This window comes from Mesorhizobium shangrilense (assembly GCF_040537815.1).
Lineage (GTDB): Bacteria > Pseudomonadota > Alphaproteobacteria > Rhizobiales > Rhizobiaceae > Mesorhizobium > Mesorhizobium shangrilense.
The window spans coordinates 1-57,671 of record NZ_JBEWSZ010000014.1 but is presented as its reverse complement, the minus strand read 5'-3'; the positions used below and the strand labels follow the sequence as shown (position 1 = coordinate 57,671).

General features: G+C 58.1%; 42 protein-coding genes and 9 pseudogenes (1 of these 51 running past the window's edge). 22 read left to right on the top strand and 29 right to left on the bottom strand.

Features of this window, described 5'->3' with window-relative positions; genetic code table 11:
- The 4 genes in view from ABVQ20_RS38855 to ABVQ20_RS38840 are tightly spaced (at most 12 nt apart) and all read left to right on the top strand, a layout consistent with a single transcriptional unit that may run on beyond the window.
- Positions 1-207: the 3' portion of a gamma-butyrobetaine hydroxylase-like domain-containing protein gene (locus ABVQ20_RS38855; RefSeq protein ID WP_354465081.1), read on the top strand. The gene continues 81 nt to the left of window position 1, outside the view; 207 of the gene's 288 nt are visible here — the last part of the coding sequence; its start codon lies off the left edge, out of view; its stop codon occupies positions 205-207.
- 5 nt (positions 208-212) lie between these two features.
- Positions 213-1,949, top strand: a complete 1,737-nt coding sequence (locus ABVQ20_RS38850; RefSeq protein ID WP_354465080.1) for a fumarate reductase/succinate dehydrogenase flavoprotein subunit — start codon at positions 213-215, stop codon at positions 1,947-1,949.
- Positions 1,950-1,961: 12 nt separating this feature from the next.
- A complete protein-coding gene (locus ABVQ20_RS38845) occupies positions 1,962-2,195 on the top strand; it encodes a 4Fe-4S dicluster domain-containing protein (RefSeq protein WP_320302892.1) in 234 nt (77 codons plus the stop codon).
- 1 nt (position 2,196) lies between these two features.
- A complete protein-coding gene (locus tag ABVQ20_RS38840; RefSeq protein WP_354465079.1) occupies positions 2,197-3,153 on the top strand; it encodes a HEAT repeat domain-containing protein in 957 nt (318 codons plus the stop codon).
- Between the two features lie 40 nt (positions 3,154-3,193).
- On the opposite strand, the gene ABVQ20_RS38835 is transcribed toward ABVQ20_RS38840, so the two are convergent.
- Positions 3,194-3,997 carry a Crp/Fnr family transcriptional regulator gene (locus ABVQ20_RS38835; RefSeq protein WP_354465078.1) on the bottom strand — a complete coding sequence of 268 codons (804 nt, stop codon included), beginning with the start codon at positions 3,995-3,997 and terminating at the stop codon, positions 3,194-3,196.
- A 358-nt stretch (positions 3,998-4,355) separates the two neighbouring features.
- Here ABVQ20_RS38835 and ABVQ20_RS38830 point away from each other — a divergent pair, with 358 nt between their 5' ends.
- From ABVQ20_RS38830 to ABVQ20_RS38820, 3 genes are read left to right on the top strand one after another with little or no spacing between them, the layout of a single operon-like run.
- Positions 4,356-5,768: an ABC transporter substrate-binding protein gene (locus ABVQ20_RS38830; RefSeq protein WP_354465077.1), complete on the top strand. Its 1,413-nt coding sequence runs from the start codon at positions 4,356-4,358 to the stop codon at positions 5,766-5,768.
- Positions 5,769-5,776: 8 nt separating this feature from the next.
- Complete coding sequence (locus tag ABVQ20_RS38825) at positions 5,777-6,562, top strand: ABC transporter permease (protein WP_354465076.1); 786 nt, start codon at positions 5,777-5,779, stop codon at positions 6,560-6,562.
- Complete coding sequence (locus ABVQ20_RS38820; RefSeq protein ID WP_354465075.1) at positions 6,559-7,386, top strand: ABC transporter ATP-binding protein; 828 nt, start codon at positions 6,559-6,561, stop codon at positions 7,384-7,386. Before ABVQ20_RS38825 ends, ABVQ20_RS38820 begins: the two co-directional genes overlap by 4 nt.
- 409 nt (positions 7,387-7,795) lie before the next feature.
- On the opposite strand, the gene ABVQ20_RS38815 is transcribed toward ABVQ20_RS38820, so the two are convergent.
- The 4 genes from ABVQ20_RS38815 to ABVQ20_RS38800 form a co-directional block, all read right to left on the bottom strand.
- Entirely contained in the window at positions 7,796-8,839 is a 1,044-nt protein-coding gene (locus ABVQ20_RS38815) for a sulfate/molybdate ABC transporter ATP-binding protein (RefSeq protein ID WP_354465074.1), read from the bottom strand.
- A gap of 68 nt (positions 8,840-8,907) precedes the next feature.
- Positions 8,908-9,792: a sulfate ABC transporter permease subunit CysW gene (gene cysW, locus ABVQ20_RS38810; protein WP_354465073.1), complete on the bottom strand. Its 885-nt coding sequence runs from the start codon at positions 9,790-9,792 to the stop codon at positions 8,908-8,910.
- Positions 9,785-10,636 carry a sulfate ABC transporter permease subunit CysT gene (cysT, locus tag ABVQ20_RS38805; RefSeq protein ID WP_354465072.1) on the bottom strand — a complete coding sequence of 284 codons (852 nt, stop codon included), beginning with the start codon at positions 10,634-10,636 and terminating at the stop codon, positions 9,785-9,787. Before cysT ends, cysW begins: the two co-directional genes overlap by 8 nt.
- Positions 10,637-10,709: 73 nt before the next feature.
- Entirely contained in the window at positions 10,710-11,738 is a 1,029-nt protein-coding gene (locus tag ABVQ20_RS38800; protein ID WP_354465071.1) for a sulfate ABC transporter substrate-binding protein, read from the bottom strand.
- A 342-nt stretch (positions 11,739-12,080) separates the two neighbouring features.
- On the opposite strand from ABVQ20_RS38800, the gene ABVQ20_RS38795 reads away from it, so the two are divergent.
- Entirely contained in the window at positions 12,081-12,542 is a 462-nt protein-coding gene (locus tag ABVQ20_RS38795; RefSeq protein WP_354465070.1) for a phasin, read from the top strand.
- A 118-nt stretch (positions 12,543-12,660) separates the two neighbouring features.
- Positions 12,661-12,876 (top strand): annotated as a pseudogene (gene glyA / locus ABVQ20_RS38790) (serine hydroxymethyltransferase); the annotation flags it as partial.
- 60 nt (positions 12,877-12,936) lie between these two features.
- Here the strand turns inward: glyA and ABVQ20_RS38785 are convergent.
- From ABVQ20_RS38785 to ABVQ20_RS40660, 3 genes and pseudogenes are all read right to left on the bottom strand, one after another.
- Positions 12,937-13,854: an arginine deiminase-related protein gene (locus ABVQ20_RS38785; protein ID WP_354465095.1), complete on the bottom strand. Its 918-nt coding sequence runs from the start codon at positions 13,852-13,854 to the stop codon at positions 12,937-12,939.
- A gap of 424 nt (positions 13,855-14,278) precedes the next feature.
- A complete protein-coding gene (locus tag ABVQ20_RS38780; protein WP_354465069.1) occupies positions 14,279-15,496 on the bottom strand; it encodes an arginine deiminase in 1,218 nt (405 codons plus the stop codon).
- A gap of 724 nt (positions 15,497-16,220) precedes the next feature.
- Positions 16,221-16,351: pseudogene (locus ABVQ20_RS40660) on the bottom strand (IS110 family RNA-guided transposase); the annotation flags it as partial.
- A gap of 1,457 nt (positions 16,352-17,808) precedes the next feature.
- Here ABVQ20_RS40660 and ABVQ20_RS40655 point away from each other — a divergent pair.
- Together ABVQ20_RS40655 and ABVQ20_RS38775 are read left to right on the top strand one after the other, a co-directional pair.
- Positions 17,809-17,904, top strand: a pseudogene (locus tag ABVQ20_RS40655) (recombinase family protein); the annotation flags it as partial.
- 16 nt (positions 17,905-17,920) lie between these two features.
- Positions 17,921-18,353 (top strand): annotated as a pseudogene (locus ABVQ20_RS38775) (MFS transporter).
- Here the strand turns inward: ABVQ20_RS38775 and ABVQ20_RS38770 are convergent.
- The 3 genes from ABVQ20_RS38770 to ABVQ20_RS38760 form a co-directional block, all read right to left on the bottom strand.
- Positions 18,275-19,618, bottom strand: a complete 1,344-nt coding sequence (locus ABVQ20_RS38770; RefSeq protein WP_354465068.1) for an MATE family efflux transporter — start codon at positions 19,616-19,618, stop codon at positions 18,275-18,277. The pseudogene ABVQ20_RS38775 and the gene ABVQ20_RS38770 overlap by 79 nt on opposite strands.
- Positions 19,619-19,878: 260 nt before the next feature.
- Positions 19,879-20,259, bottom strand: coding sequence for a hypothetical protein (locus tag ABVQ20_RS40650; protein WP_435528508.1), 381 nt, complete (start codon positions 20,257-20,259; stop codon positions 19,879-19,881).
- A 929-nt stretch (positions 20,260-21,188) separates the two neighbouring features.
- On the bottom strand, positions 21,189-22,355 hold the full coding sequence (locus tag ABVQ20_RS38760; RefSeq protein ID WP_354465067.1) for a histidine decarboxylase: 1,167 nt from the start codon (positions 22,353-22,355) through the stop codon (positions 21,189-21,191).
- A 292-nt stretch (positions 22,356-22,647) separates the two neighbouring features.
- Between ABVQ20_RS38760 and ABVQ20_RS38755 the strand changes: the two genes are divergently transcribed.
- Positions 22,648-22,986, top strand: a complete 339-nt coding sequence (locus tag ABVQ20_RS38755; protein WP_354465066.1) for a hypothetical protein — start codon at positions 22,648-22,650, stop codon at positions 22,984-22,986.
- Positions 22,987-23,356: 370 nt separating this feature from the next.
- Here ABVQ20_RS38755 and glnT read toward each other — a convergent pair whose 3' ends face one another.
- The gene (glnT, locus tag ABVQ20_RS38750) at positions 23,357-24,754 is read right to left on the bottom strand and encodes a type III glutamate--ammonia ligase (protein WP_354465065.1); all 1,398 of its coding nucleotides are present in this window, start codon (positions 24,752-24,754) and stop codon (positions 23,357-23,359) included.
- A 743-nt stretch (positions 24,755-25,497) separates the two neighbouring features.
- A pseudogene (locus ABVQ20_RS38745) lies at positions 25,498-25,716 on the bottom strand (2Fe-2S iron-sulfur cluster-binding protein); the annotation flags it as partial.
- Positions 25,717-26,286: 570 nt separating this feature from the next.
- Between ABVQ20_RS38745 and ABVQ20_RS38740 the strand changes: the two are divergent.
- Entirely contained in the window at positions 26,287-27,048 is a 762-nt protein-coding gene (locus tag ABVQ20_RS38740; protein ID WP_354465064.1) for a class I SAM-dependent methyltransferase, read from the top strand.
- A gap of 223 nt (positions 27,049-27,271) precedes the next feature.
- Here ABVQ20_RS38740 and ABVQ20_RS38735 read toward each other — a convergent pair whose 3' ends face one another.
- The 4 genes from ABVQ20_RS38735 to ABVQ20_RS38720 are packed head-to-tail and all read right to left on the bottom strand — an operon-like array spanning position 27,272 to position 32,301.
- Positions 27,272-27,799 (bottom strand): aminomethyltransferase family protein, encoded by a 528-nt coding sequence (locus ABVQ20_RS38735; protein WP_354465063.1) that lies wholly within the window; start codon positions 27,797-27,799, stop codon positions 27,272-27,274.
- Complete coding sequence (locus tag ABVQ20_RS38730; RefSeq protein ID WP_354465062.1) at positions 27,792-30,758, bottom strand: sarcosine oxidase subunit alpha; 2,967 nt, start codon at positions 30,756-30,758, stop codon at positions 27,792-27,794. Before ABVQ20_RS38730 ends, ABVQ20_RS38735 begins: the two co-directional genes overlap by 8 nt.
- Positions 30,758-31,033 carry a sarcosine oxidase subunit delta gene (locus tag ABVQ20_RS38725; RefSeq protein WP_354465061.1) on the bottom strand — a complete coding sequence of 92 codons (276 nt, stop codon included), beginning with the start codon at positions 31,031-31,033 and terminating at the stop codon, positions 30,758-30,760. Before ABVQ20_RS38725 ends, ABVQ20_RS38730 begins: the two co-directional genes overlap by 1 nt.
- A gap of 17 nt (positions 31,034-31,050) precedes the next feature.
- Entirely contained in the window at positions 31,051-32,301 is a 1,251-nt protein-coding gene (locus ABVQ20_RS38720; protein WP_354465060.1) for a sarcosine oxidase subunit beta family protein, read from the bottom strand.
- A 95-nt stretch (positions 32,302-32,396) separates the two neighbouring features.
- Between ABVQ20_RS38720 and ABVQ20_RS38715 the strand changes: the two genes are divergently transcribed.
- Positions 32,397-33,374 (top strand): GlxA family transcriptional regulator, encoded by a 978-nt coding sequence (locus tag ABVQ20_RS38715; RefSeq protein WP_354465094.1) that lies wholly within the window; start codon positions 32,397-32,399, stop codon positions 33,372-33,374.
- 306 nt (positions 33,375-33,680) lie between these two features.
- On the opposite strand, the gene ABVQ20_RS38710 is transcribed toward ABVQ20_RS38715, so the two are convergent.
- The 6 genes from ABVQ20_RS38710 to ABVQ20_RS38685 form a co-directional block, all read right to left on the bottom strand.
- Entirely contained in the window at positions 33,681-34,283 is a 603-nt protein-coding gene (locus ABVQ20_RS38710) for a HupE/UreJ family protein (protein WP_435528507.1), read from the bottom strand.
- Positions 34,284-34,328: 45 nt separating this feature from the next.
- Positions 34,329-36,926, bottom strand: a complete 2,598-nt coding sequence (locus ABVQ20_RS38705; protein WP_354465059.1) for a CehA/McbA family metallohydrolase — start codon at positions 36,924-36,926, stop codon at positions 34,329-34,331.
- Between the two features lie 60 nt (positions 36,927-36,986).
- The gene (locus tag ABVQ20_RS38700; protein WP_354465058.1) at positions 36,987-38,630 is read right to left on the bottom strand and encodes an ABC transporter ATP-binding protein; all 1,644 of its coding nucleotides are present in this window, start codon (positions 38,628-38,630) and stop codon (positions 36,987-36,989) included.
- Between the two features lie 4 nt (positions 38,631-38,634).
- Positions 38,635-39,456 (bottom strand): ABC transporter permease, encoded by an 822-nt coding sequence (locus ABVQ20_RS38695; protein ID WP_354465057.1) that lies wholly within the window; start codon positions 39,454-39,456, stop codon positions 38,635-38,637.
- Positions 39,457-39,458: 2 nt separating this feature from the next.
- Entirely contained in the window at positions 39,459-40,403 is a 945-nt protein-coding gene (locus ABVQ20_RS38690; protein ID WP_354465092.1) for an ABC transporter permease, read from the bottom strand.
- Between the two features lie 176 nt (positions 40,404-40,579).
- Positions 40,580-42,178 (bottom strand): ABC transporter substrate-binding protein, encoded by a 1,599-nt coding sequence (locus tag ABVQ20_RS38685; RefSeq protein ID WP_354465056.1) that lies wholly within the window; start codon positions 42,176-42,178, stop codon positions 40,580-40,582.
- A 309-nt stretch (positions 42,179-42,487) separates the two neighbouring features.
- Here ABVQ20_RS38685 and ABVQ20_RS38680 point away from each other — a divergent pair, with 309 nt between their 5' ends.
- From ABVQ20_RS38680 to ABVQ20_RS38660, 5 genes are all read left to right on the top strand, one after another.
- Positions 42,488-43,168 carry a GntR family transcriptional regulator gene (locus tag ABVQ20_RS38680; RefSeq protein WP_354465055.1) on the top strand — a complete coding sequence of 227 codons (681 nt, stop codon included), beginning with the start codon at positions 42,488-42,490 and terminating at the stop codon, positions 43,166-43,168.
- A gap of 97 nt (positions 43,169-43,265) precedes the next feature.
- The gene (locus ABVQ20_RS38675; protein WP_354465054.1) at positions 43,266-44,465 is read left to right on the top strand and encodes a M24 family metallopeptidase; all 1,200 of its coding nucleotides are present in this window, start codon (positions 43,266-43,268) and stop codon (positions 44,463-44,465) included.
- 409 nt (positions 44,466-44,874) lie between these two features.
- Entirely contained in the window at positions 44,875-45,672 is a 798-nt protein-coding gene (locus tag ABVQ20_RS38670) for an N-formylglutamate amidohydrolase (protein WP_354465053.1), read from the top strand.
- Positions 45,669-47,051 (top strand): aldehyde dehydrogenase family protein, encoded by a 1,383-nt coding sequence (locus ABVQ20_RS38665; RefSeq protein WP_354465052.1) that lies wholly within the window; start codon positions 45,669-45,671, stop codon positions 47,049-47,051. Before ABVQ20_RS38670 ends, ABVQ20_RS38665 begins: the two co-directional genes overlap by 4 nt.
- A 1-nt stretch (position 47,052) precedes the next feature.
- Positions 47,053-48,198: an iron-containing alcohol dehydrogenase gene (locus ABVQ20_RS38660; RefSeq protein WP_354465051.1), complete on the top strand. Its 1,146-nt coding sequence runs from the start codon at positions 47,053-47,055 to the stop codon at positions 48,196-48,198.
- A 484-nt stretch (positions 48,199-48,682) separates the two neighbouring features.
- Here the strand turns inward: ABVQ20_RS38660 and ABVQ20_RS38655 are convergent, their stop codons facing one another.
- From ABVQ20_RS38655 to ABVQ20_RS38630, 6 genes and pseudogenes are all read right to left on the bottom strand, one after another.
- Positions 48,683-50,284, bottom strand: a complete 1,602-nt coding sequence (locus tag ABVQ20_RS38655; RefSeq protein ID WP_354465050.1) for a carbamoyltransferase C-terminal domain-containing protein — start codon at positions 50,282-50,284, stop codon at positions 48,683-48,685.
- Positions 50,285-50,492: 208 nt separating this feature from the next.
- Positions 50,493-50,759 (bottom strand): annotated as a pseudogene (locus tag ABVQ20_RS38650) (IS5/IS1182 family transposase); the annotation flags it as partial.
- 106 nt (positions 50,760-50,865) lie between these two features.
- Positions 50,866-51,132 carry a DUF1403 family protein gene (locus ABVQ20_RS38645; RefSeq protein ID WP_354465091.1) on the bottom strand — a complete coding sequence of 89 codons (267 nt, stop codon included), beginning with the start codon at positions 51,130-51,132 and terminating at the stop codon, positions 50,866-50,868.
- Positions 51,101-51,658: pseudogene (locus tag ABVQ20_RS38640) on the bottom strand (DUF1403 family protein); the annotation flags it as partial. The gene ABVQ20_RS38645 and the pseudogene ABVQ20_RS38640, both read right to left, overlap by 32 nt.
- Positions 51,659-51,786: 128 nt before the next feature.
- A complete protein-coding gene (locus ABVQ20_RS38635) occupies positions 51,787-52,524 on the bottom strand; it encodes a class I SAM-dependent DNA methyltransferase (RefSeq protein ID WP_354465049.1) in 738 nt (245 codons plus the stop codon).
- A gap of 563 nt (positions 52,525-53,087) precedes the next feature.
- Positions 53,088-53,524, bottom strand: a pseudogene (locus tag ABVQ20_RS38630) (ISKra4 family transposase); the annotation flags it as partial.
- A gap of 876 nt (positions 53,525-54,400) precedes the next feature.
- Between ABVQ20_RS38630 and ABVQ20_RS38620 the strand changes: the two are divergent.
- From ABVQ20_RS38620 to ABVQ20_RS38610, 3 genes and pseudogenes are all read left to right on the top strand, one after another.
- Positions 54,401-56,035 (top strand): thiamine pyrophosphate-dependent enzyme, encoded by a 1,635-nt coding sequence (locus ABVQ20_RS38620; protein WP_354465048.1) that lies wholly within the window; start codon positions 54,401-54,403, stop codon positions 56,033-56,035.
- A gap of 3 nt (positions 56,036-56,038) precedes the next feature.
- Complete coding sequence (locus ABVQ20_RS38615; RefSeq protein ID WP_354465047.1) at positions 56,039-57,280, top strand: pyridoxal phosphate-dependent aminotransferase; 1,242 nt, start codon at positions 56,039-56,041, stop codon at positions 57,278-57,280.
- Positions 57,281-57,373: 93 nt separating this feature from the next.
- Positions 57,374-57,539: pseudogene (locus ABVQ20_RS38610) on the top strand (transposase); the annotation flags it as partial.
- Between the last annotated feature and the right edge of the window lie 132 nt (positions 57,540-57,671).

The window sequence follows — 57,671 nt, the reverse complement described above, 5'->3', positions numbered from 1 at the left end:
CCTGCTTCTCGGTTGCGCGCACTCAGCCGAGCGGCTCAGCATATCCGGTCGTCCATCGATGGCAGGGAGCACCCATTCCACGACGTGACCGTCACGGGCGCCAAGGCCGTCGGCTCTTACGCCGTGCGCCTGGTTTTCTCGGATGGCCACGACCGCGGCATCTACCCGTGGCGCTATCTGCGCGAAATCGCCGACACACAGGCTTGAAGGCGATGGACAACTTTGTCGAAGGACTGGCGGAAGTCGCTTGCGATGTTCTGGTCATTGGCGGCGGCACGGCTGGTCCGATGGCCGCGTTGAAAGCCAAGCAGCGCAATCCCGACTTGAAGGTCGTGCTGCTCGAAAAAGCGAATGTGAAGCGCTCGGGCGCGATCTCGATGGGCATGGACGGGCTGAACAACGCTGTTGTGCCTGGCTACGCCACCCCTGAGCAGTACACAAAGGAGATCACGATCGCCAACGACGGTATCGTCGACCAGGCCCCCGTCTTCAAATATGCCTCGCGCTGCTACGAAATCATCCAGGAACTCGATCGCTTCGGCATACGATTCCAGAAGAACGCCAACGGCGATTTCGATCTGAAGAAAGTTCATCACCTCGGTACCTACGTCCTGCCGATGCCGAATGGCGACACGGTGAAGAAGGCACTTTACCGCCAGCTCAGGCGCGAACGGATTCTGATCTCCAATCGCTATATGGCGACACGCCTGTTGACCGCGAAGAACGGCCGGATCGCGGGGGCGATCGCGGTGAACACGCGCTCGGCCGAGTTTCTCGTGCTTCGCGCCAAGACCGTGATCCTCTGCATGGGTGCCGCCGGCCGGCTTGGCTTGCCCCATTCGGGCTACCTGTTCGGGACCTACGAGAACCCCACCAATTCCGGTGACGGATATGCAATGGCCTATCACGCCGGGGCCGCGCTCGCCAATCTCGAATGTTACCAGATCAACCCGCTGATCAAGGATTTTAACGGCCCGGCCTGCGCCTATGTGGCGGGTCCGTACGGGGCGTACACAGCCAACAACGAAGGCAGGCGTTTCATCGAGAGCGACTATTGGTCCGGTCAGATGATGCAGGAGTTCTACAATGAGCTACAGTCGGGAAAGGGGCCGGTCTTCCTCAAGCTGAACCATCTGCATCCTGACACGGTCGGCGAAATCGAGCAGATCCTGCACAAGGTAGAGCGCCCGTCGCGAGGCAGGTTCCATCAGGCCCGAGGAACCGACTATCGCGAAAAGATGATCGAGATGCACATCTCGGAAATAGGATTCTGTTCAGGCCACAGCGCGTCGGGCGTCTTCGTCGATGAACATGCCCGGACGACCGTACCTGGGCTCTACGCGGCGGGCGACATGGCCAGCGTCCCGCATAACTACATGCTTGGCGCATTCACCAATGGCGCGATTGCGGGCGAGCACGCCGCCGAAATTGCACTTGAGAGTGACCTGCCGGCCTTCGACAGCGATGTGGTCAGGCTGGAGCGAGAACGCGTGCTCGCGCCGACGCGGCGCGATGACGGCATTCCGCCCAATCAACTGGAGTATAAGGCTCGACGCCTCGTCAACGACTATCTGCAGCCGCCGAAGATAACGGCCAAGATGCAGATCGGGCAGGCCAGGCTTGCCGAGGTGCGGGACGATCTCGATACGGCACTCGTCGCCCGAAACGCCCACGAACTGATGCGATCGCTCGAAGTGTCTTCCATTCTCGATTGCGCGGACATGGCGGCCCACGCATCGCTCTATCGCGCGGAGAGCCGCTGGGGTCTCTACCATAATCGCGTCGACCATCCGGGGAAGGATGACGCCAACTGGTTCTGCCACACGCTTGTGCGCAAGATCGACGGTGGAATGGTTTCCGAGAAGCGCGCCGTCCAACCCTACATCGTTCCTGTCGAGGACGAAGAGCGGACGGCCTACGACCGCCTGCGCGTTTCCACGACCGCTTGATCAGGAGACCAAATGCCACTCGCGCTTTCGCCCACCGCCGTTCCCGTCGTCGTAGACGACGCCAAATGCATTGCCGACAAGGGCTGCACCGTCTGTGTCGATGTTTGCCCGCTGGATGTGCTGCGCATCAGCGATCTGACCGGAAAGGCCTACATGAAATTCGACGAATGCTGGTACTGCATGCCGTGCGAAACGGATTGCCCAACCGGAGCGGTCACCGTCAATATCCCCTATCTGTTGCGCTGACATGAGTGCCTTGGAACCCTTTGAAAGCTTCGGTGATATCGACGAAATCGTCGAACGCCTCAACGACGCCGACCGCGGAGTGCGTCGGCTGGCCGTGATTGATCTCGCCGATACGGGACGTCAAGACGTGCTGCCACATCTTCTGGCCGCGGCCGAGGATGAAGAGGCTACCGTTCGATTGCAAGCAGCGCTCGCCTTCGCCGAGTTCGACGCGAGCAAAGCCGCCAGCGGGCTCATCAAATTGGTGATCGACAAGGAAAGCTCGGTGGCGCAGGCGGCGGCCGACGGTCTCGCTGAAATCAAGGATCCGGCGGCAGCGGAGCTGATAGAGCCGCTGCTCAACCATGAGAGCGCTTTCGTTCGCGCCGCTGCTTTTCGAGGCTTGAGGGCGTTGCGGTCTCCGACATCGCTCCGTCCGGCACTTGCGGCAATGTGTGATGAAAATCCCGAGGTGCGTGCTCAGGCGCTTGGCGTTGTCGCCTACCTCAAGCTCGAGGAGACCTTGCCGTCACTGATCGCCGCGACACGTGACCTCGATGCAGGCGTCCGCGCGGTTGCCGCAAGTGCACTCTCCTTTTCCAGCCAGCCCGCAGCCGCGGCCGCGGTGGCGGCTGCGCTCGGCGACGAGAACTGGCAGGTGCGGATGGCGGCCGCGGATTCGCTCGGCCGGATCGGCCAGGCCTCGGCGGTCGATGTGCTGATTGCCGCTCTTGGCGACGAGTATTGGCAGGTCCAACAGAAAAGCCTGAACGCGCTTGGTAAGCTCAAGGCGAACGGGGCAGTTCCGGCAATTTCAAAGTTGCTTCAGAGCGAGATTTCCGCGCTGCGTAAAGAGGCGGCCGCTGCACTCGGCGAGATCGCCGACCCCGCCTCGCGCGACGCGCTGATGGAATACATATCCGATGCCGATCCCGACGTCCGCAAGATGGTGCGCTGGGCCCTGACTCGGCTCGACTAGGACTCGCGGCCCAGCTAGAAACAGCCGGAAAAAAGTGGCGTCACGCGCCGCCCTTCGAAACCATGCTCATCAGCTTGTGCGGGCGCTCGATACGGATATGTCGCGGCGTCACCGTGACCAGTCCCTCCTTCTGGAAGCGTTTCATCATCATCGTTACCCACTGACGTGTCGAGCCGACCATCGCGGCAATCTGGTCATGCGTGACCCTGGCGTTGATGATGACAGCATGTCCGTCGCGCACGCCATGAAGCTCTCCGAGGTTCGTCAAAAACTGTGCCAGGCGCTCGATGCCCGAGCGTGTCCCGAGCATCTGAGCCATGGCTGAATAGCATTTGCCCTTGGCGGCCAGTCCCTGCAGGAGGCAGAGAGCGAAACCTGGCAGTCCCAGTATGAGCCGCTTGAGCGCCGAGGCGGGCAGGAACAGAACCTCGCAGTCGCTCAGCGCTTCGCCGGACCAGATGTGGGTGCCGCCGCCGGTCATTTCCGGGCCGCCGATGAAATGGCCGGCCGTCCAATAGGCGAGCGTGATTTCTCGCCCGGAGGGGGCGGTGTAGAAGACCCGAACCTGACCGCTTGTGATTATGAAAATGCCATCGTGCCGATCGCCCTGGGTGAAGATCGCCTCACCGGTCGAGAAGGCGAGACGCCGCCCATGACTGTTGAGCTTTTCCAATTCGTCCGGCTTCAGAGCGTCGAGAAAATTCGCGCCGTCGTCCAGCCCTTCGACGCTTTCGGTCAAGTAGAGTGCCTGGCCACCGGGGAGGGTCACCTGGCCGGGAAGCTCCGGTCTCGGCTCCAGGCTTCGATCCTTCGCCTCATTCGGTGCGCGCAAAGCCAGGCTCATGGTCGATCCCTCTATTTGTCGGAAAGAAAATTATATAAAATCTATAGACTATAAAGGAAAACCATTGCTCATTTACGCCCTTGCTTGGACGATTGTCTCACTCGCGAGCTCGGGTCGGCTTTCGCGTCGGCTAGGTAAATAGTTGATCTGCAACGGATAAAGCTTGCACGTGCTGCCGGCCGCAATGCTTCTCTGAGGCAGCAGGCGACGGGGCCTGCTTCCGGTCCGCGCAAATAATTGCTTATCCCGCTTGCAGAGCCGCCTCATAAATTCGCGGGACAGCGGTCGGCGATCGCCCGCCAGGTCACGAAACCAAACAGCCGCCGGAACATCCGCGGCAAGACTATGGAACAGGACCATGAACTTGCGCACGCACTTGGCTGCCATCGCACTGGCGGCCACCGGCCTCTTTTCGACTGCCAACGCCGAGACCATCCGCGTGGCGATCGGCACCCAGGACACGACGATCAACACCGCGACCGGCGGGCTTCTCATCCGCGAGTTGAAGCTCCTCGAGAAATATCTGCCGCATGACGGCAAGTACCAGGACGTTACCTACGATGTTCAATGGAAGAATTTTACAAGCGGCGCTCCGATCACCAACGAGCAGATTGCCGGTAAGCTCGACTTCGGCGTGATGGCGGATTTTCCCGGCTCCTTCAACGGCCTCGCTCACCTGAAGGCGGGCAGAAAGAGCCTATTCATCACCGTCCTGTCGGGCAGCGTGAACGGCAGCGGTAACGGGATCGTGGTGCCGGTGGACTCGCCCATCAATTCGCTCTCGCAACTGAAGGGCAAAACGATCTCGGTGCCATTCGCCTCCACCTCGCACGGCATGCTGCTGCGCGCGGTAAGGGCACAGGGATGGGATTCTGAAAGCGATGTCCATATCATTACGCAGGCTCCGGAGGTCGCCGGCGCAGCCCTCAAGGCAAATCAGATCGAAGCGCATGCCGATTTCGTGCCGTTTGCCGAGCTGTTCCCATGGCGCGGCATTGCCCGCAAGATTTACGATGGCTCACAGGCCAAAACGCCGACGTTTCACGGTGCCCTGGTCGACGCGGCCTATGCCGAAAAGTACCCCGAAATCGTCGTTGCCTATCTTCGGGCCGCGATCGAGGCAGACCAGCTGATCAACAAGGAGCCTGAGAAATACAGCGAGCTGATTGGAAAGGTCACCGGTGTCGACGCCGAAGTGGACTATCTGTTCCATGGCCCGCTTGGGCTGCAGACCCGCGATCTCACCTGGAAGCCGGAGTACCGCCAGGCCGTTGCCACCGCCATTGAGACCCTGAAGTCCCTGAAGAAGGCGGACAATTCGCTGGATGTCGACAGCTTTGTCGATGATCGTTTCATTCGTGCCGCGTTCAAGGCATCGGGCCTGGATTACGAAGCCGCACTCAAAGATTATGAGCAACTGCCGCTGAATGCCAAGGACGCTTCCACGGGCGAGCCGATCAACGATCCCAAGCGCGTTGCTGAGATCTGGGTCAGAGGTGAGCCGCTGGTCCGGCATTACGCCTCGCCGGAGAACGCTCTGAAGGCCCTCAAGTCGATAGAAGGCGAAGGCAAGGCAGTACGGGTCTTCTATGCGCAGGACCGCGACAGCGGTATCAAACTTCTGGGCGACCAGGCCTGGTTCGTCCGTGCCGACGGCGGCGAGGTCAGCGCGTTCCTTCTCAAGGAAAACGCGGAGAACTGGGCCAAGGCGCATGGCGGACGCGTGCTGGACTTTGCCAGTGTCAAGGCCTCCATCCTGGCAAGCAATTAGGTCGGCCGATGACCGGCTCCCAAATCGGACGCTGGCTGCGCCGGGCTGTTTCCCTCGCCGTCTGCCTTTTCGTTTGGCAGATGGCGTCCACCCTGAAATTGGACTTCGGCATCCTGACTTTCGCAAACGTGCCTTCGCCGGGCGATGTCACCTCGGCGGCACTCGAGTTCTTTCGTTCGCCCCGCCTCTTTGCCGATGTCTTCAGCAGCCTCGGGCGGGTCTTTGCAGGCTACGGGGCAGCGGCTGTGGTGGGCGTCTCGCTTGGCCTCATGATCGGCAGACTGCGCTTCGCCAGGGACTTCCTTCTGACCCCTCTCGAGCTGTTGCGTCCGATCCCGGCTGTGGCTTGGATCCCGCTCGCGGTGCTGATGTTCCCATCCTCGGAGCTTTCAATGATCTTCATTACTTTCACGGGAGCTCTCTTTCCTATCCTCATCAACACCGTCCATGGCGTCGAGACGGTCGATCCGCGGCTGATCGCATCCGCGCGCAGCCTGGGCAGCACCCGCTCGGCCATGCTCCTGGAGGTGATCATCCCTGGTGCCGCGCCGAGCATCGTCACTGGGCTGGTGATCGGGATGGGCACGTCCTGGTTCTGTCTGATCACCGCCGAAATGATCTCCGGCCAGTTCGGCATCGGCTACTACACCTGGGAATCCTACACGCTGCAGAACTATCCCGAGATCATCGTCGGCATGATCGTCATAGGACTGCTCGGCACGGCGAGCAGTGCTCTGCTGAAGACCGCGGGAGCCGCACTCCTCCCGTGGCACAGCAAGAAAGGCAGATCATGAATGTCCAGGCGCGCAATCTTCGCGCAACAATAGGCCGCGTCGAGGCTGAGCACGTCTCCATAAGGCTTGGCTGCGGCAGCACTGCGATCGACGCCGTTACCGATATGAGTTTCGAAATCCTGCCGGGCGAGTTCGTGTGTCTCTTGGGACCGTCCGGCTGCGGAAAGTCGACCCTGCTCGGCGCCTTGGCCGGACATATCTCGCCGCTCTCTGGCAGGCTCACCCTGGACAGCATGCCGGTGAAAGGCCCTCACCCGGAGCGAGGCATCGTCTTCCAGCATCACACGCTTTTTCCATGGAAGAACGCGCGTGACAACGTCGCGTTCGGACCCAAGATGCGTGGCGTCGGGCGCGCCGAACGCAGGCGCGAAGCCGACAGCATACTCGATCTTGTCGGTCTCAACGGATTTGCCGACCGCTATCCCGGCCAGCTTTCCGGTGGCATGCAGCAGCGCGTCGAGATCGCCCGCGTCCTCATTAATCAACCCACCTTACTGTTAATGGACGAACCCTTCGGAGCGCTGGACGCGCTTACACGACTGAGAATGCAGGAACTGCTGCTCGAGGTTTGGGAGCAGTTCAGAACGACGATCGTCTTCGTCACGCATGATATCGACGAAGCCTTGCTGCTTTCGGATCGAATTATCGTCATGCAGGCTCAGCCAGGTCGCATCCAACAGGAAATCAAAGTGGGTTTCGATAGGCCGAGGACCGCTGACATAACCCTGTCCGGCGAGTTCTTGCGCTTGAAGCAGCATTGCCTGAAGCTGCTTCGTGGCAACAGGCGGGAGGATACGTTGGCGCGACTTTCACCGCTTGGTTGATCGGAGCCGTTTCGCGGCCCCTCCCCTTCGCTGCCGCGCACGCGGCGAAGTGCTGTCACTCTACCGGGCAATGGCGTTGGAAGAAACGACAGCTGGACCACAATAATCACGTTTAGGCTGAAGACTTTTCAGCGAACCCCTAAAAAAGGAAATGGCAGCTCTTTCGGTCTTTACGACGTCGGACACGCTTAGCTGGAAAAATGAGGTCGCTGGCCGTTCCGAACGATCGGCAAACCGCGCAACGAGAGAGCGCACGATAATATGGGAAGCCGGGTCGCGACGAGACATGCGAGGCGGCCCTATCAGGCCTTGCCCGGAAGAAGAATTGCCGAAACAAATGCTTGATAGGATTTTCTTTCGAGCAGATTCAATTCGGGCGGCGTCGCCGACGAGCGACCGGCAATCGTCCTCAGGATGCCGGAAAAAGTTTCCAGCGACGCGGCCGGAACGCCACGCGGCTCTTCTGCGCCGCCGGATGGTCGACCGGCAGTTCGATCTCGACCCGCTGGCGCTCGCCGCCGATCTCGAGCTCCACCCGCCTGGTGCCGGCGACGCGGCGGCTGGCGGCGACGGTGCCGGCAATGCAGCCGCCGCAGCCGTCGAGCAGTTCGACATCGTGCGGGCGGAAGTAGAGCAGCGCTTCGCCAGAAGGCGCCCCTTGCGGCGCGGACACGCCGATCGTGCGGTCGGCGATCCACAATTGTCCGTCCTCGACCTTGACCGGGAGCGAGCTCGATTCACCGATGAAGCTGTAGACAAAGGGCGAGTTCGGCGTGTCGTAGATCTCGTCGGCGGAGCCGACCTGCTCGATGCGGCCCTGGCTCATCACCACGACGCGGTCGGCAAGCTCCAGCGCCTCTTCCTGGTCGTGGGTGACGAAGACGGTGGTGTGACCGGTGCGGTCATGGATCTCGCGCAGCCAGCGGCGAAGTTCCCGGCGCACCTGCGCATCGAGCGCGCCGAACGGCTCGTCGAGCAGCAGCACCTTGGGTTCGATCGCCATGGCGCGGGCGAGCGCGACGCGCTGGCGCTGGCCGCCGGAAAGCTGTGCGGGGTAGCGCTTCTCCAGCCCCGAAAGCTGGACGAGGTCGAGAAGCTCGGAAGCGCGGCGGCGGATTTCCTGCGCTGGCGGCCGCGACAGCCCATGCCGGACCTTGAGGCCGAAGCCGATATTGTCGGCGACCGTCATGTGCCGGAACAGAGCGTAATGCTGGAAGACGAAGCCGACATTGCGCTCCTGGATCGACTTCTGCGAGGCGTCCTCGTCACCGAAGAAGATCTTTCCCCGCGTCGGCCGCTCCAGCCCGGCGATCAGCCTCAGCAGCGTCGTCTTGCCAGAGCCGGACGGGCCTAGCAGGGCGATCAGCTCGCCCGATTTGATGTCGAGCGACACGTCGTGGAGCGCTGGAAACCGCTCGAACTCCTTGCGCACGTTGGCAACGCGAACTTCCATCAACAGTCCCTTTGTAGTGGATGCATGTCGTTATCCCAAACCCGGTTCCCTCTTTGGGGCGACATGCACTAATGCCCGCGCGTAGCGGCGAGTTCGGCGCCGTAGCGCATCTCGAGCAGTGTTTTCAAGACCAGCGTGACGAGCGCCAAGCCCGCAAGCAATGAGGCGACGGCGAAGGCGCCGACCGCATTGTATTCGTTGTAGAGGATTTCGACATGCAACGGCATGGTGTTGGTCAGGCCGCGTATGTGGCCCGACACCACCGACACCGCGCCGAACTCCCCCATGGCGCGGGCATTGCACAAGAGCACGCCATAGAGCAGCCCCCATTTGATGTTGGGCAGCGTCACATACCAGAAGGTCTGCCAGCCATTGGCGCCGAGCGAAAGTGCTGCCTCCTCGTCGCCATTGCCCTGTTCCTGCATCAGCGGGATCAGCTCGCGGGCAACGAAGGGGAAGGTGACGAAGACGGTGGCCAGAACGATGCCCGGCACGGCAAACAGGATGACGATACCATGCGCCTTCAGCCAGGAGCCGAGCAACCCTTGAGCGCCGAACAGAAGCACATAGACCAGGCCTGATATGACCGGCGAAACCGAGAAGGGCAGGTCGATCAGCGTGGTCAGGAAGGCCTTGCCCTTGAATTCGAACTTGGCGATGGCCCAGGCGGCGGAGATGCCGAAGACGACGTTGAGCGGCACCGAGATGGCCGCCACAAGCAGCGTCAGCCGGATCGCCGAGCGGGTGTCGGGATCGCTCAGCGATTGCGTGTAGGCGCCGACCCCTTTTGCCAGCGCCTCGTGAAAGACGACGATCAGCGGCAGGAGCAAACAGACGGCGAGAAAGGTGAAGGCCACGGCCATCGCCACAATACGCACCGGCTGGCTTTCGGTGACAGCCGCCGACAGGCTTTCGTGATGCGGTTCATAGGACTTGATTTCGGGGTCAGCCATAGCGCTTGCGGCTCCATGACTGCGCCAGGTTGACGACCAGCAGCATCAGGAAGGAGAGCGCCAGCATGATCGCCGCGATCGCGGTCGCCGCCGGATAATTGTATTCCTCGAGCCGAATGACGATCAGCAGCGGTGCGATCTCGGATTTGTAGGGCAGGTTGCCGGCGATGAAGATGACCGAGCCGTATTCGCCAACGCCGCGTGCGAAGGCCAGCGAAAAGCCTGTGACGATGGCTGGCGCCAGCCCTGGAAACAGGATGCGGGTGATGATCTGGAAGCGGTTGGCGCCAAGCGTGGCGGCGGCTTCCTCGACTTCCTTGTCGATCTCTTCCATGATCGGCTGCACGGTACGCACGACGAAAGGCAGGCCGATGAAAATCAGCGCGATGACGATGCCGAGCGGCGTATAGGCAACCTTGATGCCGAGCGGCATCAGCAATTTGCCGATCCAGCCGTTCGGCGCGTAGAGCGTGGTCAGCGCGATGCCGGCCACCGCCGTCGGCAGCGCGAAGGGCAGGTCGACCATGGCATCGACGATGCGGCGGCCGGGAAAGCGGTAGCGCACCAGCACCCAGGCGACCAGCGTGCCGAAGACGACGTTGACGGCGGCCGCGATGAAGGCGGTGCCGAAGCTGATTTCGAGTGCATTGAGGGTGCGACGGTCGGTTGCGATGGCCCAGAATTCAGGCCAGCCAAGGGCGGCCGAGCGCCAGACCAGCCCGGATAGCGGAATGAGGATGATGAGGGTGAGGTAGGCAAGCGAGAAGCCGAGCGTCAGTCCGAAGCCCGGAATGACACTCGGCTGTCTAAACCGCCACCCCGCCTGGGCGGGAGCTGTGGTCATGGAATTCTGGTTCGCCCCTCTTAATTCAGACCAGATTGCCGTCGGTGATGCCGCCGCCTTGCAGCGGCGCGCCTCACTTGGCCGGCTTGTAGATCTGGTCGAATATACCACCATCGCCGAAATGATAAGGCTGAGCCTTCTTCCAGCCGCCGAAAAGCGGATCGTCGATGGAGATCAGCTTGATCGCAGGTGTCTTGGGCAGATCCGCCGGCGCCACGAGTTCGGGCTTGGCCGGGCGATAGTGGTTCTTGGCGATGATCGTCTGGCCTTCCTTGGAATAGAGCCAGCCAAGATAGGCTTCGGCCACCTTGCGCGTGCCCTTGGCATCGACATTGGCGTCGACGATCGCCACCGGCGGCTCGGCCAGGATCGATGTCGGGGGATAGACGATCTCGAAATTGTCGGCGCCGAATTCGTTCAGCGCCAGATAGGCATCGTTTTCCCAGGCGATCAGCACGTCGCCGATGCCCTTTTGCGCGAAGGTCACGGTCGAGCCGCGCGCGCCGGTGTCGAGAACCGGGGCGTTGGCGTAGAGCTTGCCGACGAATTCCTTGGTCTTGACCTCGTCGCCGCCATCATTGGCGTTGGCGTAGGCCCAGGCGGCAAGGTAGTTCCAGCGCGCGCCGCCGGAGGTCTTGGGGTTGGGCGTGATCACCTGGGTGCCGTCCTTGACCAGGTCGTTCCAGTCGTGGATGCCCTTGGGATTGCCCTTGCGGACCAGGAAGATGATCGTCGAGGTGTAGGGCGCCGACTTGTTTTCGAATTTGGTGCGCCAGTCGGGATTGATCTTCTTCGACTTCGAGACGATGGCGTTGATGTCGCCTTCGAGCGCCAGCGTCACCACATCGGCGTCGAGGCCGTCGATGACGGCGCGGGCCTGTGCGCCCGATCCGCCATGCGACTGCTGGATGGTGACCGTTTCGCCGGTCTCGGCCTTCCAATGCGCGACGAAGGCTTCGTCATAGGCCTTGTAGAGCTCGCGTGTCGGATCGTAGGACACATTGAGGATTGTGGTGTCGGCAAACGCGAAACCGAGCGTGCCGAACTGGACAGATGTGGCGACCAGCGCGCCGAGCAGTTTCTTGAAATAAGGTTTGGTCATTCCCGCCTCCGTTGAACTGAGGCGAACTCTACCGAATTGATAGAATTTAGATGCATTCAATGTTGCCTTTTTCGGTGCACTGAAGCAAGTTTTCGGCTAAAAGTGGCGTCTTGAGGAAACATTTTCCTCATATGAGCAGGCGCGAATTCTGCGCATCGGCAGCTATGTCCGTTCGAAAGCCCTGAGCCTGCCGGCAGGCTTCACTCGCGACCCCTATTTGCGCAACGCCGGGCGCAGCCCGCTCACGCAAATTCATGTGGGCTTCATAAATCCGTTGCGACGGTTTCGTACATGAAGGCCACGGCTTTGTTTTGAAGCCGCCCCCTGGAAAAGGATGGAAAAATGTCCAAGATCCCCGGCAAGACCGAAACGATCGAGAACGTCGAATTCCCTGCCTTCGACCCATCCAAGGCTACCGAGCAAGTTCACGCTGTTGTCGACCAGGGCCTTGAGCAGTCGAAGCAGGCATTTTCCAAATTGAGTTCGGACGCCGAAACGACACAAAGGGCTTTTCAGTCGACCTTTGAAACGGCGAAGACCACCGGCAACGAGGTGTCCTTGAAGATGCTTGACGCTCTGCGAACCAATGCCGAAGCCGGATTCACGCACCTTGAAGCACTGGTTGCCGTGAAGTCGCCGTCCGAGTTCATCGAACTGCAGACCGCTTTCCTGCGCAAACAGGTCGAAAAGTCCGCCGAGCAGGCAAAGGGGCTCCAGGTTGTGATGATGAGGGCTAGCGAGGACATGTCCAAGCCGATCAGGGATGCCTTTGAGAAGGCTTTGAAGGAACGCAAGGCTGCCTGATTGTTTGAGGCAACCCGAGACCGTCAGTACCTCGTCTATTGAGGACCTGATGCCGGTGCTGTGCAATTGGTCGGGCGGCTTTGTCTGCCCGACCGCATAGAAGTGAGAGTCCTCACGGTTTTCAGGCTCGCCCGCCAATCAGGCTGTCTATCGCGCGCTTTTGAGCCCCGGTGACAAAGTCATGGGCTTGCCCATTCCGGAAGGGGACCATCTGACTCACAGTTGGGCCATCAACTTTTCCGGGACTGATTATCAGTGCGTCCCCCTATGGCTGCACAAAAAGACGGCTAAGCGGGAACGGCCGAAGCTCATTTTGGTCGGCGGAACTGCTTATGCTTGTCTTTGACTACGCATGGGCCTCAGTACATTATTTAGGACCAAGATACAGTAGCAGTTACTGGCGAAGGTCGAAGACGCCAAGTTCGTGCCACATCCATTCGAAACTATATGTGGCCATCGGGTTGGCCCGATCGGGTTGCCTTGAGGACTGGTTTTCGAGATATTTGAGCCACTCGGCGACTTTTTGGCGGCCGGCTGCTGATGTCGCAGCCTGACGTGGCGTCTTGTTGCCGAGCATGCCGACCGGCTGGTCAAGGGTGTCACGATATTGGCGGTCCAGGAACTGATGGACGACCTGCTCGGCGACTTCGGCCGGGATATCGGATGTGGCGCCTGCCTGAATGCGGGCAGGAGGATCAGCCATCATTTGCTCGACGGTGCGGATTTCGGTGAGGGGCGTTCGGACGAGATCACCCAGAGCTTGCCGGATCAGGGCTGCTCCCTTCTGCGCGCGCTCTGCTGAATTAGTCGCCACGTGCAGGAAGCGTCCCTTCATCTCGACATTTCCCAGCACGCGCGAACCGTTATCCATCGTGATATCGAGAGAAAGCGCGCCGCCTTGTCTGCCCTTGCCCACGGGTTTCTCTTCCAGCCAGTTCCAGAATTTTGCGTTTTCCTGCGACATGCCGGGAATGGCGTTCACCTGCAAGGCAATGTCCTTCTGCGCTACCCCCGCTGCCAGCGGAAACCTGACATCGTGGAATACGAGATCGTCCCCCTTCATCGGGTAGATCGCCACGTAACCGCCAGCGTGGGTTGAAAACCAGTTGTTCGGAAACACTGAATCCGGAACGTCGCTGTCCTCGCCTTCGAACAAATGCACCGTTATACCCTGCTCTTGGAGCAGCGCAGCGGCGCGAGTGATCTCCGCATAGGCGAGCGGCGACAGATCACCAGCATCATCATTGGATATTTGAAAGCGGTTGTCGGCCGCAGTCTCATTGTTGACCGTGAAATGATAGGGGCGGACCATAACCACCGCGGAAGGTACCTGAGTGGAGAATTCTGAACGTGCCACCACGGGAAAGACTCCGATCGGGTTAGTGAGCGCGTTGGAGCATGCCGCGGGGCCGCTCATGTAGGTCATCGATCATGTGGAGGCGCTGGCAACATCCTTTCCGGAAAGCTGCTCTGGTACTAGCGTGGCGCCGAAAAGTCCTCGGTTTCGAAGCCGACGCTGTCGAACAGGGGAGTGTCGCATGTCACCGACCTGGTGCCGTGCCAGTCACGACGCTGAGAGTCTATATTGTTTGGTTGTCTGTGGTGCAGGAGCGGATATGCCTGCCGGTTCCACGGCCGCTTCCGCAGACCTACAGGAGACCACATTGAGGCCGAAATCATCGAGATTGCGGACAGTCTTTGCTGTGCCTTGCAGATCGATGTCATGGTGCCTTTGCTCAGATTGGATCGCGCACCAATGGGCAAGTCATGCAGCGTCCGCCGCCACGCCCACGGCTGAGTTCAGCACCGTCGACGGTGATCACTTCCACGCCGGCGCGTCTCAACAGCGTGTTCGTGTATACGTTGCGTTCGTAAGCAATCACAACGCCCGGCTCGACGGCGATCACATTGTTGGCGGCATCCCATTGCTCCCGCTCGGCGGCGAAGCTATCACCACCGGTCTCGACAGTGCGGAGAGCCTTCAATCCCAGCGCCTCGGCCACTACCGATAAGAAGGGTCCAGTCTCCTTGGTGACATCGAGCACACCCTCAGCGTTGCTCGGTCGCAGCGAAAACGTCTGCAGCAACTCAACAACCTGCGGGTAGATCGTCACGAGGTCGCGGTCGCAGAAGGTGAAGATTGTATCAAGATGCACATAGCTGCGTTTCCGCGGCATCAGTGCTGCGATGACGCGGGTCACATCCTTCGTCGTGAACAAGCGGCGCGCCAGAGCCTCGACTGCCTGCGGTGTGGTTCGTTCGCCCATTCCAATCAGCACAACACCGCCGCCGATCGGCATCACATCTCCGCCCTCGAGACTAGAAGCGGGGTCTGTTCCATCGGGCACCAGGTAAGTGAAGCTGGCCTCGCGAAACCGCGGATGGAAGCGGTAGACGGTCTCGACATTCGCAGCTTCCGGCTGTCTTGCGGGCCAATACATAGCGTTGACCGAGACGCCCCCATAGATCCAACAGGAGCTGTCACGTGTGAAAACCTGGTTCGGCAATGGCGGGAGGACGAAATCTTCCGGCTCCATCGTTTGCCCCGTCAGGCTGCGCGGTTTGAACGGCATTTCCGAAGCCAAAATTCCGCTGACCAGATAGGTCGCGAGTTGATCAGGGGAAATCTCGCCGAGCCAGCCCCGCAATTCATCGACCATGTCTTGCCCGACGGCGGAAGAATCAACGCGGCGATCCAGGAGCCAAGGGCGCGCTTCCGGGACGGCAAACGTTGCAGAAAGCAGTTCGTCCAACGGGTGAACCAACACGCGCCAATCGCGCAGGGCCTCCACGAACATATCGTGCTCCTGTCCGGCGCGCTCCACCCAAAGGACGTCGTCGAAGAGAAGGCCTTTGCAGTTCCCCGGCGTGAGGCGGCGGAGGCCAGGGCCCGGCCGGTGCACCGGTACTTCTCGCCGCCGGGCGACCTCGGAATGCACACCTAAGCTCATCATGGGAGTTGCCTTGCCCTCAGAGCGGGTCGATGTGTTGGCGGCAAGGCCATCGCGCCAAGAGGGCGGCGGTCAACGTGGGATCGGGCGGAACGAAGGCGCTCACCCCGCTCGCCCCCGCCCAAAGTTGGAAGAGGATGCCGCGTAGATTGTAGGCGAAAGACGCGCAAACACCGGATTTGGCGGTCGCCTGCAACTGTTCGAAGAACCTCGTGCTAGTGAGGCCCTCAAGCAAATCATCGGTACAGACATCGAACGACCCTGCTCCTAGGTAAACGTCACCCGTGAGAGAGCAAAAGCCATACCGTCGCCAACAAATGGTTTGATTTCAAGATTTTGCCTGTCGCGGCCGTTTCTGCGCGTCCGTTACGGGCAAAATTTTGTCGGGCTTCTAACATAGGGGTAAGACCGCATGTCCGCCTCTGACGGTGAGGTGGCTCGCCCGGGTTGCCTCTCTATTCGTCAGGTTGAAGTCAAGCACTTGTCGAGCTTTCCGCTTCGCCGGCGCGCTGATCGTTGTGATGCGACCGGTACTGCAACCCTCGCGAACTCACCTCATTCATCGTCCCGCGAAAGACGCTCTTTCCACCGGCTGGTGGAACTTTGTGGGATGATCCTTGTCACGCTCGCTCTGCGATCATGTTTCATCTCCGTGTTCGACCGTCCCCGACCTGGTTTCGGCTCAGCCACTGCGCGCGCCGGCCGGCTGCAATGGTCGGGCGCACGATCAGGGGGCTTTCGGCATGATGTCTTGTCGCGTCCAACGAAACTCTGTGCCGTCGCGCCATATGCGATGTATGATCACCGCAGCCGGCGAGCCAATGCGACAATGGCCTTCTGTCGGCCGCCGCGCTTGGAACTTGAACAGGTTTTGAACTCTTTGTCCTGAGGCGGGATCTGCGGCTGTAGTTACTCGCCCGTGAAGAATGCCATTTCGCACCGGCGTTAGATTATAGGTTGATCTTTACCTCTGGCAATGGCAGCGGAGCATTGGGTCTTGTACTATTGACGAATGGTGACGCTCCAAGAGACGAGAATGGACGATGAACCCATTGTGGCATCTTGTTCGGCTATGGCGCCGTCTACGAATGCCCCTTTTTGCCAATGAGCCAAGGACGCGTTCGATTACGCTCGTTCTTGATGGTTGCGAGTCCCTCGCAAATGAGGATGCTTTGAACGAAACCCAACCAACGAGATCGCTTATCCAAGGAGTAATGCGCCGCTTCTGGCTTTAAGATTTCTTCACACATCCACAATGCATGGGACAACCGCATTGTTTTTGTTAGAGACTGCCATGTCATGGTTTCCGAAAAATCTTCTGGCCTAACACCCTTACTTATCAGCATGTCGCGATAATATCTAAAGGCCTGCAACGTGGCTTCATCTATTATCATTTCCCACCTCTTCGCTGTAAGATAGCTTCCACGTGGAACGCCAATTTTCCAAAAAGATTTCCAACCGACAACTCTCGCGAGCCCTGACTGCGCGCCTCATTCCGACGCGGCGATTCTAGCATCCTTGCCGTAAGTGGTAGGGATTATCGTCGCAACGCTGCTCCGCAGGAGCTTTCGATGTCCTGCAGCTGTGATCGGGATTACGACCCCATGCGCAGCTTGCAGGAGTCTGCCCGTTACGAAGCGCTCGGCCAAAATTTGCGTCGGGCTCCGTGACCGACTCGCACCACTGCGGCCGGCACCGCCATTCAGCACGACTTCAAGGGCCGCGCCAAATATAGCGCACTGCGCAACCGAGGTCACAAACCACGGCCCGCGCGCTCCCAACCGGCCGCACTCCGCCTTCTCAATCGCCCGCGGATGCTGAGGACAGGTACTGCCTCCAAGCTCCACGCATGCCAAACTTCCACTTCGTAAACCGTCGGGAGTCCCCCCGACTAGAGCACCTTCCTGGCATAACCCGCATCGAACTCGCATGACTCGCTAGGAGGTAGACAAAGTGGGAACGCCCCTGAGCGCGAAACCGTCGACGTAATCTAAACCATTTTGAGACCAGTATATACTGACGTATTGTTAAATATGATTTCCCAAATATGAAACTAGATGGCGCCTATTTTTATTCGAAGGGGCTTGCTGACAGCTGATCGACTGAGGAGGCCTAGCCGTTTACTCGCCGTAGAGCTACGCGCGTTTGTCAGAAGAGGCCGGAAGCGCGGGCAGCGGAGGGGGCGCGGTCAGGCGCCGACGGCCGCTCGTATCAGCGAACGGCTGCACTGCCTCGTCGTCGTCTCGGATTTTCTGGAGTGGGGATCACTGTCTTGTCCTCGATCCCACGTATGCTCCAGCGACTGCATTCACCCTGTGGCTCAATGCGATATTTCCGACTCTGATCTCTGCTTAGAACTCGGAATTGAGCGCATCATTTTAAACCGATATGTCGGCCCCAAGGGTGAACTTGGAGCATTCGTAGGAGGTGTCCAAACGAAGATCCTCATCCGTCCGTTCCACCGACGCTTGCCCTCTTCGGAACCAGGTGTTTCGTTCGATCTGGCTATCTACACAGGTATCCAGCCTGGGATGGCTCGTGCAAACAGTTGCCATCAGTTGGCTCATGGTCACCATTTCAGCGTCCGATCTGATGGTTGCACTCGTGGGGGGCCGCATCCACATTGCCGGTCTTCTTCCTGTCAATCCTTGCTGGAGCCATCGCCGACAATTTCAGCCGCCGACGGGTGATGTTTGACGGGCACTGCTTGATCAACAGCGCTGATGATTTCGTCCGCAGCATCATTCTTCTGGACGACATTGCTAAGTATCCGATCGACAATTATCCGACGAACGCAGAGCGAACACGGCGACGTATGACCGACAGTAAGCTTACGCCACGCACAAGCAGAAAAATGTGAAGGGCAGCCCAGAGTCCGTGGTTGCCGAAGATCGGCCCGAACGCGAACAAAGCGGCGATAAAGGCGGCGAAGGATATGAGCATCATGTTGCGTAAGTCGCGCGACCAGGTGGCGCCGATGAAGATGCCATTCATGTGCATGGCCAGCGCGCCGCTCAAGCTCCCGAACGCCGCCCAAGGAAGATAGATAACCGCCTCCGCACGCACGTCCGCTGTCTTGGTTATGGCGCCCAGTAACTGTTCGCCGAATGTGAAGACTAGGAGGCTGGCAAGGCCAGCAAGCGCGAACCCCCAGCCGGCGGTCAGCTTGACGGCGCGCAAGAACGCCCGCTGATCACGGGCTCCAAGGGCCCGACCGGCGAGTTGCTGGGCGGCCGCGGCGAACCCCTCGAGGAAATAACACGCGACCATGAAAAAGTGCATCAGCACCGCGTTGGCCGCCAAGGTCAATGTGCCAAATTGGGCGCCCTGCCGAGCGAACAGGACGTATGCTCCCGTCACCACGAAGGAATGGATCATCATGTCGCCGTTGACGTGAAGCATTCGCCTCATTGCCGCCATGTTGAACGTGAGCTGGCGCGACACTTTTGGTATCGCGCGGAAGCGCCCCAAGAGAATCGTAATGCCGGCCATCGTGGCGGCGGCCTCTCCACACACAGTTCCCCAGGCGACGCCTGTAACACCCCACCCGAGATAAAGACCCAGGAAGACGGATGACGCGGTACTCACCCCGTTGAGGAGAAGCTGCAGGATAAGTCCGAGGACTGCATTGCCGCAGCCTAGAAAGTAGCCGAGAATCGCATAGTTGATGAGAGAGGCAGGCGCCGAGATTAGGCGGATGCGGATGTAGAGGTCCATCGCGGTGGTCACGGGCTGTTCCGCGTTCATGAACCGTTCGCCGATCACGGCAATCAGCGGGGCGAGCAGTACCAATGCTAAGCCTGAAGTCGCGGCGATGACAAATGCCCGCCAGAGGACTGCCCTTGCTTCCAGAGCATCGCCCCTGCCGAAAGCTTGGGCGACGAATCCGGTCGTACCGGAGAGCAGGAAACTAAAACTCGTTAAGACGACATCGAAAACTACGCCTCCGGCCGCAAGACCCCCAATCAATCGGGCATCCCCGAATTGGCCGACCACGACAGTGTCGACGAAGCCGATCAGCGGGGTTGTGAGGCGTGCGAGTGCCATGGGAATGGCGATCGCCAGGACCTGCCGGTTGGTGACCTGGAATGGCTTGGAGCCGAGGGGCGGCGCTGTTCGTTGCACGTCGACTCCTACTGGATCTGCTGCGACCCCTTGTCTGCCAGTGGGGTGGCATACAGCCCCAGGGCAAAATTCGGAGGTCTGCGATGTCAAAGGGACGCGAGTTTGACGAGTCTGTGACCTTTATTGCGTCGCTGTTATCTGGCCCTCTAACATCGGACTGCCGGCCTCGAAGAGATGGCCGACCGAGGCACTTTGGTCGATCGCACCACTGGCAGATGCAGCATCGACGAAGTCTCTTGCAAGGCTCATGACCGGTGGATCTATCTGCATCCCCAAGCACTGCGTTGGCGAAGCGGCCGAGTTCTGGCTTGCTGGGTGTCGCGATTTGGCAACGGCGAAGCACTTTGTTTAACCTGACGCGGGAGAGCCGTGGCCGGGGCGACCGCGTCGTAGTAATTGATGACAGTCCCAGCAATGTCATAGGTCACCCGTGGCGGGGAACATTCCCGGATCAGCGCATCGACATCGTCTTTATCGGAACGGATCGCCTCGATTCCCGCTGCCGCGAGGTAGTCGTACAGCGCCGGATCAGTTGACAGTGTGATTGGATAGAGACCAAGACGCTGAGCCGCCTTGACGACCAGTAGAATGTTGATCTTACATTGAGTTAGATTGATGTAGTATTCTATAAATATATACATTTCTTACTACTTTCATAGTTAACGTCGAATCCAATTTACGCCAGGGGCATGAACGGTGGTATTCACCTATTAGTCGTGTTCGACATCGGATTCTGCTGTGAATTTACCATTACTAACGAGGTTTAAGCATAAAGATCCTGCAATTTTATTTTAAGTTTTTATTGCTTCTGCTCTGGACGAAGTGGTGAGGCGGCAATGTACGAGGTATGAAGCGAGCCAGCGGCCGTGGTGCCTGCGCTATCGATTAGGGGCAGGCCAACCAACAAGCAGCCTCTCTGTGACCCGGGGAAGAATACCTCTGTATGGCCAGCGGCCTATGAAGCAGCTACTTGCGACGTTCGTGGACCGGCTAACTCAGCGAGCGATCTACGAATATGTGAACGCAGGATCGCTCACGGCGGGCCGACAGGCGACGCGCAGGCCCTCCAGACACAATTGTATCTCTCGACGAGACAAAGCGTCCGGTTTGGCGAGGCAAAGGGAGCGCATGTGACGCAGGACAAGCTCGCGAGCGATCCGACGACCCTCACTACTAATAAGGCAACAGGGCTGTCGTCGTCCTACGCGGGTCTTGTTGTTGGTGGTGGGGTGCGCTGGCCCATCAGGTTGGCGAACTGGTAGCCCACCATCTCTTCTTCCTTGGGTCCCGCTCTTTCCGCTGGCGGTGAATGTAGGTCTGCTCGCGCAGCTGGTCTTCGTCGCTCAGATCACCCATCACCTCACTCTTGCAACGCATGGTTAAAGAAACTCAGGTTCTGAGGCGCGTTGCGGAATCAATGGGTGAACTCGCTCGCAAGCATGGGGGGCCTCCGATCTTCTTCGTGTCAAATCCGATGCGAGAATTCGTGTGAGAGACAGTGAGACATCTCTTTTATCTTGGAGCAGATCGGCCATCGTGAACTTTAATGAAACACCTTTTACCGAGAAATTCATGACAACTCGGCAGTATAGTCGCCTACGAAGCGGTCAATGAGATCGGCATTGACGTTTGGCATGACAATCGCGTGGGCGGAGTTGCCATGACATGCGAGCTGGTATTCGTTAACGAGTCTCTCGGACGGTTTCGGAAACACAACCGTCAAGGAGCATGGATTGAGCAATACCGGGACATTGGCTGATCGTAGTGCTCCGGCAAAGCCATCCGCACGCTCGATGCAGGTTCGGGCAAAATGACGGAAACCGGCGATGCCGAGACGCGTCAGCCGGTTCCATATCGCGAGAACGGCGTGGCCGTTTCGCGATCCCATCAAGGTAGTATCATCAGAGCGCAAGTAGCTCACGGTGGAGGCCACTCGACGGACATGTTCGCGTCGGACTACCAGGACGCCGCAGGGCATCGGCGTGCCGATCATCTTGTGGCCCGAGGTTGACATACTATCGATCCCGTGCCGGAAGGAGGGGCGGATACCACGCGGCAAGCCATCGACGAAGGGAAGGACCATTGCATTCAGGGCACCATCGACGTGGACGAAGCGCCGACTCGGATCGACCCCGACTTGGTCCAGAACGCTGATGCAGAACGCGATATCATCGTGCGCCCCCTTCATGGTCGTTCCACAGGTCAATGCGAGAATGACACAGCGATGGCGATTTGCCTGAACAACCTCCCGCAGAGCATCCGGACAGATGGCACCGGTATGGTCTGTCTCGCACGTCAAAGCCTCGATCCGGAGGATTTTCGCCGCCTTTGGCAGCGAATAGTGCGCCTCTGTGGAGTGTATCAGAACCGGATTACCAAGCGTCTCGCGCGCAAGGTACATGGCCCAAAGATTGCCCTCAGTTCCGCTCGCGCCCACTGACCCCCAATATTCTTCCGGATCAGCACAATCCCAGACCCGCATGACCCAGTCGACCACTTCGCGCTCCAAGCCGCAGACCTCAGTCGCATAGTGTGAACCGACATATGGATCACCCAAGTTATTGATTAGAAATTTGGCAAACTGAGAGATTGGCTCGGCATCAAATTCGAGATTGTACGGGTAGCCCAGGTGATTGACGCGCCTACCAGCGAAAGTATTGTGAAGTCCAAGTAATTTTTCATCTATAGCGCCATGGTTACCGACGTTGTGTGCAACTGTGTCGTATGTGGCATTCATAGATTTGCTCCACTATTAAACCAGCCTGTTATTAAAACGGCAGGCAAAGCATGACCCAAGGCGCACTTAAGTTGGTCAGACCGCTCGCCCTTTAGCTAGCCGCGGCGTCACTGATCCGTCAGGCCAAGGCGGCGACTTCGGCGCCATAGCGGTCCACGGCCGTCTGCGCAGTCAGCGGCGGGACGAGTTCGGCAACTCCTGGCGCCTCGCGACCAAGGAGCTTCAAAAATCATGCCGACTTGGCCGAAATGGTTTCAGAAAAGAGTTCTGTATATGATCCAACGACTTAATTATGATGCAGCAGGATCAAGCCGAAAAGTCCCGTGTCGCGGCCTCGACAACGCCGACTGTAGGTGTCGGTTGCCAGACGTTGTCCCAGAAATGCTGGACAGGTATCAGTCTTTGGACAGGCCTTGCGGCAGAGTCTGCCAGCGGGGATCAGCCGGTGCAATGCAGATCCAATCTTGAGCCCACCAGCATCCGTCTCATCTCGATTGTGGCGGCGGCATCCTCGGCAAGCGCGAACACTATTGGACCGCGCCAGAACGCCATCTGGCTCGACCATGGTTCCAACGCCAAGCTCTTCGGTGACTGGATTTTCATCGGGAACGTCATCGGCAGGCAAGTGTGAGTTCGGGTAGCGTCGTTTGCATGTCCGCGTCTTTTTTCGTTCGCTCTTCGTGGGTGTCTATCCGCAAACTTTCTTGTGTCCGAAGCTCGACAAGAATGTCGCACGCCCAACCAAAATGGGTCGGCAGGGCCCGCCACCGGTTGCCGGGCAGACGGCTTAACGCCAGGAAGCTCTAAGACGAGCTGATTGCTGCGATGATTTCATCGGGCCATACGTCAAGTCTTCATGACACCTCCCTGGTGGTGAAGGTATCATGGCGGCATGCGCCCTCACGGGTAACATTTTAGCTGAGGCAACGAACCTGCGCGGTAACAATTTTCTTGAGGCAATGTGGGGGGCAATTTCTCAGGTCGCCCGACAACGGCTGAGTTCAGAAGAAATTGAGGTACCTTTCAACTTCCCAGTCGGATACGTGGCGGTGGTATTCCAGCCACTCTAATCTCTTCAGGGACAGGAACTGTTCGATGACTGGCTTCCCGAGAGTGCCAGCAAACAACTGATCGGCCTCTAGTGCATCGAGCGCTTCGGTGAGCGTCTGCGGAAGCAGATCTATGCCCATCTCCTTGATTGCCTCGAGCGTGAGACCGTAGAAGTTGACATTTCTGGGCGCACCTGGCTCGATCTTCTGCTCAATTCCATCGAGACCGGCGGCAATAAGCGCGGCCGTTGCGAGGTACGGATTCATGCTGCTGTCGCCAGTACGAATCTCAAGCCTGCCGTAGGGAATTCGCACCATGGCGGTGCGATTGTTGTAGCCGTAAGCGATGCAGGCAGGAGCCCACGTTGCGCCTGAGACCGTGCCACCGACGACCAGACGCTTGTAGGAGTTCACGGTCGGCGCCAGAAGCGCTGTCAGCCCCTTTGCATGCGCGAGCACACCGCCCAGGAAATGATAGGCGAGCTTGCTCAAGCCCATTCCATTCGGGTCTGCATCATCGTGAAAGAGATTCCGCCCGTCCGCGTCGGCGATAGAGCAATGGATATGCATGCCATTGCCAGTCGAATTACTGCGCGGCTTTGGCATAAAGGAGCAGATGGCGCCGAGATCATGCGCGATTTCCGAGACCGCCATTTTAAAGAAGACGATCTGGTCAGCCGTCTTTAGTGCATCGGCGTACCTGAAGTTGATTTCGTACTGTCCGTTCGCGTCTTCATGGTCGATCTGATAAACATCGATTCCAACGGCCTGTAAGCATTCCGTTACGCGCTCAAGGAAGTTTCGCCCGCGCATGAGGCCGCGATAATCATAAGCGGGCTTGGTAAGCGTATCCGTGCGGTCGAACGGCGACAGTTTCCCGTCTGGCTCCCGCCGCAGCAGAAGGAACTCGGGCTCCAGCCCCGTATTGAGCGTCCAGTCGCGCTTAGCAAGGGACGCGACTTGCTTCTTGAGAACGTTACGCGTGTCGACCGGATGCGGCACTCCCTTCACGGTGCCGACTCCCATCATGCGAGCATATCCGGGAGCCCATGGCGTCACCGTCAACGTATCAAGTTCGCAGACCACCATGTATTCCGGTTCATGCGGAAGAAGGCCTAGTCCGCACGTGCCGGAACCAGCGAAGCCCGCGCCTTCCGTCAAAATGCAATCGAGATGTTGCACCGGAACGGCTTTGCTCTTTACGACCCCATATAGGTCGACAAATTGCGCGAGTACATAGCGGACGCCCGCCTGCTCCAGGAAGGCTTGAGCCCCTGCGACGTCCAACTCCTTAGGCGTCGCAAGGCACCGGGGTGACAGTGCGCCAGTCCATGCGTTGGGGAGTTGCATTCGGATTTCTCCTTTGGTTGATTTTTCGCTATGTTGGTTTGGTGAGTTGCCTATTGGGGACATGACCCTAATAGCGCCTGCAAGAGGTCTCACCTGCGCTGTTAAACCGGAAGGTGCCGAACAATCGCACTCATTCCCTTGCTAGTGCCAAGACTCACGTGCACGCAGCACAAGCTACCGCTTCTTCCACGAAGATTATCCGCTTCTATTTGTGATCGCCGATCAGCGCATCCAGTTTTTTGATCTTGGGGCCTAGCCTGCTGAGCGCCATCCCAGGCCAGAGTTGACAGACCCTGCGACCTAATCTGGTTCTTGTTCACGTGCGAACAAAGCTCTTGCCTTGAGCGCACTACACCCAACATAAGCAAGATTTGGGCCAATGAGCGCAGCGGTAATGCACGCGTTTTGACAAGGCGCAATGTCACTTTCGCAACAGAACCGATCGAAATCCTCGGTGTCTGATTGGCCTCGCATCAGGGCCTCTCTGTGCCCCTATTAAGCCGTTGCAACAAAACCCTATGACGTGCGTATTCGCGTATTCCGATGAAGCCGGCGACCGATTCCAATTTGAAGCCGGCCAATCATTCCGATTTCATTCCGGCCACCATTCCGATTTGAAGGCGGCCAGTTTTCGGTCTGATCCTGGGTCTGGTTGATGTTGGGGCTGTTTTTTGTTTCAGGTCAAGCTTCGGTGTTTTCGGGTTTTGGGGTGCGATTGCCGGGCTCTGTTTTCGCATGCTTTCACCGGTGAGATAACTCATGAGCGCATTCGGCTCCTCGGCCCCGGACGAATAGATCCCGCGCGGGCGGTGGTATTTGAAACTGCGGCCGACGAGGCCCACGGCGTTCGCCCGCAGCGCCGGCGCGAGCGTGTCGCAGCGGAAGCCAGCCATGGCCTTTCCGTCGAAGACACTCACCCGCCCCCAGATCGTGCCTGGGACTGAGCCGATGCTCACCACCACGGCTCTTTACTCCAGGAACTCCGGCTGGTTTGGGGGCTGCTCTTCAAAGCCGATGCCGAGAGACCCGCCCTCAACATCATTTTTTACACAGAGTTCACAAGCCTTTACGATCCGCTAGGTTCATTCCTTCGTCCTTGGACAATCTGGCAGAGAGGATTTCGCCGTGATTGTCAGCGCCGCAAACGCATTTCCGTCGATGATCCGGGCGGTCACGCCATCTTCTCCTCCATCTGCTTCGCCGCCGTTTCCAGCACGTGCCAGGGCGATTCGGCAGGCGCGCGCGCCCGACACGGCGACAAGCGCTTCGCTGCGGCGAACGATGAAACAACTCATATGCTCAAGGCCGATATACGTCGCCCGGTCCGGACCTTGGCGAGCTTCGAGACCAGTGCCTCCAGAGGCACCATACCGGCCCGAGGTAAAATCTCGAATGCGGCAAGATCAATATCTGTTGCAGGAATATTTAACAACGGTATGGAAACTTTCACAAATGTTTTCTTTCAAAGTATGCAATAATCGATAAAATCGTAGGCAAACAAAAGTTGAAACCAAAACATAAGGACAAAACTTATGAATGACGATATTAATAGCAAAGTATCTCCGTCAGATTTTGAACCATACTTCAAAGAAGATTACTTTTATTTTGGCGATGTGGTCAATCTGCCAGAAATGAGTGATAGACAAACAGAATTAATTTGGGAGCTTCTTTCTCTTGGACAAGGCAGCTCAGTCCTTGAACTTGGATGCGGCTATGGGCGGATTACCAACCGGTTGGCGAAAAAAGGAGCGCAGGTAGCCGGGCTTGATATCTCGCCGATCTTGCTAAAAGAAGCCGAAGCGGGTGCGGCTGAACGCGATGTAAATGTTGAGTATGTCCTGGGCGACATGCGCTCACTTCCCTGGCGAGATCGATTCGACGCGGCTTTTCTGTGGTACACGACGTTTGGCTATTTCGACGACGCGGACAATGAGAGAGTTCTTCGTGAAGCCGCTTCTTCACTTAGAAAGGGCGGGCGGCTGCTAATCGATCACCACAATCGTGTGCTTCTGCTGCGTCACAAATTGCCTATCTGTAACGTTTGGCAGCGTAACAACGATGTGAGAATCGATATATTGAGCAATGATGTGCTAAGTGATCGCTCGCACATCGAAAGGATTATCGTTCGCGACGGATGCGTTAGACGAACGCATCTTTCTTTCAGACAGTATGGGTTTTCTGAATATGTTAGCATGTTGCGAAGCGCGGGATTCGAGACTGTTGAAGCCTATGGGGAGGAAGGTGGAGCGTTTACATCTGATAGCTCGCGCCTCATGGTTGTCGCATACAAATAATACCAACGGCCCTACCGGCGCGCAATTCTGATCTCTTATCGTGCAACGTTGACCCCTTCTAAGGGATGAGAGGGAAACAATTCTCGATAAAGATCCGATTCTCCGAGCGTCCCCTGTCATCGCCATGTCGGTCTCCTGGTCTTGTCGCTCTGCCTTGCGGCGCGCGTTTCCTGGAAGGGATCGCCGCCACGCGCACTTCCGTGCCGCCGCGGCGATCAAGGTCTCAGCGGGGGTCGGCGCTCAGATGAGCAATCTCGTCCCACAGGCTCTGACCAAAGCCGCGCAGTACGACCAGCTCGAATCGATCCGCTGCGCAGCGGGTCATGTGCACGGAGATATGTCCCATCATCGTCATCGCGCACTGACCGATGGCCATACCTTGGAAATCGACGGCCGTGCCCTTTGCGAGCGCCGACGTAACGGCGTGGCCCGAGACTTCGATGCGAATGCGTCCATGGGTTTGATCGACTGCGAAGGCATGTGAAGCGAGCTTTTCAAACTCTGCCCGCAGGTCGACGTGAGACGTCGGCTCATCCCTGACCACGAGCCATTGTCCGGGGCCGAAGGTGCGGATCCTGTTGGCCTCGCCGCCGAACAGACCTTGTAGCGTGGCAGTGAGATCCTCGCCGCCAGGCTTGCCGAGTATGTGGATCAAGTTGCCCTCGGGCATCGCCTTCATGGCGAAGGCGTCGGAACCCCGCACTGGTTCGGTGCTGATCGCCGGGCGGTGAATGAGATCGAAATCAGACATGGAGCTTCTCGTTTGTTGGATCGAAGAAGACCGGATTGCATAGCCGCGCTGCGGTGAATTCGCCACACAAGCCGTTCCACACCACCACCTCTTCGCCATGTCTGGCATGGCCACGCTTCACTAGCGCCAAGCCGATTGTCGAGCCGACATGTGGAGAAAAGGCACTCGACGAGACGTAGCCCTGGTCGTTCTCGAGCGTCGGAGCAGCGTCCTTGGCGAGGATGTGCGAGCCGGTGCGGAATGTAGCAGTGGGATCGAGGGGCACGACGCCGACAAGGCTCGGGCGATCCTCGGCCACTAGGCCCTCGCGGCCGAGCATCGCCCTGCCAATGAAATCCGGCTTGGCTGTCGACACCATCTTTGCGAAGCCGAGGTCCGACGGGATCACCGTGCCGTTGATCTCGTTATGCGTCACATGGCCCTTCTCGATGCGAAGTACGCTGAGCGCCTCGACGCCATAGGGCTGGATGCCATGTTCCTTGCCTGCTTGGAGAACGGCGTCTGCGACGCTCTCGCCATAGCCGGCCGGCACGGCAAGCTCATAAGCCAGTTCGCCCGAGAACGAGATACGAAACAGGCGGCCATGCAGCCGGCCGCCGAACAGTGAGACTTCCTTTGCCGCAAGAAAGGGGAAAGCAGCGTCGGAAATATCATCGTCGACGATCGCCTGCAACGTCGCGCGCGCCTTCGGCCCGACCACGGACATCTGTGCCCATTGGTCCGTGACCGAGGCGAGCCGCACGTCGAGTTCCGGCCACAGCACCTGCGCGCAGAATTCGAGATGCGTCATGACGCCGGCGGCATAGGCCGTGGTCGTCGTCATGAAGAAGCGGTCGTCAGCCAGGCGGCTCGTCGTGCCGTCATCATAGATAAAACCGTCCTCGCGCAGCATCAGGCCATAGCGCGCCTTGCCGACCGGCAGTTTCAAGAAGGCGTTTGAATAGACCCGATTGAGGAACTCCGCCGCATCCTTGCCGCAGACCTCGATCTTGCCGAGCATGGACACATCGCAGATGCCGACATTCGTTCGAACGTTCAGGACCTCGCGATCGACGCTCTGTCGCCAGCTGGTTTCACCAGCGCGCGGGAACCAGGATGAGCGATACCAGAGACCGGTCTCGACGAAGACCGCGCCGTGCTTCTTGGCCCAGTCATGCAGAGGCGACTTGCGCACCGGCTGGAAATGATGGCCGTGATGCGGACCGGTCAGCGCGCCGAAGCTGATCGGCGTGTAGAAGGGCCGGAAGGTTGTCGTGCCGACTTCGGCGGGAGAGACGCCACGCGCTTCGGCCAGCAGGCCAATTGCGTTGACATTGGTGAGCTTGCCCTGGTCGGTGGCCATGCCCGATGTCGTGTAGCGCTTGGCAAGTTCGACATCGCCATAGCCTTCCTGCACGGCAAGGTCGAGATCCTTGCGGCCGACATCGTTTTGGAAGTCGACGAAGGCCTTGCCCTTCACGCCACGGATATTCCAGAGCGGGCGGGCCGGTGGAGCAACGACGTCGCCATCCACAGGACCGGCGTCGAATGGCTGGGCGGCGAACCCGAGCTCTTGGGCGATGGCAGCGCCGCGCGCAGCGCCCTCTGCAAAGCTTGCCGACAATCCGCTCGTGCCCGTGACGGCGCCTGCGAGCACGAGGCCCCTGGTCTCCGACGGGGCCATGAAGGCGCCATGCACATCCGACCATTGCGGCTTGCCGCCGCGATGGCAGGCAAGGTGGATGATCGGGCTGAAGCCGCCGGACATGGCGAGCGCATTCAGGGCGATGGCTTCGGTCGCGCCGTTTGCGGCCGTCACGTTGACGCTGGAGAGCGCTTTGCCGCCCTTGGCGTCAGACACGACGGCGCCCTTGATAAGGCGAGCCTTGCCGGTATAGGCGAACTGGGCGTCGGCGCGGCTGTCGATGATTGCGGTAAGCTGGACACCCGCCGCCTCGAGATCGCGGGCGAGTGCATAACCGCTGTCATTGGTGGTGAAGATGGCGGTGCGCTGGCCGGGGGCCACGGCAAAGCGGTTGAGATAGCTGCGCATCGCACCCGCGATCATCACACCGGGAATATCGTTGCCGCCGAACACGAGCGGCTGCTCCTCGGCACCGGTGGCGAGCAGTGCCTTCTTGGCGACGATGCGCCACATGCGCTCAACCGGCTTGTTCGGATCGGGGTTGCGCACATGCTTCTGGGCGCGCTCCACAGCGCCAAAGACATTGCCGTCATACCAGCCGAAAGCAGTGGTGCGGGTCAGTACGCGTACATTCGGCAGCGTTTCCAGCTCGTCGGCCAGCCGCTTGGCAAATGCCGGCGCGCTTTCCCAGCCGATGGTCGCTGTCTCCGACAGCAACGATCCGCCCGCAAGGCTGTGTTCGTCGAGGATGATGACACGTGCCCCCGCACGGCCGGCAGTCAGCGCGGCGGCCAGCCCGGCGGGGCCGGCGCCGATCACCAGCAGGTCGCAATGCGCCCAGCTCTTCTCGTACCGGTCGGGATCGGGCTCGTAGGTCGCCTTGCCGAGACCGGCGGCGCGGCGGATCAAGGGCTCGTAGAGACCTTCCCAGAGCTTCGCCGGCCACATGAAGGTCTTGTAGTAGAAGCCCGCGGCGAGGAAGGGTGAGAGCAGGCCGTTCACCGAACCGATATCGAAATCGAGCGAAGGCCAGCGGTTCTGGCTGCGGGCTTCGAGACCGTCGTAAAGGTCCTGCATCGTAGCCCGGGTATTGGCCTCTGTGCGCCCTCCGCTGCCGATGGTCATCAATGCATTCGGTTCGGCGGCGCCCGCGGTTAGGATGCCGCGCGGCCGATGGTATTTGAAGCTGCGGCCCACCAGCTGGCGGCCATTGGCGAGCAGGGCGGAAGCCAGCGTATCGCCGGCATGGCCGGTGAGCGACTGGCCGTCAAAGCTGAAGCCGAGGCGTGACTGGCGATCGATCAGGCCACCCTTGGGCAGTCGATAGGAGGTCATCAGAGCGCCTCCGCCGATAGGTCGAGCACAACGTCGCGGGAGCCCGAAATTTCATGTGTCGCCGTATTGCGGCTCACCACCAGCCAGCGCCGGCAACCAGACGTATGATGCCAATATTCCTCATAAGCGCCGCGCGGATTGTCGCGCAGATAGACATGGTCGATCCACGCCCCCGCGACGGCATCAGGTGCGGGTCGGGCGAGTGCCGCGCCCTTCACAGTGAATTCTTCTTTCGGCCGCGAGCCGCAATGGGGACACGGGATAAGGCTTGCCATGTTCAGTACCCTGCAAATCAGTGAAGGTTGGGCTGGGCGCCCTGGCCCTTTTCGTCGAGGATATGGCCGCGCGCGAAACGGTCGAGGCGGAAGGCGCGAGCGGTCTCGTGGGGCGTGCCGCGTGCGATGAGGTGCGCAAAGCACAGGCCCGATGCGGGCGTCGCCTTGAAGCCGCCATAGCACCAGCCGGCATTGAGGTAGAGATTGTCGATATGGGTGCGGTCGATGATCGGCGAGCCGTCCATCGACATGTCCATGATCCCGCCCCAGGACCGCAGCACGCGGACGCGGGAAATGCCGGGGATCATCGCCTTACCCGCCTCGGCAACATGCTCGACGGTGGCGAGATTGCCGCGTTGGGCATAGGAATTGTAGCCATCGATGTCGCCGCCGAAGACGAGCCCGCCCTTGTCGGACTGCGAGACGTAGAAATGGCCCGCGCCGAAGGTCACGACGCAATCGATGAAGGGTTTCAGGCCCTCGGAGACGAAGGCCTGAAGCACATGGCTTTCCAGCGGCAGCTTAATATCGGCCATCTCGGCAACGCGCGAGGAATTGCCAGCGGCCGCGAGCGCCAGCTTGCCACAGCCAATGAAGCCGCGCGTGGTCTCGACGCCGGCGACCTTGCCGTTTTCGCGGCGAATGCCGGTCACTTCGCAATGCTGGATGATGTCGACGCCGCGCATGTCAGCGCCGCGGGCATAGCCCCAGGCCACCGCGTCATGCCGCACCGTGCCACCGCGTCTCTGCAGCAGGCCCCCCTGGATCGGGAAGCGGGCATTGTCGAAATCGAGGAATGGCAGCTTGGCGCGGACCGCCTCGCGGTCGAGCAGTTCCGCATCGACGCCATGCAGCAGCATGGCATTGCCGCGCCGCGTATAGGCGTCGCGCTGCGCGTCGGAATGATAGAGATTGAGCACGCCGCGCTGAGAGACCATCGCGTTGAAATTAAAATCCTGCTCCAAGCCTTCCCAGAGCTTCATCGACAGTTCATAAAAGGGGTTGTTGCCCGGCAGCAGGTAGTTGGAGCGGATGATTGTTGTGTTTCGCCCGACATTGCCGGAGCCGACATAGCCTTTCTCCAGCACTGCGACATTGGTGACGCCAAATTCCTTGGCAAGATAATAGGCCGTCGCTAGGCCATGCCCGCCCCCGCCGACGATGATCACGTCGTAGTGGGATTTGGGCTCCGGCGCGCGCCAGGCGAGGCCCCACCCGGTATTGCCGCGAAGGCCGTTGAGAAAAATTGAAAGAGCGGAGTATCGCATCGCTGCCCGTGTCCAAGCTGGAGAGTCTGGTCAGACTATGCCGGTCGCCACCATTTTTGTTCCACATATGGGACGATTTATTATATGGATCGGACATGACGGTTGAATTGGATAGACAAACTCAGCAGTTCGGTTTTCTGCTACTACCGAATTTCGCGCTCATGTCCTACGCATCGGCGAGCGAACCCTTGCGCGCCGCAAATCTGCTCGCAGGCCGCAGCCTCTATGCCATCAGGCAGCTTTCGCAGGGTGGCCGGCCGGTGCAGAGCTCGGGCGGTATCGACATCGCCTGCGATGATGTTTCGTCCGTGGGAGCGGAATTCCATACAGTGTTCGTCTGCGCGGGCGGCGATCCCGGCAACTGGGCGGAAGCGGACAGGCTATTCGGCACATTGCGGCGGCTGTCGCGCCTCGGCGTCCGTCTCGGTGCGATCTCGAGTGGCGCCTATCTCCTGGCCGCCGCTGGTCTGCTCGACAACAGGGACTTCACCATTCATTGGGAGCATGCCCCGGTCCTGCGCGAGGCCTATCCGGCTTTAGCGCTCCGGCAGGCCCGCTACGTCATCGACGGCGATCGCATAACCTGCGGCGGCGGCGTGGCTCCGCTCGACATGATGCATGCGCTGATCGCGGAACGCATGGGTGCTCATTTTGCGAACCGCGTCAGTGACTGGTACCTTCACACCGCGATTGCCGACCCATCTGACCCGCAACGCGGTTCTGCGGCCGAGCGATTTGGCACCCACAATCCGATCCTGCTGGCCGCGCTTGAAAAGATGGAGGCGACGATCGAAAATCCGCTCGATCGCGAAGCAATGGCGCATTTCCTCTCGATCAGCTCCCGCCATCTGGATCGCCTCTTGACCCAGCATCTGAGCGCCGGCTTCCTGCAAACCTACCGCCGGATCCGGCTGGATCACGCGCGGCGGCTGATCGAACAGAGCCCGCTTGCGATCGCCGAAATTGCCTTTGCCACCGGGTTCTCCAGCACCGGACACTTTTCTCAGGTTTTCAAGAAGCAATACTGCAAGACGCCGAGCTCGTGGCGTGCGGGCCGGATCCGCGGGGGGTGAGCGTGCCTCGTTTCGCTGGATCTGGATGCAAAGATTTCTGCTCTCACCGTGTCGTTGTCGAATTTCGAGAACTCGACATTGTCCGAGGTAAGACTTAGGGTTGGGGGGAATCGAATACGACGGCAGTTTTTTCTTCAGCTCGCGAACCTTGGGGCCAGGCGACGTTTCCGCGCTGTCGTTCTTCGCCGAGGGTTTAGAAGCGTCGAAGAAGTTAAGTTATACTCTTAGTGTGCCGCGTCTGCTATTGGTAAGCGGGCAGCTGAGGCCGTTCAGGTCTGGTGATTCCCAGCTAGAATCTTAGTCCGGCTAGACCGCGCCAAAGATCAGGCCGAGGCCGACTGCGGCGGTCGCCGCCCCCGCCAGTTGTACGAGGGCGCGAAACCGCCGGCCGGCAAGTCCCAAACCGATACCTACGCCGTGCAGGAGTGCTGTGGCGAGGGCAAAGCCGGCGAGATATTCGAGACCCCCCGCAGTCTCTGGAATCTCTGTGCCATGCGCGTGACCGTGGAAAAGCGCAAAGAGGCCGATAATGACCGCCCCTGTCGCTACAGGCAAGTCGGCCGCAGCAGCGACTAGCAGGCCGAGTACCACAATCGAGGCGAGGATGACGGGCTCTACGAACGGAACGGGCACGCCGGCGATACCTAGCGCGCCGCCAGCAAGCACTAGGCCGACGAAGGCCGCCGGCCAAGCCCAGAGGGCGCGTCCGCCCTTCAGCGCCGCCCACAGACCGACCGCGACCATCACCATGATGTGGTCAAGCCCGAAGAGCGGGTGCGCAAAGCCCGCTGCAAACGAATTAGCTGAGCTGACGCCGATATGGGACAATGCCGGCTTGCATGCAGATGCAAGCATAATTGCCACGAAGGCTAGTTTGGTGGTTTTACTTATGATCATCGGAGTGTCCATCGAGCGTTGCTTTTTCAAAAACCGGTGCGCGGTTGCTGTACGTCACTAATCATGCTCGGAATGGTGCGTACCGACACTGTGTGGGTGATCGTATCCCATTTGATGCATTTGATCGTGTAGGCGACGGTACGCCGATTGGAGCACAAGCCGCATCTCTTTGTACCGTGTCGTCTCTGCGCGAGTTCCGATTGTGTCGATGTATGCCATCGACCCCTCGATCTGTTCCAGGATTGTCAGCGCGTCAGCCGCCGCGAAAAAATGAGATCCCTCGACGTCAATCATGACGGGCGACGAGTGGGTGGCGATCATTTCAGGTTTGTCGTCGTATTTTGCGCGAACAAGCAACGCGATCCACGAACTCTTCTGGATGCGCACCGACCAACTGCCGGCATCTTGCCACGGCTTGAGGGTGCGGCTTTCCTTAACCTCGCCGTTGACGACAAGGTCGATCCTGGTCATTGGCACGATTACGCTTGCGGCGTTCCAACTGACAGTGACTGTGCCGCCCGATGAGGACAGCCCAAAACGGCTGCCCATAGGTTTTCCGTCGACATCAATATCCATCAGAGGTCCAGAAGTGACAAACGTATGCCCCGCACGGACAGCGTCCATCCACGTCTCGTAGGAAAACTCTCGGTTGTCGGTGATCTTTGCGTAGGTCCGGATCGTTCCCACGGCGTATTGGGCGGACATCTTATCGGTTCCGGCCACTGCAGGGATGAGGTATCCGTTGTTTAGGTAGCGATACCAGTCGGCCAGCGAATAGGCATCGATCCCACTATACAGGTTACTGTACGAAGTCATTTCGACGGCGTCCGCTTCGCCAAGCACAATTGTCGCTGCGTTCTCCAATCGGGGATCCGGAAAGTGAGGCAGCACAACCAAGCCACCCTGCTTCCGACATTTTTGTGCCCATTCGGTCAAGAGTACATCGACAGGATCGCCAATAGCGGATTCATCGGCACCTCCGGAGCAGAGAGGCGTGATCATGTTCCCCGAATAGCCAAGAAGCGATATGTGACCGAGGACATGTTGGCGGTTCTCTGTGCCAACCCGCACCAGATATTCGCCAGTGCCCCCGGCGGCTCTCGTGCCAAAGGTTGTGTGGCCATCGAAATCGCCAACGTTAGTCATCAATTCTCCCCACTGGCTGGCCAAGAGATTGATGACGTTTACGCCCTCCGCTGCACCCTCCAACATAGCTGTTGCCGGGGATAGGAAGTGAACGTGTGTATCGGCAGTTACCCACCCTTGTTCACGCCAGTGAAGAGCCTTTTCAATTTCCAGCGTAATTTCAGTCGTGTCTCGTGTAACCTCGACTGTTTTTCGGACTGGCGTGATCTCAAATCCTTTGGTGATCTCTATGAAGACATTTCCTAGTGGCAGATCAATTGTTGTGTGGCCTGAGATATAGGTGGAGGTGTGTGTGCCGTGGCACAAATCTGGGCTGTAATTCTCGAACCATTGCGGGTTCGGGTTTCGACTTCGGTCTACTGGAGCGAGATACTCTCCCATCATGCCGTGGACGTGAAGCTTGACGGGAATAGCCGTGTTCGTTCCTTTTTCAACGACGCGTAGGCTCACACGTTGGTCTGCAGGTTTTACCACCTCCAATGCAACACCATTGCGAGAGCAGGTGGATTCAAGGTTACGAAGAGCGGCCCGGATATCGCCCGCCAAATGGAATTCAGCATCCTCGTGAGCGGCGTATTCCACCAGGACTTCATTGAAAGCTATGTTCGGCTGAAGGTTCTGACGCGTCCCTTCCCATTCCTCGCTCGGGTATACGAGCCGCGGGTGCGCGGCGATAACTTGACCCAGATCGAGTTGGATTTGGTCTAGTAGAGTGTGCTCCTCGAAAGCAGGTTCGGAGCCAACATGAGGAAAGTCCCTTAACAATACCTTCGCCCGTGTTCTCCAGCGAAGGGGCATGGAGCGATTGTTCCCTACGGACAGCCCGGAGACGATCAAGCTGCCAGAGACTGGCTCAAATCGAAGGCCTACTACAGCTTTTCCGGGATTGGGATTTTCGAGGGCCCAAACAGAATTAATCCACCGCCCATTATCCTCGAAAACCAATTGCAACTGCCGGAGGCCCCACGCGACAGGATTGTGGAGACCAGCTGTGTTCCTTTTCGAATCCCATTGGCCACTCCCCTTGAACGACAAAGATCGAGGTTTTATGGCTGGCACAGCCTCAGTGCATTGCTCGCCCCACCGCTGTAGAAATGATCCTACTTGATGTCGCCGCCGGATTTCCACCTTCTCCTCGGAGCCGTCGTCGTAAATCAGGACATAGTTGGCCGCATGTTCACCTAGCTGACCTATACCTCGCATAGGCGAAATTAGCCCTTTTCGATCGGCAGAAAGCGGCCGAATATCAGAGGCATGTAGGAATACGAACCATCGAGCTAAGGTTGACGCAATTCTTATCGTAGTACGCTGATCGTGCAGAAAAATCGGCCGCTCAATTTCAAACGGGATGCCCCAAGCTACGCACGCACCTGAATGCGCAAAAGGGACAGCCTGCGCCAGCTCAGCCGACACGTCTTTATGCAGTGCAAGTTCTTCAAATGAGAGCGAGCCCTCAAGAGTGACAGGCCGGAACAGCGGTGAAGCCGGACCGTCTCGATATATAGTCATGGACTTATCCCAATAAGCCGCCTTAACCAGCACACGAGGAGTGCTGGCATTTCCTGTGTGTTATGTTGGAGACGAAACGGTTGCACGCTTCTTCACAAGGTTGCTTAGCCAGTCGGGGTCCATTTCCGGCACCGACGACAATAGCAGGTCTGTATACGGATGATGGGGTGGCCGGAACATTTGTTCCTTAGGGCCCTGTTCGATGACTTGGCCGTTCTGCATGACGACTACCTCGTCCGCTATCGCACGCACTGTGGCAAGGTCATGGGTGATGAACATATAAGCCAAATCGAACTCACTCTGGAGCCGATCCAGCAGTTTTAGAATGCCCTCAGCAACAATTTGGTCCAGCGCTGAGGTGACCTCGTCGCATATGATGACTTGTGGCTCGGCCGCGAGCGCGCGCGCGATGCCGACGCGCTGCTTCTGGCCGCCTGAGAGTTCGGAGGGCAGGCGGTGAATGAAGACGTCTGGCTCTAGTCCGATAAGGCTGAGAAGATCACGAATTCTCGCGGTTAGTGCCTTGCCGCTCAATCCAAGATATATCTGCGCGGGCCGACCGATAAGCTCGTCGAGTCGCAGCTTTGGGTTGAGCGCGGTATCGGCCGACTGATAGATCATCTGCACCTGTCGGAGTTGGTTACGGGTGCGTTTGCGATAATCGGCCGGCAACGGCTCGCCGTCGACCAGCACCTCGCCCTTGCGCGGCGGAAGGAGCCCAGTGATCACCCGTGCAACCGTGGACTTACCAGAGCCGCTTTCGCCCACCACTGCCACAGTGCGACGCTTATGGATGTCAATACTAACATCCTTGAGCACGTCAAGTGAGCTGTAGCCTGCCACCACATTCTTCATCGAGACTATCGGGACGGCCGCCTTCTCTACCGGAGGCAACGCAGGCCGCGCATAAGAGCGCACCGCCCAAAGCGACCTGGTATAGTCCTGCTTGGGTTGTGACAGCATCGCGCGCGTCTCGGCTTCTTCAACTTCGTAGCCGCCGCGCAGAACCTTTATCCTGTCCGCCATCTGCGAAACCACCGCGAGGTCATGGGTTATGTAGATCGCCGCCGTATCGAATTGTGCCACGATGTCACGGATCGCCGACAAAACCTCAATCTGAGTTGTCACGTCCAAAGCCGTCGTAGGTTCATCGAATATGATGAGGTCAGGACGGCAAGACATAGCCATCGCTGTCATCGCTCGCTGTAGCTGCCCTCCGGATACCTGATGCGGATAGCGAAAGCCGATCGTGTCCGGGTTCGGAAGTCGCATCCGGCGGTAGAGCTCGACCGCGTCATGTTCCGCCTCGGCGCGGGTCATTACACCGTGCTCTACAGGTGCCTCGCAGTATTGGTTGATCAGCCGATGCGCGGGATTGAAACTCGCCGCCGCCGACTGGGCGACATAGGCGATGCGTTTGCCACACAGGCGCCGCCGTTCTTCCGCACTCGCCGTACGCAAGTCTATCCCGTCAAAATTTATCGCCCCACGGGAGATCCGACAGCCGTCCCGAGTAAATCCCATAGCTGCCAACCCAAGCGTCGATTTGCCGGCACCGCTCTCGCCGATCAATCCTAAAACCTCGCCCCTATGCAAGGTTAGGTCAACACCCCTGACGATCGAAGTCCAAGCGTCCTCGGAACGTCCCTCGATTTCGATGTCACGCATCGTCAAAAGAACAGGCTGGCGAGTCATGTCTCTCATCGTCTCAATCCCGCACCGTGCTCATGACGCGCAATCTCCAATCCACGACGAAGTTCACCGCCACCGTGAGCAAAGCAATTGCCCCAGCCGGGACAAGCGGCGTGATATCTCCATAGCCAATAAGGGCTGCGTTCTCCCGAACCATGGAGCCCCAATCCGCGTACGGCGGCTGGACACCAACCCCAAGAAAAGACAAGGCCGCAATTGATAGAAACACGTAACAAAATCGAACGCCGAATTCGACGATCATTGGGCCGGCGGCATTGGGTAAAACTTCCTTGAAAACAAGGTAGAGTACCCCCTCGCCTCGCAAACGTGCCGCCTCGATGAAGTCAAGTTGAACAATATCGATTGAGACTGCACGAACCAGTCGGAATACACGCGTCGAATCGACGAACGCAATTATCAAAACGATGTTGAGAAAAGAAACACCAAAAGCCGCGAGGAGGAGCAATTGAAAGATTAGCGAGGGAATCGCCATGAATACGTCTACAACACGGCTTATTACCTGATCGTAGAAAGGTCGCACGACAGCAGCAAAAATACCAAATGCCGCGCCAATGAGAAAGGCAAGGACAGTGGTTACAACCGCTATACCGACAGAATTTCTCGCACCGAAGATAATTCGGGATAGCATGTCTCGCCCGATTGAATCGGTTCCAAAAATATTGCTAGCGCTCCATGGCAAGAACGCGTCGCCAACCACTTCGGCTTGTCCGTACGGTGCGATCAACGGCGCAAAAAGTGCCGTGAAGAAACACAAAACGATAACCGCTAGACCGAACTTCGCGGTAATCGGGGCTTTTCTGAGCGCAAAGGCACTCATGGCTAGGCGTTCCTCCTGGCATGGAAAATACGTGGATTAGAGATAGTCGAAATAATATCGGCCGCTAAATTTAGAAGCACGTAGGCACTCGCGAATATTATAGTGACAGATTGCACCACAGTTACGTCACGTCTGGTAACCGCGTCGACCATAAGTTGCCCAAGGCCTGGATAACCAAATACCACCTCGACAACAACCACCCCAGTCAAGAGGTAAGCAAGATTTAGCGCCACGACGTTCACGATCGGAGAAATGGCGTTTGGCACCGCATGCCTAACAATGATACGCCAGGGGCGAACCCCCTTCAGCTGCGCCATCTCAATGTAAGGATACGATAGGATATTGACGATCGCCGCTCGAGTCATGCGCAGCATGTGGGCGGTTACGGCGAACGTTAATGTGAGCGCGGGCAAAAAGGATACATATAGCCGCTCAGAAAGGTTCATATCCGGGTGGATGCTTGCAAGGGCCGGAAACCATCCGAGGCCGGAGAAAATAACCACCAGGATGTACGAAACGAAAAATTCCGGCAGTGAAATCGCCGTTAAGGCGGTCGCGTTTATTATCTTATCACTTGCGCTATCGCGATATAGCGCTGCGAATATACCAAATATCAACGACAATGGGACAGCAATTGACGCAGCATAAATGCCCAGAAAAAGCGTATTCTTCAACCGACCCTGAATCAAACTCGATATTTCCTTGCCGTTAGATAAGGAGCGGCCAAGGTCACCGTGTAACATGCCATCTACCCAGGACATATAGCGAGCAAACGCCGGCTGGTCTAAGCCAACCTCCTTACGAAACTCGGCCAACGCTTCTGGCGTTGCAGATTGACCAAGCGTCGCCTGAGCAAGGTCTCCTGGCAGGATCTCCACCGAAACGAATGTCAGAATTGAAACAAAGAATAGGGTTACGACACCCATTCCTACCCGTCGTGCTATCATGCGAAGGATTTGAGTCATAAGCGCCTTCATAGCCGGCGACACCGGCGCCATTCTCGCGAAAAGTCACAGATCGCGCAGAGAGGCAGCGGCTGCCACCTCTAAGCACGACTGAATGCCTTTGGCCTACGACGACCGCAGCAGGTAATGTCAATAGCGGGGATCGACGAGTCACACGTCTATGCGAATGACCAGCGCTTCAGAAAATACCCGCCGTCCATCTCCCAGCTTGCGGAGATTTTCCATTTTCCTGACTCGTCGCGCGGCACTACTACCTTCTTGTTTACAGCCTGCACCAGATTTGCATTAGCAGGGACAATGTGGCCCCCTTCATTGCTAATGATCAACTGCGCCTCTCGATACATTTCTCGGCGCTTCGCTTCGTCCAGCTCGGCGCGAGCACCGTTGATCAGCTGATCAAGTCGCGGGCTCTTAAACTTTGCGTCGTTCCACGGCGCAGTGCTGAGAAAGGTCAGGGAGAGCATCAAATCTTCCGTGATCCGCGGCCCCCACCAACCCCACTGAAACGGCTCTTTCAACCAAACATCCGTGAAGAAGCCGTCCGTAGGACGTGTTTCAATTTTGATATTCACGCCAGCCTTTTCTGCTTCCTGCTGATAGAGTTCGACAGCGCTGTTCTGGCCCGGAAATAATTCCGCCGTTATTAATTTCAATTCCTCCTTGTGATAGCCAGCCTTATTTAGGTGGAATTTGACCTTGTCAGTGTCGTACTCTCTTGGTGTAATATCGTCAGCATGAAAACGGTAAGCCGGCCCAAGTGGATTGTCGTTGCCAATGGTGCCATAACCCTTCAAAACTTTCTTCACATACTGATCGCGGTCAATGGAGTACTTAAGCGCAAGCCGCAGATCGTTATTGTCAAAGGGCGCGACGTCGGTTCGCATAATGCCGCAGTGCCAAATCCGGCCAGGGACATCCACGATCTGAATATCTTTGTTCCGCTCAAGGAAGCTAATTAGCTTGAGGTCGGGCTTGCTGATCGCATCAACTTCGCCGTAGATCAACGCATTCTGCCGCGTAGCCGCGTCGTTGATCGCAATCAATTCGATAGAATCGAAGAAGCCAACCGCGCTGTTCCAGTGCTCAGCGCTCCGCGACAATTTCGCGCTAACACCCGGTTCGAAACTCTCAAGCTTGTAGGGTCCAGTACCTGCACCAGACTTCCAATCAACGGAACCATCCGCACTGGGAAGGATGTTCAGGTGATAGTCCGTGAGGACGAACGGAAAGTCGACGTCGGCGAACTTAAGCGTGAATTTTACAGCATCATCCCCGACGGCGGAAATATCTTTCACACGCTCCAGGAGGCTGGCAGCACCAGACTTAGACTTCTCACCACGATGATAGTGGATCGAAGCGATCACGTCATCCGTAGTGAGCGACTTACCATTCGAAAAGCGAACGCCACGTCTGATCTTAAACGTCCATTCAGTCGCATTTTTGCCGGTCTCCCAACTCTCCGCAAGGCCTGCCTCGAGATTGTTATCCGCGCCGACCGCTACCAGGTTGTCGCGAATGGCAAAGGCTAGGGAGATTATGAAAGTGTCGGTGAAGGTACTGGGATCTAGGGAATCACCGGTATTTGCACCGCCAACTCCGGCACGGAAGTGCCCCCCACGCTTAGGCGCAACCGACGTTCCTGCCGCCCAACCGGCGCGCTCGAGTGCGAGCAATCCGCCGACTGCAAAACCAGTCTTAATAAGCGTTCTCCGACTTACGCCAGATACTGCCCTACTCCCAGAGTTCTCATTCTTCATAACCGTTCCCCTAGAGTTTTCTAGATTTTTGATGAGGCAAGGCGTCAGCCCAACCGATAGCGTGTGTACACTCAGTTAAGTCTTATGTCAATTATGTGAATGGGCGGCGGCGCGATATCGGCTGGACGCTGGCCCCGTTTGCGGCGGCCTGAGCGGCGCAATGCTACGCATACTTCTGACATTTCTGGACTTCTCCGTTGGCAGGGGTACCTTCCCCACGGCCTCGAATACGTTGACGCCGCTTGGCACTGTGTATACTCTATACCAAACATGAACACGAGCGCGTCGCGGTTTGAGGGGCGATTTGAAATGGCAAGACAGGTCAAGGCGAGGGTCAGAGCCGCCGACACGCAGTCGCAGAAGCGCCTTCATCTGATCCACGGCACGCTTCGCAATCGGATAATTATGCTCACTTATCCTCCCGGGATGCTGCTCAAGGAAGCCGAGATGGCAGCGGAGTTTGGCGTGAGCCGAACGCCGATACGTCAAGCTCTCCAAAAGCTTCAATTCGAGGGGCTCGTCGAGACGATCAACGCGGTCGGAACGATCGTAACAAACTACCAGTCAGAAGAGATGAATGGCCTAGTGGCCCTTCGTGTCAGAATAGACGAGATTGTGGGCGACCTGGCGCGGCGTGATTATAGCAGTGCTGACATAGCGGACATGGAATCTCTGGTACGGAGAACCAAGTCACTGGAATTTGATCACGATCTTGAAGAATATTTGAAGATAATTAATTCACACCACGAAATACTGCGTAGAATAATTGATACAGACGCTTTGCGCGATATATATGACAACCTCCATTTTCGAACAGCGCGCCAGTGGTGGGTAACGGTCCCGAAATTGTGGCAACCCTGGATGTCGCTGACGATTTCGGAGCTCAATGAAATGATCCGCTCTATGAAATCAAAAGACACCAAAGGTGTCATGGCGGTCAGAAGGAATTATGTCAGACATTTCGCAGTTCTAATTGAAGGCCTCGTATAGATGCCAGAAATCCGCTCTGAACGCGCTTTGGCACGCGCGAAATCAAATGCGATAAGCTTCCCATCCACATCGACCCTTATCTTGACAGGATACAAACATGGACGCGCGCCAATATCAGGACATACTCGAAAGACACGACGCAGGAACCGGTATTATCTTCGACAACGACGAATATGAGAGGCGCGCCAAACTTGTAAAATTGCAAATGGCCGCAAAGGGTATCGAGACATTAATACTCACGGACCCAAACAGTGTCTATTATCTGACGGGATACTATACATTTGGCAGCGGGAACTATGTCTCGCTAATAATCCCACTTGATGGCAATCCGTTCATGCATGTAGCGGACCTTGAGATACCGTCGGCTATCGTAAATTCTAACGTAACCGAAGTCTACACGTCCGTCTGGCAGCAACAGTTCCGGTCTGGGCCGGGGGACGATTTGGTGAAAGTGCTCCATTCTAAGGTTCAGGATAAGAAGCGAATTGGCCTAGAACTCGGCCGAAAAGGCCTGCTTGCGAGCGTTTTTCAAGCACTGGCTTCAAAGTTGCCGAACGCGACGTTTATCGACGCCTCAATGATTGTGGAAGAGGTGTCCTACGTCAAATCAGACGTAGAGATCGAATGCTTGAAGAATTCCGGCTCCTATACTGCGGCAGGAGTTGAAGCATCATATGCCATCACTAGGCCTGGCATCTACGACAATGATATTGCGAAAGCCGGATATGAGGCAATGATTGGCGCTGGTAGCGAATTCATGTCCGTTCAACCAATCGTAACGTCGGGTGTCCGCACAAGTTTTCCGCATCAAACTTTTAGAAGGGTTTTGATTCAGGATAACGACGTGATCTTTCTGGAGTATGGGGGGAACCATCATCGGTATACTGCACCCTTGATGCGGACGATAGTCACTGGAAAACCGTCTGATGACATGATGCGGTTTGCGGATGCAGCAGAAGCGACCCTGTCCGCAATGCTCGAGATGATGAAGCCCGGGATCGAATTTAGGGATATCGTGGCCCATGCTAAGAAGGCACACAAGTCCCTAGACGACGAGCTCTACTTTTTTGGATCCTATGCGTATGGACTTGGAGCTACGTTTCCACCAACATGGGGAAACGGCCTCCATATAGCCGAAGGGATTGACCTAGTCCTGAAGCCCGGGATGGCATTCCACGTCCCGATGAACTTCACCGCCCCCAGCAAGTTTGGGATCGCTTTCAGTGAGTCCGTTGTGATCACTGAAAAGGGCTATGAGCTTTTGGTTGATCATCCGAGAAAGCTCCATCAAATTTGATCTTAAGTATTCCCGCCGAATTCCTCAGCATGCATCGATAGAAGGCAGCGCGCTATCCTATCGATGTGGGACACACGTTCCGTCCGGGCGACAGCTGGGCGCAAGGAGACACGGTCTTCCTCATGTATACAACAAAGGGTTTGGCATTCAGCGAAGCCATGGTGGTCGCCTTTGACGGCGAAGTCGGACTCACTCGCACGCTGTGCAAGCTGGTTGAAGTTCCGGCGCGGGGCTCACCTCCAGCGCAACAGGAAAGCTCTTTGCCAACACTTTCCGTTGGCCTGAGCCGTCGATCAATTCCCAAGCCGCAAACTGCACCGGCGGCCTATAGGCGGCGGGAAACACGCATGGCCTGCCGCGAGCGAGCGTCCGCCTCGAAACATCGGGGCGCCGGGCGTGGACTGACGATATGTTGAGCTGCAAAGACGATACACCTTTTGCGGTGTTCAATGCACATGGCGAAGGCGATGTGCTGTTGGTCTGTGAACATGCCGCTGCGACAATTCCCAGCGTCTTTGGAGATCTTGGTCTGCAGCAGGACGCTCCCCTGAGTCACATCGCTTGGGATCCGGGCGCTCTCGTTCTCTCGATGCGCTTAGCGAGGATGTTCGACGCGACCTTGTGCTACCAGCGCTACTCTCGACTGCTCTATGATTGTAACCGTCCGCCAGAAAGCCCCGCGGCCATTCGCGATAAGAGCGAAACCTATAACATCCCTGGCAATGGGAATCTTTCCGAGCAAGAGCGCAGCCAGCGCGTGAAAACATTCTATCGCCCGTTTCAAAAGGGCCTTTCCGGCTTGCTTGACGCCCGCAAGCGGTCGGGTCGGCAGACCGTCCTGGCAACGGTCCACAGCTTCACACCCGTCTATTTTGGCAAACCGCGGGACGTTGAAGTCGGCATCCTTCACGATGTCGATACACGGTTTGCCGATGCGATGCTCGCGCAGACCGAGGGACTGAACTGCAGTTATGTAACCCGCAGAAACGAGCCTTACGGCCCTGAGGATGGCGTCACGCACACGCTTATAGAGCATGGCGTTCAAAATGGGCTCCTCAACGTTATGATCGAGGTTCGCAACGATCTTCTACGAACGCAGGAGGAGATCGACGTGATGGCGGCTTATCTCGGCGGGCTGATCTCCAACGCTCTTTCTCCGGACTCGGAGTGGCCTGAAAAAACAATCCAAACAGGAGGTCGATCATGACCGTCATAAGATGCATATCGCCCGTCGACAGCAAGGTCTACGCCGAGCGCGAAGCCCTCGGCTTCGACCCCGCGAAGGCATTGATTGCCAGTGCCCGGAGGGCGCAGAAGGCTTGGGCGAAACGCCCGCTGGAAGAGCGCGTGGAACTGGTGATGAAGGGTGTTGCCCGCCTAAACGAGATGGCCGAGGAGGTCGTGCCCGAAATCACCTGGCAAATGGGACGTCCGGTGCGCTACGGCGGCGAGTTCCGCGGCGTAAACGAGCGATCCAACTATGTGGCCTCCATCGCCGCCGACAGCCTCACGCCCTTTGTTGTTGAGGAGAGCGCAGCCTTCGAACGCCGCATCGAGCGTGAGCCGCATGGCGTCGTCTTCGTGATCGCACCGTGGAACTACCCATACATGACGGCAATCAACACGGTCGCGCCGGCTTTGATGGCGGGCAACACCGTGGTGATCAAGCATGCCAGCCAGACCCTGCTAGTCGGCGAGCGCATGGTGCGCGCCTTTGTCGAAGCGGGTGTTCCCGATGACGTCTTCGTCAATGTCTTCCTCGACCACGACACCACCTCGGCGCTGATCGCAGACAACAATTTCAACTTCATCAACTTCACTGGCTCGGTTGCCGGTGGCCGCGCCATCGAGCGGGCGGCAGCCGGCACGTTCAATGGCCTCGGCCTTGAACTCGGAGGCAAGGACCCGGGCTATGTCATGGAAGACGCCAATCTCGACGCCGCCGTCGACACGCTGATGGATGGCGCCTTCTTCAATTCCGGACAGTGCTGCTGCGGCATCGAGCGCGTCTATGTGCATGAAAGCCTCTTCGACCGGTTCGTGGAAAAATCGGTGGCTTTCGCCTCCGTCTACAAGCTCGGCAATCCGCTGGAGAAAGAAACGACGCTGGGCCCGATGGCCAACAAGCGCTTTGCCGCAACGGTGCGTGCGCAGGTTTCCGATGCGCTCGCCAGGGGCGCGAAGGGCCTTGTCGACCAGAGCCTGTTCCCCGCCGACGATGGCGGCGCCTATCTGGCCCCGCAGATCCTTGTCAATGTTGATCACTCCATGACCGTGATGCGTGAGGAGAGCTTCGGCCCCGTCGTGGGCATCATGAAGGTGGCTAACGACGCCGAAGCGCTGGAACTGATGAACGACAGCCCCTATGGCCTGACCGCCTCGCTTTGGACGCAGGATCCCGAGCGCGCCGCGCGCATCGGCCGCAACATCGAGACCGGCACGATCTTCATGAACCGCGCCGATTATCTCGATCCCGCTCTGTGCTGGACCGGCTGCAAGGAAACCGGCAAGGGCGGCTCGCTCTCGATCCTAGGGTTCCAGAACCTGACCCGTCCGAAATCTTATCATCTCAAGAAGGCACTCTGATATGACGACTACCGCCAACTGGAGCTATCCGACCGCCGTGAAAATGGGCGCCGGCCGGATCAAGGGACTGGCCGATGCCTGCAAGTCGCTGGGCATGAAGAAGCCGCTCCTGATCACCGATCGCGGCCTTGCCGCGATGCCAATCGCGCAAGGTGCGCTGGACGTGCTGGAAGCTGCTGGCCTCGGTCGCGCGATCTTCGCCGATGTCGATCCGAACCCGAACGAAATCAACCTCGAAGCCGGCATCAAGGCTTTCCGTGACGGCGGCCATGACGGCGTCGTCGCTTTTGGCGGCGGCTCGGGCCTGGACCTCGGCAAATGCGTTGCTTTCATGGTCGGCCAGTCGCGCCCCGTCTGGGACTTCGAAGACATTGGCGACTGGTGGACCCGCGCTTCGGTGGAAAACATCGCGCCCATCGTCGCTGTGCCGACAACCGCCGGCACCGGCTCTGAAGTCGGCCGCGCCTCGGTGATTACCAATTCGAAGACGCATGTGAAGAAGATCATCTTCCATCCGAAATTCCTGCCCGGCGTCGTGATCTGCGATCCGGAACTGACGGTCGGCATGCCGAAGATCATCACCGCCGGCACGGGGATGGATGCGTTCGCGCACTGCCTCGAAGCCTATTCCTCGCCCTTCTATCATCCGATGAGCCAGGGCATTGCGCTCGAAGGCATGCGGCTCGTGAAGGAATATCTGCCCCGCGCCTATAAGGATGGCACCGATATCGAGGCCCGCACCAATATGATGTCGGCCGCTGCCATGGGCGCCGTCGCCTTCCAGAAGGGCCTCGGCGCCATCCACGCGCTGTCGCACCCGATCGGCGCAATCTACAACACGCATCACGGCATGACCAATGCGGTCGTGATGCCCATAGTTTTGAAATTCAACCGCTCCGCCATCGAAGACAAGATAGCCCGCGCGGCGGCCTATCTCGGCATATCTGGCGGCTTTGATGGCTTCTATGACTATGTGCTGTCGCTGCGCGACCAACTCGGCGTTCCCGAAAATCTGACCGCTTTCGGCATCGGCAGCGACCGCATCGACGAACTAGCAGCCATGGCCATCGAGGATCCTAGCGCAGGCGGAAACCCGGCGCCCCTGAATTTATTCTCGGCGAAAAGGCTATATGCAGAGTGCATGTAAACTAAGCCAGCAAAAGCTTTGAAAGCTTTAAAGCGGCGGACTTTCATGTGAGTCCATATCCTGCGGCATGCGGAGCCGGTAACGGCTCGGCGTGAAGCTCTGGGGACAACGTAGCCGCCGGATATCCGGTACGTCGAGCCGCGAGGCAAGGCGGAATCTGCCAGCACGAAGGAGGAGAGGACTAGGAATGAGCGGGTACGACCAACGTATGTGAACGTCCGATAAGCGTCGTGATCTTTGACAAGCCAAACGTGCTGACAGGCTTGAACCAAAACGGTACGCTGTGTGGAGTGGTCTTTGAAAACTGGACCATCCGGTGCTCGAATTTCGCCGGGCTAACGAAGGCGCACAATGTTGATAGACTCATTCAATTCATGGCGTATCGCTTCCTTGAGATATCCTGGCAAGCTTCAACTACCCGCCTCGATACGCCTGCTCTTCTGAAACCGTCATCACCCATCTCGGAGGGATACCTTCTCCTCCGCTACGCGTTCTTTTTCTGTCCACTCGACGCCGTGAGGGGTGCCTCCTTGAGGAGATAAAAGGTATCGTTGATCACGAATCCGTCGAGGCCCGCGGCTCGGGCATAGGTCAGCAAGTCGCTGGCGCGATTGATGAAACCGGTGCCATTGAAGTTCAGCGATGTGTTGCAAAGAACGCCGACTCCGCTTTTCGCCTTGAATGAGGTAAGCAGTTGAAACAGCTGTGGGTTTTGCTCCTTCGAAACGGTCTGGGCCCGCGCCGTGCCGTCAACATGCGTGATGGCCTCCAACCGGCTGTCGAGAACCTTCTGGAAAAGAAGCATGTAGGGCGACGGGCGTGCCAAGTCGAAGTGGAGTGCGACGTCCTCCTCCAGGCAAACCGGCGCGATCGGGCGGAAACCCTCCCGGTTCTTGATGCGGTTTAAGCGTTCATGGGTTGCTTTTGAGAAAGGCGCCGCGAGAATCGACCGGTTGCCGAGCGCCCGTGGCCCGATTTCGCAATTCCCCTGTACCCAGCCGATCACCTTGTCGTCGAGCAACGCCGAGGCTACCTGGCCGTAGTCGAGTGGATGGATCTCGAGCCCGGTGCGGTCAATTTCGTCAAGTGTGAAAGGCTGGCCTGAATAGACATTCCATTTGATCTTCGCATTGCCGGTGAAATGCCGCATAGCGTCGATTGCGGTCCCGATCGCCGAGCCGGTATCGTTAGCGCATGGCGGAATGAAAACATCGGAAAAAAGATTCGCTTCGAGCCAACGGCGATTCCACTCGCAATTTAACCCGCACCCGCCGGAAATCAGCAGCGGGTAGCCCTTTGTCAGGTTCGCCTTCGCGAAAGTATGGAACGAATCGAAGATGGCATCTGAAACTCGCCTGGCGAGGTTGGTGAACTTCTGATGGGTTACGCCAATGTTGTAGTAGGGCGAATTCCGGAGGTCCTCTTTGGACAAGGGGTACACATCGCTCGGAAGCAGGAAATCGATCAGCGCCTGCTCGTCCCGGTCAGGCGACCCGGCCTGCCCATAGGCGCAAAGCGCCATCGCCTTGCCGGCGTCTTCGAAGCGCGTTGGTCCTTTGGCTAAGGTGAATTTCGGATCAGCAAGCGCATAAAGGAAAGCATATTTGTCACCAGGATTCGCCATCACTTTACCCAAATGCACGACCTGCATGTACTCATCGATTTCATAGAAATCGCCGCACCATCCTTCCCAGATCAGCGCATAACAGGGAATCCCGGCGGGGAATGGCGACATGCCGTAGGAGCCCCAGAGATGGGAGCGCTCGTGCGTCGAGGAATAGAAATGCACCTTCTTGCCGAAGATGGTCTGCTCGCCGACAATCTCCAACCCCTGGGCTATGCCGTAGTAGCCTGCCGCGACGGAGACGTTGCGCGCGAATCCTGCGTTTTCCCACCCACCGACGGCAATCACATCCGGGATGGCGTTCAGGCGGCCAGCGGCGTCGAGGACCGTCGTCGGGGTAATGGTCGAATATCTAGGAAAACTATCCTTCTCAGCCTCGTAGGAATAGATGAGCTCGGCTGTTGATGCATCCAACGATGCAATTGCTCCATCATGGCCCGGTTTAAACGACATTATCCGCATTATAGCACTCCTTGGGCGAAATACCACTTATTCTAGAATATGTTTTCTGGCATGTCTGATTATTACTACGTGTTACCGTACACATAACCGCGAACATCATTATTATCATACACACCAAAAACAACTCAACGCCTATATAGAAACGTTTTTCTAAGTATTTGTGAAGAGCTATGATGGAATACCAAAGTTATGTTTCTATTTGTTAACAGTCCGGTTTACAATCGAGGCGTCGCTGACCGATGGTGGCCTCGATGGCAGATCGTCGTTTCAGTTCCCGGCGCATGGTGGCCGTCAGGCCACGCTTGCGCCCGGCGATCATCACCGATCCCGAGCCGACGTAGTCGTGGCCGTGATAGCCCTTGTCGACGTAGATGCGGTCCGGATCGACGCCGCCGATCACCACCGCCAGATCGACCATTGCTGCGAGCGTGTGGCCATCATTCGGATTACCCCCGAACGCTTTGGCCGCCAGCACCTTGTGGGCTTTGCCCTCGGGCGCGTGCAAGGACGAGCTCGCGGTCGAACAGATGGTCATCTGATCGACCTTTCCCCCTTTTTGCTCGCCCCGCGTCAACCATCGATCACAGCCCGTAGATGCGAAAGGTTGGGCGGCCCGACAACTCGCGCACGGCGCCTCGCTCGAGGAGTCGGTCGAACAGCCGGCGTAAGCCGCGATCGCTTATGCCGGCAATCTCTTGCGAGGCGACGACCGCATCTGTCGGAAAGCAACTTCTCGATGACGGCGCCCGACCCTTTCGCCCGCAGTTTCGGCGCCGCTGCCAGCAGCTGATCGGCGCGGCGGCCGAGCTCGGCCGCAAGTTCCACCGCCTGCAGCGCCGCCCGCGCATAGGCGGCAAAAATGCGTTGGCGGGACGCCGGCTGTGCTTGCCGGCGGTCCGCTGGCGACAATCGATCGCTGGCTGTTGGCGGCGGAGGCTAGGCGCCGAGCAAAGGGACCGCGCGCGGCCACCCGAGCTGGCCGGCGACAATGGCGTCGGCCAGCCATGGCCCCAATGTCGCGCGCGGCGCGCTGACCGTGGCGCTCAAGCATCGCAATGACGTCGGCGGCCGCGCCGACCACATTCCCGCGTGTGTCAGCAAGACTTTGATCTCATCGCCGAGCCGCCCTGCCGCCTCCTCATCGATGAAACTCCCCAGATCCGCGGCCACCTCGCCCAACACCGCGTCGCCAGCCAAGGTCTTGACCGGACGCGAGGCCAGCCTGCGCCAGATCACCAGCATGCGGCCGGCAGGCCCGACGTCGTCGCCGGGACGGGTGAGCAGCAGCGCGTCGCGCAGCGCCGCTGCGTCTTCGACCCGGCTGGCGCGTTTGGCCGTTGCCGCGGCCGCCGCGAGTGCCAGGCGCCGGCCCATTTTTCTTCCCGGCGCACTACCGCGTCGAGGGCGGTCAGTGCTGCGGCAGCGGCAAAGGCGGCATCTTCAAGCGATTGCGGAGCGGCCGCGGCGGCGCGCAGCATCGTGACCGTTGGTTAAGTTCGGGACTACAAGCCAGCCCGGCGATAGACGGAGATATGACGTGTCGACGCTTGGGTGAAGGCCCCTCCCGCCCAATCTCCCCACCGCTCCGCCAGCTCCAACCCCACGCACTCGGCCATCGTATCCAGTTCCTGAGGGTACACGTATCGGAAGGGTTGTGGAAAACGCCGCACAAATGTTCCAGAAAACCAGAGGAATGAAGAAACCAAGTTCTGTTTCAATGAATCGTGGACGTCCGCACGGAGAAATGTGTTTTCATCATCGATGTGCAAAATCGTAGTTTTCTGTCCATTGACGAAACCGTCCAAGGCCGGCACATCGATCTCTATGACCAAAAGCCCATCCTTGGCTAATACCGATGCAGCAGATCGAAGACAGGCGATTTGCGCTTCGCGGCTTAAGAGCAGGAAGAACGTATTGAAGATGCAATACACGGTATTGTAGCGGTTGGTTAACGTGAAACTGGCAATGTCACCCTGCCACGCCTTGACCACATTGCTGCGGCTAGCAAGCAGCCTCAACATGCTCTCCGAGTTGTCGATGCCTTCAACCCTGACCCCTCGCGCGCTCAACGGAACTGCCACGCGTCCGTCGCCGATGCCAAGTTCGAGCGCACTGCCTCCGCTACAATGTCGCTCAAGAAACGCAACAGTCTCATGCGCCTCAGCTATCTTACCTCGCATGTTAGTAATTTGCTCGTAGGCCGAAGCCCAACCGTCACCGTAGATGAAATTATCTGCCATTTTCGGCGCTCCTCTGAATCCTGCTACGTCGGTTCTTTCGAGCCGCAATTTTTTGGTTTGCATCCCGCGCTCGAAGGTGCACGTCCTCGGAGTTCGATGTCATCCGCCGAACCTTCCTTTGCCGCGAGGTGCAGCACCGTATCCTACGCCTTCGAGTTCAGGATCAGAACGGGAGAGTCGGCTTTGGGGTTGGCGAGGTGATGGATTTACCGGTGCCCCTTTGCCGTAGAATTCGATCTGACGAGACCTGACATGTAGCTTTCCTGCCGTCGTTCTATTCGTCGCTGCGGCCCGCGACATGAATGCCGGTGAAGCTCTCGCCGCCTCACATCCAAAAAGTTTCAAAACTCGTGCCAATTTGGCTGATCGAGCCGAAAAAAAAGAATTCGAATTGCCTTTCAGCTATTTAGACCGAGCCAAACAAGCCCAGTGGCTGAACAAGCTTGTGTAGCGGACCCGACAAAGGCAACACAAAGGTGTCGGATAGCGTGAATTGCGCGAAACGAGTGCATCTTAGCCCTGCCAGGCCGTCCTCAACTGGGGCATGAGGAACTGTGGGGCAGTTATGCGGCGAGAGCTGTTTCGTCTGGTTCGTGATTGTCGTTCGCCATACCGGGATACCATTGCTGGAACGTCGAGCGCAGGGAGCCGTCGAGGGTCTACGTGCGGGTTTGCAGCAGAAGATGCGGCCGATCCTGCTCCACTGCATCTGCTGCTTTTTCGCGAACCGCTTGCTGATGCCCGCATTGACGGTGCCTCGACGAAGGCCGAGGACCGAGCGGTAGCGTTCGCCGTAGTTGATCAGGCTTGCGCTGTGGGAAGCGATGTAAGATCGGAACTCGCCGATGGCCGTCAGGAATTTGCGCATGATCCGGTTGTCCGTTTCGAGCGCTTCCGCATCGACGCGCATAGAGCGCCAGTTTCTTAATGTGCCGGGAGAAATCTCCCCACGATAACGTTCGGCGACCTCATCCGGGGTTAGAAATTTGACTCGATCCATAAGCGACACCCTCCTTCGGTCGTTAGTAGCGGCCACGACCCACAAGCGCGTTGCGCCATACTTGGGCATTGGCGCACTGCTTCTCGCGCTCGCTCATGGATCAGATGCATTGCTATGAGACGGATGGAAGTGCTTGCTCACGGTCGTCGCAGAAACGGACAGCAAGGGCGGAAAATCGGACGGGAGGCACATCGGCCAATCGACGTTTGTCGCACGGATATCATGTCCAGATATAAATTGACCAAAGCAGGCTCTGAATCTGGTGCCGTCGAACTGCGACTGGAAACGAGGTGACGCGCTTGATGCCTTAAGCCAGATTCTTGATTTGGTTTCTGAAGCAACGACTGCAGCGGTATCGAAGAAGGTTCGCGGAGCCAAGGTATTCGCTGGGCATCCAGTTTGGCTGGGCTTCTTGGAAGCTTTCGAACTTTCTGCCTTGTGCCTCCAGCCGAATTGCGCGCGCGTATGAAGGAAGTTGGCGGGCCTGGACCCGCAGTGATGCAGACTTGATCCAAGCGCGTATTAGGGGTTCGAGAGTCGGAAGACCGCTACATTCCAAGACTCACTATCGGGAATTACAATCGCGGCGCGTCGCAAAGAATTGTCCGTTGCGAACCCTCACGTCCGGGAGAGCCCGGCGAGGGCTGCCTAGGACCCGACCCTCACGCTCCGCCCCCCATCGAATTTACGCTTCTAGCCTGCCCCACAGGGGCGATCGTCCTTGAGTGTTTTTGGCACCCAATGAATTTTTTTCGCTGGGTGTAATCGCATATTTCTGGTTTCTCTAAGCCATCGAAATCAACGGCAAAACGTCAAACTGGTCGGGAGGATCAACGATCCACCCGGGGGTCTTTTTGCAACTTCTGTGAGGTCACGATGCGCACCGGCGGGCAGGTTCTGGTTGAAGCTTTGCGAATTAATGGGGCCGAGGTCATATTTGGCGTGCCAGGCGAGAGCTATCTCGCAGTGCTTGATGCTATTCGCGATCAGGGCAACGCCCTTCGATATGTGACCATGAGACAAGAAGGCGGCGCGAGCTTCGCAGCCGCTGCCTATGGGGACTTAACAGGACGACCTGGTATCTGTTTTGTCACCCGGGGACCTGGCGTAACGTCGGCCACGATAGGTCTGCATACTGCTATGCAAGGGTCGACGCCGATGATCCTTCTTATAGGCCAGATCAGCCGTCCTTATCGCGACCGCGAGGTTTTCCAGGAAATTGACTATCGTCGTTTTCTTGGTGAGACCGTGAAATGGGTGGCCGAGGTCGATGACGCCGCACGTTTGCCCGAATATGTGAACCGAGCATTTAAGGTTGCTGTTTCGGGGCGGCCGGGCCCGGTCGCGTTGGCTCTACCCGAAGATATGTTGTTCTCGTTGACCGATACGCCTGATTTGGCCCCGGCCCGCGCGACCCCAGCTACGCCTTCACCGGCAGACATCGCTGCTGTCGGCCAGATGCTGGAGCAGGCGGAACGCCCGCTATTGCTGTTGGGTGGCGCGATCTGGACGCCTGAGGGTCAAGCTGCAGTCATTCAATTTGCAGAAACGTACGACCTTCCCGTTGCTATCGGTTTCAGACGCCAGGGACTGTTTCCCCACGATCACCCCAATTTCGTCGGCAGTGTGGGATTCGGAGGCATACCTGAGCCTAACCAATACGCCCGCGGGGCCGATCTGGTAATCGCGTTGGGATCTCGCCTCAACGATCCGACCACCCTAAAGCATAAGGTCATTGCGGCGCCGAAGCCCGATTGTCGGCTCGTCCATATCCATCCTGGAGCGGAAGAGCTGGGGCGACTGTATCAGGCGGACTTGCCGATCCTGGCCGATCCAAGCCTTGCGGCATTGGCACTTGCAGAATTGCGACCGACGCGTCTCCATACTGCAGCGACCTCTGAGGCTTTGGCTGGCTACACCGCTCACGTCACGTTGCCGCCGCAGCCCGGGCCAGTCGATATGGCCGAGGTAATGCACGTGCTCAATGAGCGTTTGCCCCGAGACACGACAATGACCACTGGCGCCGGTAACGCCACAGACTGGCCCAACATCCATTATTGCTATCGCCAGTTCTTGGGAGCTGCAGCCCCGGTAAATGGAGCTATGGGAATGGGTGTACCGGCAGCCGTAGCAGCTAAGTTTGTCCGCCCAAACTCTCCTTCCGTTTATATCGGCGGCGACGGCGACTTCCTAATGAACGGGCAAGAGCTCGCAACTGCCATACAATACCAGTTAGACCCGTTGTTCATCATTATCGATAACGAAAGCTACGGCACAATTCGCGGCAACCAGGAGGCGCGGTACCCCGGCCGCGTCTCAGGAACGTCGCTGCGAAATCCCGACTTCGCCAAAGTGGCTGAGGGTTACGGCGCCCACGGTGAAAGGGTTGAAGCCACCAGTGACTTCAAGCCGGCGCTTGAGCGAGCCCTGTCCGCAGGTCGCGCCGCTGTGATCCATGTGTTGGTCGGACCGAAGAGCCTCGGCCCAAATCACGTCTTGGAAGAGATCTAAGCGATGCTGTCAGACACAATCTGCAGGGTTCCTGCGTCTCCAATCGGCGCGATGTTTGACCGCGCAACCGAATTGCGCTTGCGCGGCAGTAATTTGGTCGACCTGTCGCTGGGCGAGCCGGACTTCGACACACCAGAGCATATACGGACGGCAGCGATCGAAGCCATCAATGCAGGGTTCACACGATACACTGCTGCAGATGGCTCCGTAGCTCTGAAGGATGCGGTACGGCGCAAGTTTGCCCGTGACAACGGTCTTGCATTTGAGCGCTCGCAGGTGGTGATCGCGTCCGGTGCGAAACCTTTGATTGCCAGCGCGATGCAAGTGGTCCTGGACCGAGGCGACAAAATCATTATTCCGACCCCGGCATGGACTTCGCATGTCGGCATGGCACAGGTGTGCGCGGCAACGCCTGTTCTCCTGAAAACCTCGGAATCTCAGGGATATAGGATTGACGCAAATCAACTCGAAAGCATCATCACCGCAGAGACAAAACTTCTGCTCCTTTGCTCACCAGGCAATCCGACCGGCGCAGTCACGTCCGCCGAGGAGCTGGGTGCGATCGCTGAGGTCCTGCGTCGTCACCCTCACGTCAACGTGATCTCTGACGACCTTTACGAGCACGTCGTCTTCCCGCCGGCGATCTTCGCGACTTTGGCGCAGGTAGCTCCGGATCTCGCCGAGAGGGTTTTGACAGTCAACGGGCTGTCCAAGGCTTACGCAATGACCGGCTGGCGAATCGGCTATGCGGGTGGACCATCATGGTGGACTGCCGGTTTGCGCGTGTTGTTCTCCCAAACCAGTGGTGGTCCATGTTCGATCAGCCAAGCCGCCGGTGTGGCTGCCCTGGACGGCCCGCAAGAGTTTTTGGCTGAATGGCGTGAGGTTTACCGCCGGCGATGCGCTCTCGCCGTGGCCGAACTCTCAAAAATACAAGGGCTTAAGCCTCGAATGCCGCAAGGCGCATTTTTCCTGTATGTGGAGTGCGGAGCCTATATCGGAAAACGAACACCGAACGGTCATGTCATTGCGTCGTCGACTGACCTTGCAGAACACTTGTTGGCCGCGGGCGTTGTCACCGTCCCAGGAGCGGCTTTCTACGGTGACCCCTTCATAAGGCTGTCCGTAGCCACATCTGATGCGAACATTGTTGAAGGCACTCGCCGTATCGCCGCAGGTTGCAGCCAACTTGGACCGAGTGACATCGAGGCCCCGATTTCTGTAGGCAGGGAGCTTGTACCCTAGAGGAATCCGGCCGTATTGAGCTAGGACGCAAACTCATAAAATGGATTTCGTTTTGTGACGGGTTCTGATTCAAGGCTTCTTTTGGAGGCTTGAATGCGTCGGCACGAATTAAGCGACTTTGAGTGGGGTGTGATCCAGCCGCATCTGCCCAACAATTCTCGTGGCGTAGCGCGGGTTGATGACCGCAAGGTTGTCAACGGCATCCTGTGGCGTTTCCGAACCTGGTTCGCCCTGGGCCGACGTGCCGATGCGGCGCGGCAATTAACGTGAGAGGTCGCATTGCCTCGCCTGAATTGTTCCTGGATGTTAAGCCGTTGCCTCATCTGATTTGCTCCCCGCATTTGTGTGGCAGGAGCAAATCAGATGAGGCAGGTCAGCATGGCGACGCGGG

What these genes read in the sequence shown, in the direction of transcription:
- ABVQ20_RS38850 (WP_354465080.1), top strand. Translation starts at nt 213, where the DNA reads ATGGACAACTTTGTCGAAGGACTGGCGGAAGTCGCTTGCGATGTTCTG.
- ABVQ20_RS38845 (WP_320302892.1), top strand. Translation starts at nt 1,962, where the DNA reads ATGCCACTCGCGCTTTCGCCCACCGCCGTTCCCGTCGTCGTAGACGAC.
- ABVQ20_RS38840 (WP_354465079.1), top strand. Translation starts at nt 2,197, where the DNA reads ATGAGTGCCTTGGAACCCTTTGAAAGCTTCGGTGATATCGACGAAATC.
- ABVQ20_RS38835 (WP_354465078.1), bottom strand. Translation starts at nt 3,997, where the DNA reads ATGAGCCTGGCTTTGCGCGCACCGAATGAGGCGAAGGATCGAAGCCTG.
- ABVQ20_RS38830 (WP_354465077.1), top strand. Translation starts at nt 4,356, where the DNA reads ATGAACTTGCGCACGCACTTGGCTGCCATCGCACTGGCGGCCACCGGC.
- ABVQ20_RS38825 (WP_354465076.1), top strand. Translation starts at nt 5,777, where the DNA reads ATGACCGGCTCCCAAATCGGACGCTGGCTGCGCCGGGCTGTTTCCCTC.
- ABVQ20_RS38820 (WP_354465075.1), top strand. Translation starts at nt 6,559, where the DNA reads ATGAATGTCCAGGCGCGCAATCTTCGCGCAACAATAGGCCGCGTCGAG.
- ABVQ20_RS38815 (WP_354465074.1), bottom strand. Translation starts at nt 8,839, where the DNA reads ATGGAAGTTCGCGTTGCCAACGTGCGCAAGGAGTTCGAGCGGTTTCCA.
- cysW (WP_354465073.1), bottom strand. Translation starts at nt 9,792, where the DNA reads ATGGCTGACCCCGAAATCAAGTCCTATGAACCGCATCACGAAAGCCTG.
- cysT (WP_354465072.1), bottom strand. Translation starts at nt 10,636, where the DNA reads ATGACCACAGCTCCCGCCCAGGCGGGGTGGCGGTTTAGACAGCCGAGT.
- ABVQ20_RS38800 (WP_354465071.1), bottom strand. Translation starts at nt 11,738, where the DNA reads ATGACCAAACCTTATTTCAAGAAACTGCTCGGCGCGCTGGTCGCCACA.
- ABVQ20_RS38795 (WP_354465070.1), top strand. Translation starts at nt 12,081, where the DNA reads ATGTCCAAGATCCCCGGCAAGACCGAAACGATCGAGAACGTCGAATTC.
- ABVQ20_RS38785 (WP_354465095.1), bottom strand. Translation starts at nt 13,854, where the DNA reads ATGGTCCGCCCCTATCATTTCACGGTCAACAATGAGACTGCGGCCGAC.
- ABVQ20_RS38780 (WP_354465069.1), bottom strand. Translation starts at nt 15,496, where the DNA reads ATGATGAGCTTAGGTGTGCATTCCGAGGTCGCCCGGCGGCGAGAAGTA.
- ABVQ20_RS40650 (WP_435528508.1), bottom strand. Translation starts at nt 20,259, where the DNA reads ATGTATATATTTATAGAATACTACATCAATCTAACTCAATGTAAGATC.
- ABVQ20_RS38760 (WP_354465067.1), bottom strand. Translation starts at nt 22,355, where the DNA reads ATGAATGCCACATACGACACAGTTGCACACAACGTCGGTAACCATGGC.
- ABVQ20_RS38755 (WP_354465066.1), top strand. Translation starts at nt 22,648, where the DNA reads ATGATGCAGCAGGATCAAGCCGAAAAGTCCCGTGTCGCGGCCTCGACA.
- glnT (WP_354465065.1), bottom strand. Translation starts at nt 24,754, where the DNA reads ATGCAACTCCCCAACGCATGGACTGGCGCACTGTCACCCCGGTGCCTT.
- ABVQ20_RS38740 (WP_354465064.1), top strand. Translation starts at nt 26,287, where the DNA reads ATGAATGACGATATTAATAGCAAAGTATCTCCGTCAGATTTTGAACCA.
- ABVQ20_RS38735 (WP_354465063.1), bottom strand. Translation starts at nt 27,799, where the DNA reads ATGTCTGATTTCGATCTCATTCACCGCCCGGCGATCAGCACCGAACCA.
- ABVQ20_RS38730 (WP_354465062.1), bottom strand. Translation starts at nt 30,758, where the DNA reads ATGACCTCCTATCGACTGCCCAAGGGTGGCCTGATCGATCGCCAGTCA.
- ABVQ20_RS38725 (WP_354465061.1), bottom strand. Translation starts at nt 31,033, where the DNA reads ATGGCAAGCCTTATCCCGTGTCCCCATTGCGGCTCGCGGCCGAAAGAA.
- ABVQ20_RS38720 (WP_354465060.1), bottom strand. Translation starts at nt 32,301, where the DNA reads ATGCGATACTCCGCTCTTTCAATTTTTCTCAACGGCCTTCGCGGCAAT.
- ABVQ20_RS38715 (WP_354465094.1), top strand. Translation starts at nt 32,397, where the DNA reads ATGACGGTTGAATTGGATAGACAAACTCAGCAGTTCGGTTTTCTGCTA.
- ABVQ20_RS38710 (WP_435528507.1), bottom strand. Translation starts at nt 34,283, where the DNA reads ATGGACACTCCGATGATCATAAGTAAAACCACCAAACTAGCCTTCGTG.
- ABVQ20_RS38705 (WP_354465059.1), bottom strand. Translation starts at nt 36,926, where the DNA reads ATGACTATATATCGAGACGGTCCGGCTTCACCGCTGTTCCGGCCTGTC.
- ABVQ20_RS38700 (WP_354465058.1), bottom strand. Translation starts at nt 38,630, where the DNA reads ATGAGAGACATGACTCGCCAGCCTGTTCTTTTGACGATGCGTGACATC.
- ABVQ20_RS38695 (WP_354465057.1), bottom strand. Translation starts at nt 39,456, where the DNA reads ATGAGTGCCTTTGCGCTCAGAAAAGCCCCGATTACCGCGAAGTTCGGT.
- ABVQ20_RS38690 (WP_354465092.1), bottom strand. Translation starts at nt 40,403, where the DNA reads ATGATAGCACGACGGGTAGGAATGGGTGTCGTAACCCTATTCTTTGTT.
- ABVQ20_RS38685 (WP_354465056.1), bottom strand. Translation starts at nt 42,178, where the DNA reads ATGAAGAATGAGAACTCTGGGAGTAGGGCAGTATCTGGCGTAAGTCGG.
- ABVQ20_RS38680 (WP_354465055.1), top strand. Translation starts at nt 42,488, where the DNA reads ATGGCAAGACAGGTCAAGGCGAGGGTCAGAGCCGCCGACACGCAGTCG.
- ABVQ20_RS38675 (WP_354465054.1), top strand. Translation starts at nt 43,266, where the DNA reads ATGGACGCGCGCCAATATCAGGACATACTCGAAAGACACGACGCAGGA.
- ABVQ20_RS38670 (WP_354465053.1), top strand. Translation starts at nt 44,875, where the DNA reads ATGTTGAGCTGCAAAGACGATACACCTTTTGCGGTGTTCAATGCACAT.
- ABVQ20_RS38665 (WP_354465052.1), top strand. Translation starts at nt 45,669, where the DNA reads ATGACCGTCATAAGATGCATATCGCCCGTCGACAGCAAGGTCTACGCC.
- ABVQ20_RS38660 (WP_354465051.1), top strand. Translation starts at nt 47,053, where the DNA reads ATGACGACTACCGCCAACTGGAGCTATCCGACCGCCGTGAAAATGGGC.
- ABVQ20_RS38655 (WP_354465050.1), bottom strand. Translation starts at nt 50,284, where the DNA reads ATGCGGATAATGTCGTTTAAACCGGGCCATGATGGAGCAATTGCATCG.
- ABVQ20_RS38645 (WP_354465091.1), bottom strand. Translation starts at nt 51,132, where the DNA reads ATGCGCGGGCGGCGCTGCAGGCGGTGGAACTTGCGGCCGAGCTCGGCC.
- ABVQ20_RS38635 (WP_354465049.1), bottom strand. Translation starts at nt 52,524, where the DNA reads ATGGCAGATAATTTCATCTACGGTGACGGTTGGGCTTCGGCCTACGAG.
- ABVQ20_RS38620 (WP_354465048.1), top strand. Translation starts at nt 54,401, where the DNA reads ATGCGCACCGGCGGGCAGGTTCTGGTTGAAGCTTTGCGAATTAATGGG.
- ABVQ20_RS38615 (WP_354465047.1), top strand. Translation starts at nt 56,039, where the DNA reads ATGCTGTCAGACACAATCTGCAGGGTTCCTGCGTCTCCAATCGGCGCG.